The sequence below is a fragment of the uncultured Ligilactobacillus sp. genome (assembly GCF_948826705.1).
In the GTDB taxonomy this organism is placed as follows: domain Bacteria; phylum Bacillota; class Bacilli; order Lactobacillales; family Lactobacillaceae; genus Ligilactobacillus.
On the sequence record NZ_CAQLEL010000065.1, the window covers coordinates 1 to 57,671 of the forward strand.

At 41.6% G+C, this 57,671-nt stretch carries 53 protein-coding genes (1 of these 53 running past the window's edge); 36 read left to right on the plus strand and 17 right to left on the minus strand.

Annotation, left to right across the window (positions count from 1 at the left end; genetic code table 11):
- Both Q9Q35_RS03560 and Q9Q35_RS03565 read left to right on the plus strand, forming a co-directional pair.
- Positions 1–2,060 (plus strand): MucBP domain-containing protein (locus Q9Q35_RS03560; RefSeq protein WP_370648881.1); only part of this gene is annotated, 2,060 nt, incomplete at its 5' end.
- A 157-nt stretch (positions 2,061–2,217) separates the two neighbouring features.
- Positions 2,218–3,105 (plus strand): mucin-binding protein, encoded by an 888-nt coding sequence (locus tag Q9Q35_RS03565; protein WP_304652170.1) that lies wholly within the window; start codon positions 2,218–2,220, stop codon positions 3,103–3,105.
- 85 nt (positions 3,106–3,190) lie between these two features.
- Here Q9Q35_RS03565 and Q9Q35_RS03570 read toward each other — a convergent pair whose 3' ends face one another.
- The 3 genes from Q9Q35_RS03570 to Q9Q35_RS03580 all read right to left on the minus strand — a co-directional run bounded on the left by Q9Q35_RS03570 (position 3,191) and on the right by Q9Q35_RS03580 (position 4,710).
- On the minus strand, positions 3,191–3,541 hold the full coding sequence (locus tag Q9Q35_RS03570) for a helix-turn-helix domain-containing protein (protein ID WP_304652171.1): 351 nt from the start codon (positions 3,539–3,541) through the stop codon (positions 3,191–3,193).
- 189 nt (positions 3,542–3,730) lie between these two features.
- Positions 3,731–4,246: a GNAT family N-acetyltransferase gene (locus tag Q9Q35_RS03575; RefSeq protein WP_304652172.1), complete on the minus strand. Its 516-nt coding sequence runs from the start codon at positions 4,244–4,246 to the stop codon at positions 3,731–3,733.
- Between the two features lie 11 nt (positions 4,247–4,257).
- On the minus strand, positions 4,258–4,710 hold the full coding sequence (locus Q9Q35_RS03580; protein ID WP_304652173.1) for a MarR family winged helix-turn-helix transcriptional regulator: 453 nt from the start codon (positions 4,708–4,710) through the stop codon (positions 4,258–4,260).
- 157 nt (positions 4,711–4,867) lie between these two features.
- Between Q9Q35_RS03580 and Q9Q35_RS03585 the strand changes: the two genes are divergently transcribed.
- From Q9Q35_RS03585 to Q9Q35_RS03615, 7 genes are all read left to right on the plus strand, one after another.
- Complete coding sequence (locus tag Q9Q35_RS03585; protein ID WP_304652174.1) at positions 4,868–5,680, plus strand: Cof-type HAD-IIB family hydrolase; 813 nt, start codon at positions 4,868–4,870, stop codon at positions 5,678–5,680.
- A gap of 22 nt (positions 5,681–5,702) precedes the next feature.
- On the plus strand, positions 5,703–6,125 hold the full coding sequence (locus Q9Q35_RS03590) for a hypothetical protein (RefSeq protein ID WP_304652175.1): 423 nt from the start codon (positions 5,703–5,705) through the stop codon (positions 6,123–6,125).
- A 73-nt stretch (positions 6,126–6,198) separates the two neighbouring features.
- A complete protein-coding gene (locus Q9Q35_RS03595; protein WP_304652176.1) occupies positions 6,199–8,430 on the plus strand; it encodes a cation-translocating P-type ATPase in 2,232 nt (743 codons plus the stop codon).
- A 15-nt stretch (positions 8,431–8,445) separates the two neighbouring features.
- A complete protein-coding gene (locus Q9Q35_RS03600) occupies positions 8,446–8,640 on the plus strand; it encodes a heavy-metal-associated domain-containing protein (protein WP_004050031.1) in 195 nt (64 codons plus the stop codon).
- Positions 8,641–8,767: 127 nt separating this feature from the next.
- Positions 8,768–10,051: a hypothetical protein gene (locus Q9Q35_RS03605; RefSeq protein WP_304652177.1), complete on the plus strand. Its 1,284-nt coding sequence runs from the start codon at positions 8,768–8,770 to the stop codon at positions 10,049–10,051.
- Positions 10,052–10,424: 373 nt separating this feature from the next.
- A complete protein-coding gene (gene adhE / locus Q9Q35_RS03610) occupies positions 10,425–13,115 on the plus strand; it encodes a bifunctional acetaldehyde-CoA/alcohol dehydrogenase (protein WP_304652178.1) in 2,691 nt (896 codons plus the stop codon).
- Between the two features lie 185 nt (positions 13,116–13,300).
- Positions 13,301–14,464: an MFS transporter gene (locus tag Q9Q35_RS03615; protein ID WP_304652179.1), complete on the plus strand. Its 1,164-nt coding sequence runs from the start codon at positions 13,301–13,303 to the stop codon at positions 14,462–14,464.
- A gap of 75 nt (positions 14,465–14,539) precedes the next feature.
- Here the strand turns inward: Q9Q35_RS03615 and lacD are convergent, their stop codons facing one another.
- The 3 genes from lacD to Q9Q35_RS03630 form a co-directional block, all read right to left on the minus strand.
- Positions 14,540–15,523: a tagatose-bisphosphate aldolase gene (gene lacD / locus Q9Q35_RS03620; RefSeq protein WP_304652180.1), complete on the minus strand. Its 984-nt coding sequence runs from the start codon at positions 15,521–15,523 to the stop codon at positions 14,540–14,542.
- A gap of 107 nt (positions 15,524–15,630) precedes the next feature.
- Positions 15,631–16,338: a GntR family transcriptional regulator gene (locus tag Q9Q35_RS03625; protein WP_304652181.1), complete on the minus strand. Its 708-nt coding sequence runs from the start codon at positions 16,336–16,338 to the stop codon at positions 15,631–15,633.
- Positions 16,339–16,343: 5 nt separating this feature from the next.
- Entirely contained in the window at positions 16,344–17,063 is a 720-nt protein-coding gene (locus tag Q9Q35_RS03630; protein ID WP_304652182.1) for a GntR family transcriptional regulator, read from the minus strand.
- 302 nt (positions 17,064–17,365) lie between these two features.
- Between Q9Q35_RS03630 and Q9Q35_RS03635 the strand changes: the two genes are divergently transcribed.
- The 7 genes from Q9Q35_RS03635 to nagA all read left to right on the plus strand — a co-directional run bounded on the left by Q9Q35_RS03635 (position 17,366) and on the right by nagA (position 24,165).
- On the plus strand, positions 17,366–19,162 hold the full coding sequence (locus tag Q9Q35_RS03635) for a beta-galactosidase family protein (RefSeq protein ID WP_304652183.1): 1,797 nt from the start codon (positions 17,366–17,368) through the stop codon (positions 19,160–19,162).
- Entirely contained in the window at positions 19,159–19,641 is a 483-nt protein-coding gene (locus Q9Q35_RS03640) for a PTS sugar transporter subunit IIB (RefSeq protein WP_304652184.1), read from the plus strand. The genes Q9Q35_RS03635 and Q9Q35_RS03640 overlap by 4 nt, the downstream gene beginning before the upstream one ends.
- A gap of 6 nt (positions 19,642–19,647) precedes the next feature.
- Positions 19,648–20,541, plus strand: coding sequence for a PTS sugar transporter subunit IIC (locus Q9Q35_RS03645; RefSeq protein ID WP_304652185.1), 894 nt, complete (start codon positions 19,648–19,650; stop codon positions 20,539–20,541).
- The gene (locus tag Q9Q35_RS03650; protein ID WP_304652186.1) at positions 20,528–21,355 is read left to right on the plus strand and encodes a PTS system mannose/fructose/sorbose family transporter subunit IID; all 828 of its coding nucleotides are present in this window, start codon (positions 20,528–20,530) and stop codon (positions 21,353–21,355) included. The genes Q9Q35_RS03645 and Q9Q35_RS03650 overlap by 14 nt, the downstream gene beginning before the upstream one ends.
- Positions 21,356–21,423: 68 nt before the next feature.
- Positions 21,424–21,822: a PTS sugar transporter subunit IIA gene (locus Q9Q35_RS03655; RefSeq protein ID WP_304652187.1), complete on the plus strand. Its 399-nt coding sequence runs from the start codon at positions 21,424–21,426 to the stop codon at positions 21,820–21,822.
- A 12-nt stretch (positions 21,823–21,834) separates the two neighbouring features.
- A complete protein-coding gene (locus Q9Q35_RS03660) occupies positions 21,835–23,001 on the plus strand; it encodes an SIS domain-containing protein (protein ID WP_304652188.1) in 1,167 nt (388 codons plus the stop codon).
- 15 nt (positions 23,002–23,016) lie between these two features.
- Positions 23,017–24,165: an N-acetylglucosamine-6-phosphate deacetylase gene (gene nagA / locus Q9Q35_RS03665; RefSeq protein ID WP_304652189.1), complete on the plus strand. Its 1,149-nt coding sequence runs from the start codon at positions 23,017–23,019 to the stop codon at positions 24,163–24,165.
- 87 nt (positions 24,166–24,252) lie between these two features.
- Here nagA and Q9Q35_RS03670 read toward each other — a convergent pair whose 3' ends face one another.
- Positions 24,253–25,356 (minus strand): vitamin B12 independent methionine synthase, encoded by a 1,104-nt coding sequence (locus tag Q9Q35_RS03670; RefSeq protein WP_304652190.1) that lies wholly within the window; start codon positions 25,354–25,356, stop codon positions 24,253–24,255.
- Between the two features lie 209 nt (positions 25,357–25,565).
- Here Q9Q35_RS03670 and Q9Q35_RS03675 point away from each other — a divergent pair, with 209 nt between their 5' ends.
- Both Q9Q35_RS03675 and Q9Q35_RS03680 read left to right on the plus strand, forming a co-directional pair.
- Positions 25,566–26,828 carry a serine hydrolase gene (locus Q9Q35_RS03675; RefSeq protein WP_304652191.1) on the plus strand — a complete coding sequence of 421 codons (1,263 nt, stop codon included), beginning with the start codon at positions 25,566–25,568 and terminating at the stop codon, positions 26,826–26,828.
- 25 nt (positions 26,829–26,853) lie between these two features.
- On the plus strand, positions 26,854–27,381 hold the full coding sequence (locus Q9Q35_RS03680; protein ID WP_304652192.1) for a hypothetical protein: 528 nt from the start codon (positions 26,854–26,856) through the stop codon (positions 27,379–27,381).
- A 442-nt stretch (positions 27,382–27,823) separates the two neighbouring features.
- Here the strand turns inward: Q9Q35_RS03680 and Q9Q35_RS03685 are convergent, their stop codons facing one another.
- Positions 27,824–29,242 carry a family 1 glycosylhydrolase gene (locus tag Q9Q35_RS03685; RefSeq protein WP_304652193.1) on the minus strand — a complete coding sequence of 473 codons (1,419 nt, stop codon included), beginning with the start codon at positions 29,240–29,242 and terminating at the stop codon, positions 27,824–27,826.
- A 287-nt stretch (positions 29,243–29,529) separates the two neighbouring features.
- On the opposite strand from Q9Q35_RS03685, the gene Q9Q35_RS03690 reads away from it, so the two are divergent.
- A complete protein-coding gene (locus Q9Q35_RS03690) occupies positions 29,530–30,168 on the plus strand; it encodes a YfbR-like 5'-deoxynucleotidase (protein WP_304652194.1) in 639 nt (212 codons plus the stop codon).
- Between the two features lie 98 nt (positions 30,169–30,266).
- The gene (gene ndk, locus Q9Q35_RS03695) at positions 30,267–30,695 is read left to right on the plus strand and encodes a nucleoside-diphosphate kinase (protein WP_304652195.1); all 429 of its coding nucleotides are present in this window, start codon (positions 30,267–30,269) and stop codon (positions 30,693–30,695) included.
- Between the two features lie 122 nt (positions 30,696–30,817).
- Here ndk and Q9Q35_RS03700 read toward each other — a convergent pair whose 3' ends face one another.
- A complete protein-coding gene (locus tag Q9Q35_RS03700; protein WP_304652196.1) occupies positions 30,818–35,395 on the minus strand; it encodes a S8 family serine peptidase in 4,578 nt (1,525 codons plus the stop codon).
- Between the two features lie 213 nt (positions 35,396–35,608).
- Between Q9Q35_RS03700 and Q9Q35_RS03705 the strand changes: the two genes are divergently transcribed.
- Positions 35,609–36,349: a threonine/serine exporter family protein gene (locus Q9Q35_RS03705; RefSeq protein ID WP_304652197.1), complete on the plus strand. Its 741-nt coding sequence runs from the start codon at positions 35,609–35,611 to the stop codon at positions 36,347–36,349.
- Between the two features lie 14 nt (positions 36,350–36,363).
- Positions 36,364–36,816 (plus strand): threonine/serine exporter family protein, encoded by a 453-nt coding sequence (locus Q9Q35_RS03710; protein ID WP_304652198.1) that lies wholly within the window; start codon positions 36,364–36,366, stop codon positions 36,814–36,816.
- A gap of 18 nt (positions 36,817–36,834) precedes the next feature.
- Here Q9Q35_RS03710 and Q9Q35_RS03715 read toward each other — a convergent pair whose 3' ends face one another.
- A complete protein-coding gene (locus tag Q9Q35_RS03715; RefSeq protein WP_304652199.1) occupies positions 36,835–37,782 on the minus strand; it encodes a YafY family protein in 948 nt (315 codons plus the stop codon).
- Positions 37,783–37,898: 116 nt separating this feature from the next.
- On the opposite strand from Q9Q35_RS03715, the gene Q9Q35_RS03720 reads away from it, so the two are divergent.
- The 3 genes from Q9Q35_RS03720 to Q9Q35_RS03730 all read left to right on the plus strand — a co-directional run bounded on the left by Q9Q35_RS03720 (position 37,899) and on the right by Q9Q35_RS03730 (position 39,708).
- The gene (locus Q9Q35_RS03720) at positions 37,899–38,174 is read left to right on the plus strand and encodes a Mor transcription activator family protein (RefSeq protein WP_004050055.1); all 276 of its coding nucleotides are present in this window, start codon (positions 37,899–37,901) and stop codon (positions 38,172–38,174) included.
- A gap of 55 nt (positions 38,175–38,229) precedes the next feature.
- Positions 38,230–39,021: a tyrosine-protein phosphatase gene (locus Q9Q35_RS03725; RefSeq protein ID WP_304652200.1), complete on the plus strand. Its 792-nt coding sequence runs from the start codon at positions 38,230–38,232 to the stop codon at positions 39,019–39,021.
- Positions 39,022–39,177: 156 nt separating this feature from the next.
- On the plus strand, positions 39,178–39,708 hold the full coding sequence (locus tag Q9Q35_RS03730) for a dihydrofolate reductase family protein (protein ID WP_304652201.1): 531 nt from the start codon (positions 39,178–39,180) through the stop codon (positions 39,706–39,708).
- Between the two features lie 33 nt (positions 39,709–39,741).
- On the opposite strand, the gene Q9Q35_RS03735 is transcribed toward Q9Q35_RS03730, so the two are convergent.
- Positions 39,742–40,587, minus strand: coding sequence for a DUF72 domain-containing protein (locus tag Q9Q35_RS03735; protein ID WP_304652202.1), 846 nt, complete (start codon positions 40,585–40,587; stop codon positions 39,742–39,744).
- Between the two features lie 117 nt (positions 40,588–40,704).
- Here Q9Q35_RS03735 and Q9Q35_RS03740 point away from each other — a divergent pair, with 117 nt between their 5' ends.
- A complete protein-coding gene (locus Q9Q35_RS03740; RefSeq protein ID WP_304652203.1) occupies positions 40,705–41,577 on the plus strand; it encodes an aldo/keto reductase in 873 nt (290 codons plus the stop codon).
- Here Q9Q35_RS03740 and Q9Q35_RS03745 read toward each other — a convergent pair.
- The 6 genes from Q9Q35_RS03745 to Q9Q35_RS03770 all read right to left on the minus strand — a co-directional run bounded on the left by Q9Q35_RS03745 (position 41,574) and on the right by Q9Q35_RS03770 (position 46,081).
- Complete coding sequence (locus Q9Q35_RS03745; RefSeq protein WP_304652204.1) at positions 41,574–41,984, minus strand: peptide deformylase; 411 nt, start codon at positions 41,982–41,984, stop codon at positions 41,574–41,576. The two genes, Q9Q35_RS03740 and Q9Q35_RS03745, sit on opposite strands and share 4 nt — an antisense overlap.
- A gap of 52 nt (positions 41,985–42,036) precedes the next feature.
- Positions 42,037–43,200: an MFS transporter gene (locus Q9Q35_RS03750; RefSeq protein WP_304652205.1), complete on the minus strand. Its 1,164-nt coding sequence runs from the start codon at positions 43,198–43,200 to the stop codon at positions 42,037–42,039.
- A gap of 2 nt (positions 43,201–43,202) precedes the next feature.
- The gene (locus tag Q9Q35_RS03755) at positions 43,203–43,763 is read right to left on the minus strand and encodes a DUF536 domain-containing protein (RefSeq protein WP_304652206.1); all 561 of its coding nucleotides are present in this window, start codon (positions 43,761–43,763) and stop codon (positions 43,203–43,205) included.
- Between the two features lie 126 nt (positions 43,764–43,889).
- Entirely contained in the window at positions 43,890–44,525 is a 636-nt protein-coding gene (gene cbpA / locus Q9Q35_RS03760) for a cyclic di-AMP binding protein CbpA (RefSeq protein WP_004050070.1), read from the minus strand.
- A gap of 155 nt (positions 44,526–44,680) precedes the next feature.
- Entirely contained in the window at positions 44,681–44,896 is a 216-nt protein-coding gene (locus Q9Q35_RS03765; protein WP_004050072.1) for a hypothetical protein, read from the minus strand.
- A 222-nt stretch (positions 44,897–45,118) separates the two neighbouring features.
- Positions 45,119–46,081: an L-lactate dehydrogenase gene (locus tag Q9Q35_RS03770; RefSeq protein WP_304652207.1), complete on the minus strand. Its 963-nt coding sequence runs from the start codon at positions 46,079–46,081 to the stop codon at positions 45,119–45,121.
- Positions 46,082–46,359: 278 nt separating this feature from the next.
- Between Q9Q35_RS03770 and pth the strand changes: the two genes are divergently transcribed.
- From pth to hslO, 10 genes are all read left to right on the plus strand, one after another.
- Positions 46,360–46,926 (plus strand): aminoacyl-tRNA hydrolase, encoded by a 567-nt coding sequence (pth, locus tag Q9Q35_RS03775; protein WP_304652208.1) that lies wholly within the window; start codon positions 46,360–46,362, stop codon positions 46,924–46,926.
- A gap of 19 nt (positions 46,927–46,945) precedes the next feature.
- Positions 46,946–50,479, plus strand: coding sequence for a transcription-repair coupling factor (gene mfd, locus Q9Q35_RS03780; RefSeq protein WP_304652217.1), 3,534 nt, complete (start codon positions 46,946–46,948; stop codon positions 50,477–50,479).
- Positions 50,469–52,058 (plus strand): polysaccharide biosynthesis protein, encoded by a 1,590-nt coding sequence (locus Q9Q35_RS03785; RefSeq protein ID WP_304652209.1) that lies wholly within the window; start codon positions 50,469–50,471, stop codon positions 52,056–52,058. The genes mfd and Q9Q35_RS03785 overlap by 11 nt, the downstream gene beginning before the upstream one ends.
- Positions 52,055–52,324 carry an RNA-binding S4 domain-containing protein gene (locus Q9Q35_RS03790; protein WP_304652210.1) on the plus strand — a complete coding sequence of 90 codons (270 nt, stop codon included), beginning with the start codon at positions 52,055–52,057 and terminating at the stop codon, positions 52,322–52,324. The genes Q9Q35_RS03785 and Q9Q35_RS03790 overlap by 4 nt, the downstream gene beginning before the upstream one ends.
- A gap of 78 nt (positions 52,325–52,402) precedes the next feature.
- On the plus strand, positions 52,403–52,810 hold the full coding sequence (locus tag Q9Q35_RS03795) for a septum formation initiator family protein (RefSeq protein WP_304652211.1): 408 nt from the start codon (positions 52,403–52,405) through the stop codon (positions 52,808–52,810).
- 79 nt (positions 52,811–52,889) lie between these two features.
- On the plus strand, positions 52,890–53,390 hold the full coding sequence (locus Q9Q35_RS03800) for a S1 domain-containing RNA-binding protein (RefSeq protein ID WP_304652212.1): 501 nt from the start codon (positions 52,890–52,892) through the stop codon (positions 53,388–53,390).
- Between the two features lie 59 nt (positions 53,391–53,449).
- Positions 53,450–54,820: a tRNA lysidine(34) synthetase TilS gene (gene tilS / locus Q9Q35_RS03805; RefSeq protein WP_304652213.1), complete on the plus strand. Its 1,371-nt coding sequence runs from the start codon at positions 53,450–53,452 to the stop codon at positions 54,818–54,820.
- Positions 54,813–55,355, plus strand: a complete 543-nt coding sequence (gene hpt, locus Q9Q35_RS03810) for a hypoxanthine phosphoribosyltransferase (protein ID WP_289189617.1) — start codon at positions 54,813–54,815, stop codon at positions 55,353–55,355. Before tilS ends, hpt begins: the two co-directional genes overlap by 8 nt.
- Before the next feature lie 79 nt (positions 55,356–55,434).
- Positions 55,435–57,555, plus strand: coding sequence for an ATP-dependent zinc metalloprotease FtsH (gene ftsH, locus Q9Q35_RS03815; RefSeq protein ID WP_304652214.1), 2,121 nt, complete (start codon positions 55,435–55,437; stop codon positions 57,553–57,555).
- Between the two features lie 112 nt (positions 57,556–57,667).
- Positions 57,668–57,671, plus strand: the 5' end (the start) of a protein-coding gene (hslO, locus tag Q9Q35_RS03820; RefSeq protein WP_304652215.1) for an Hsp33 family molecular chaperone HslO. Its footprint extends 884 nt past the window's final position; the window shows 4 of its 888 coding nt (coding positions 1–4); it begins with the start codon at positions 57,668–57,670; the stop codon falls past the right edge of the window.

Below are 57,671 nucleotides of genomic sequence, written 5' to 3' on the forward strand. Positions count from 1 at the left end.
AAGAAGTGAAGAGTCAGCTTTTAGATGGTGTGACCGATCAAACGCTCCCTACAAAATATGAAGCCCCAGCTAACTATGAATTAGTAGCGAACCAAGATCTACCAGAAAAAGTTACCTTAAAGGCAAGCGACAACAACCCGATCATTGTGAAGGTACAACATAAGCATCAAGATGTGACAGATGAATATAGAAATGATGTACACAAGCAAGATAAAGTTGATCATGCAGTCACAAGAACCATCACGATCAAGCATCCACATGCTTCAGATAAGACGAATACCCAATCACTTCACTTCACGCGTAAGGTAACACGTGATATGGCAACAGGACAAGATACATTTGGTGAATGGATCCCAGAAAATGCTGACTTCTTTGAAGAGTTTGCAGTACCAACATTAGCGTCAGATAAGGGTTATACACCAGATAAAACAAAGGTCGAGCGTCTAGAACATATCACTGGTGATACAGCCGATAAAAATGATGTCGTTAAATTTACAGCCAATAGCCAAAAAGCACATGTGCACTACATTGACGATACGACAGGCAAGAAGTTAGAAGATGTTCATGTCACCGGTAAGACAGATGAACCGATCGACCATGATAGCAGATCTAAGGTACAAGATTACTTGGATAAAGGCTATAAATTAGTCTCAGATGACTTTGCGACAGCAGGTAAACCAAGTTACAATGCTGAAGATGAAGATCAACATTTCGAAGTTCATTTGCAACATGGTCAAAAAGATGTGACCGATGAATATAAGCAAGATGATAAACGTAAAGATAAAGTTGATCATACAGTTAAGCGTGAAGTTATTATCAACCATCCAAAAGAAGAGCCTGAATCACATGTTCAAACCGTACACTTCACGCGCAATGTAATGCGGGATATGGTGACAGGTGAAGAGAAGCCAGGTGAATGGATCCCAGAAAATGCTGACTTCTTTGAAGAAGTACCAGTTTCACTTAAAGATTCAGATAAGGGCTATACACCAGCAAAAACGAAAGTCGATCGTTTGGAAAATATTAGCGCCGATACACCAGATAAAAAAGAAGTTGTTGAATTTACACCAAATGAACAACATGCTTTAGTCAAATATGTAGATGACAACAACGGGACGCTTTTGGATGAAGAAGACATCCAAGGTGTGACGGATGCAGCGATCGAACATACAAATGATGAAAAGATCGCTGCATATCAGGCCCAAGGCTATGAACTAGTCTCAGATGAGTTGGCAGACGAAAGTGATCCTCATTTCAATGCGGAAGATGAAGCGCAAGTCTACACGGTTCATTTGAAACACGGTTCTAAAGTGGTCAAAGCCGATCCAAGTAATGCGGATAGCCAAAAAGAAGTAAAACGGACGATCATTGTGAATGCACCAGATGGAACTAAGACAACTAAGGTCCAAACGGTCGTCTTTACTCGTGATGGGTCAAAAGATCTTGTAACTGGTAAAATTTCTTACCCAGATTGGGATGAAATTGCAACAAAAGCCTTTTCAAAAGATGACGTGCCACAATATTTAGGTTATACTTCAATGGTAGCTGGAAGAAAACAAACGACAATTGCTGCCAGAGATGTTCATCCAACTGATGCCGACCAAGTGATCGAAGTCAGCTATGTTGCACGACCAAGTAAGCAAGTTATTACCTATCAAGACGAAAATGGTAACCAGATCAAGACACAAGTGATCACTGGTCAGACGGGTGAGACGGTAAAATTAGTACCACTTCTCCCTGATGGTTGGGAATTGCTCGATCCTGATAGCTTACCTGAAAATGTGACATTTGCACCAGAAGAAAACCCAGTATTAGTCATCACAGTTAAGCAGACTGTCACAAACGACAGTGCTAAAACTGAAAAGACCAGTGAAAATACTGAGCTAGCTAAGCAAGAAGTTGTAAATGACACAACTAATGAAAAGAATGAAGCAACACTTCCACAAATGGGTGAAAGTGATAGTGATAGTGAAGCCTTAGCTTTTAGTTTATTAGGTTTAGTAACAGCAGCCTTTTCCTTGTTTTATTTTGGCAAAGAGAGAAGAAAGACTGATAACTAAAAAGAAATGATCGATGGATAGAAGTATTTTTAGTTAGCCATCGGAGGGACCACCTTAGATGATCTAGTCATTTGTGGTGGTCTCTTTTAGTTTTAGGGGTTGAATTAGAATTTTTAGAAATTTTTCTGACGGTATTGCCGTCAAATACCAAAAAGTAGTGGCCACAGCGCAAACAACATTTGAATTCGTTGATCCACGTGATCTGGAAACACCAGTTGCAATGTATTCGTACAAGACAAAAAAATTGGTAACAAGTGGGGTATTGGTTGCTGACGAAGTTCAAGAATTTGAACAGGTCAAGATGTTAGTTGGGCATATGTATCATCGAACAAAGCGCCAATTTAAGGTGATCGATCCATATCGTAATGGGCCTTTAGAAAAAGAAAGTCTTGAATTGCGTGATGATCGGGGCAATATGTTGGGAGAAATGCCTTGTCAAAGGATCCCACACGGTCATGTGATCGTGATCCCAACGATCTTTTCCAAAAATGATGAGTATTATACTTTAAAAGAGATCACGACTTTATTAAGAGATGATCAAAAAGCAACGATCGCCAAATATGAACTAGCTAAAGTTACCGAATCGTTGGATAAGACAACCTTGACGACACGCTTTGTGACTAAAGCCGGCCAGCCACTTTGCCGAGCAGCTAAACAGACGATCACCTGGAAGACGCTTAAGTACCGAGATGCTAAAACCGGTCGTTGTTGGAGCGGTTCAAGTATTCCAGAAGAATCAAACTACGTAGCGGTCAAAAGTCCCTTGATCATGGGCTATGTGGCGCAAACAGCGGGCTTAGGACCAGCTAGCTTGAAAGCTAAAGAACAACAGATCATCTATCAAAAATTAGGTAAGATCATTGCGATCGATAATGGTGGCAATATTTTAGGTACGAAAAAATATTGCAATGATCGAACAGATCCTACGCGAGCAGCTGAGACCTTTTTACCATACATCAAGGGTTATCGTCGTGCGATCAAAGCTGAAACGATCTTACCTAGTGATCCAAGTTGTGATATTTTTATTAAATATCTAGCCAATTGATAAAGTAAACAAGCGTGTTTGTCAATGCGATCGGCACTGTATGAATAAAAGAACCTTGCCATGATTTTATCGTGGCAAGGTTCTTTTATCTGTAGATCATTTTGAAATCATCGAGCAATAGCAAAATATGTTGACTGATGCGTTCGCAAGCAGGGCGATCCATCGTCTTTAACTCATGAACGAGCTGCAATGAGCTAGGTGTTAAATGCGCCAATGAGATGTTGTTTTCTTCTTGGAGCAATTCTGAGATCGAGATCTCAAGTGCCTGACAGATCGCATTGAGTTTTAAAATGCTGATATTTTTCTTTTGACCACGTTCTAATTTAGAGATGAAATTGATCGAAAGGTCGCTATATTCGGCTAATTTTTCCTGTGTTAACTTAGCCTTGATTCGTTGTTTTCTGATTTTTTCACCAATCTGTAAGTCATTATCCATGAAATATTACCCCTTTACTGCAAGGAAATCATCTACATGGATAATAAAGATAGTATTAATATATTAACACGATTTATAGTAACTGAATTTCTGTATTTTAAATCAAATAATTGTACTATAATCTTATAAATTTATTTTTTGATATTAAAAAAAGCTGATATGTTCACTAAATACCAACTTTTTGTTATATTAAATATTTTTGACCATGATCAGGTCGGTCTGTTCGTCAGCTCCCATGAAAAATGAGTGTGAGCCGTGTTGAGTAAAGCCCATCTTTTCATAGAAAGCAAGGGCGGGATAATTTTTCTCCCACACACCAAGCCAGATCGTGCTGCAATTTTTTTCTTGAGCGAGCTTGAGCGCTTCTTGGAATAAAAAGCGTCCCAACCCATGGCGCTTGAAGGCTGATCTGATGTAGATGCGTTCGATCTCAAGGGCGTTAGGGGCAATATGTTCACTTTGGGCCTCGTTTAAGTTGATCTTTAAATAGCCAGCAAGTTGTTCATCCAAGTAAACAAAGTAAAATTGTGAGTTAGGCTCATTTAGCTCGGCAGTCAATTTATTGAGGTCATAGGCTGTCTTTAAGTAATCTGCGAGGTCTTTTGAGCTATTTTGGTCTTTAAAAGTATCGCTAAAAGTCTCAATGCTTATTTTTTGTAGTATTTCAACTTCAGCTGCAGTGATGCGTTTTAATGTTTTTGTCATGATCTTTACTCCTAATAATTTCGTTTTTGGCCTTTTTTGACGATCTCCCAATCTTTTTCGATGTTACTGCGCACTTGTTGCAATAGTTGTTGCAATTGTACTTGTTGTTTTGCAGTCAAATGTTTTAGCGCCGTTTGTTCTGAGTAGTTATGCTCAGAACGAAGCGTAGGATAGATCTGAGCTCCTTTTTTAGTTACAAAAAGGGGCTTATTTTTTTTGTTGTCAGGTTGAGTACGACGTTCGATCAAACCGTTGGCTACTAGTTTTTTGATCGCTCGTGAAGCCGTGGTCTTATCGACTTTAAGGCAATTAGCCAACTCTTCTAAGATGATCCCGGGCTGTTCGTAGATCCTGACCAAGTAGAGATATTGTCCCTTGGAGAGTCTTAGATCTTTGAATTCGACATTGCTGATCGAATCTAAAGCTCGGGCGATCGTGCCGATCTCACGTAAGATCTCTGTCATTTTGAACACTTCCTTTTGTTTTAGTATATTTGATTTTAGTTGTAAATGCAACTATTGTTGAGAACGGAAATGAAACCGTTAAAATGGTATAATAGCTCTTGAACAATTAGAAATGAAGGGCATGTGACGCACTAATGTCGCATGGTAGGTGAGCATTTTGGATATAAAGATGGTAGCGATCGATATCGACGGTACGTTGGTCAATGATCACAAGCAGATCGGTGAAAAAACTAAAGTAGCGATCAAACAAGCGCGCAAACAAGGTGTTTATGTGGTCTTATGTACTGGCCGACCATTGTCTGGAGTCAAGGATTATTTAGAAGAATTAGACTTGGCAGGAGAAGACGACTATGCGATCACCTTTAATGGGGCTAAAGCACAGGTCACAGGGACAGGGAAAGCGATCTTTGAAAATCTCTTATCTACTGAACAAGTAGCTCGCTTGGATCAAGTAAGTCATGAACTCCAGATCAGAGGTCAGATCGTCATGCCAAATTCTGAAGTTATTACGACCTTTAAAAATATCAGTCCATACACCGTACTTGATGCATTTTATACAAAAATGCCACTTTATTATTGTGAGCCAGAAAAAATAACCACACATCCGGCAGCTGCTAAATATATGTGGGTCGATGAACCAGAAGTGATCGCAGCTAAGATCAAGGACTTAGATCCAGAAGTGATCGCGGATAATTATACGGTTCGTAGTGCGCCGTGGTTCTTTGAGATCATGCATCCTAAAGCTCATAAAGGGGCGGCCGTGCTCGAATTAGGCAAGTATTTAGGCCTAACTAAAGAGCAGATCATGGTTTTAGGAGATGAAAACAATGATCTGACAATGTTTGAAATGGCTGGATTTGGAGTCGCGATGGGCAATGCTAATGACCAGATCAAAGACCTTGCTAGTGCAGTCACAGCTGATAATGATCATGATGGTGTCGGTGTGGCACTTGAAAAATATGTACTTTAAGAGCTAGAAAGGAAGTAGTGAGATGGGAATTGTTGGTGAATTTTTGATCCATAGATGGTATGTTTTTGTGATCGCCATCTTATATTGGATCGTGATGAAATATCTAGGAAAAGGGACACGCTTTGCCCGCGAAACAAGCCAAGTGTCGGCCACTTTGCAGATCTTGTTCTTACTTGTTTATACAGGGTCAGCATTATGGTTGTTAGCTTCAAAAACGGCTGCTAGTCAAGCCTTTACTTTATTTACGCTGGTGGTCAACATTGGCGGAGTCGTGTTAGTCTTACCGCTGTTTTTGTTGATCTTGTATCGTTTATGTACTGCTAAATTTTTAGCTGGATTTCCTGAATGGGGCAAGAATTTATTTCGCTTAGTTTGTTTTGCCTTATTAGGCTTTTTCTCTTACCCTATTTTGGCGATAGTCGTGACTTTATATTACGGCTGGTAAAATGAGCTTTTTAGTATCACCTTAGGCTTGTTTTGTGATAAACTACAACTGTAAACGATTAGAGGTGAGGTAGATGGGAAAAGATAATTTTGCGATCGAAGGGATGGTCTGTGCTAGTTGTGCGCAAACGGTCGAAAAAGCAGTAGCACAACTGCCGGATGTCACTGATGTTTTCGTCAATTTGGCAACGGAGAGCATGCAAGTTGAACATGGATCCCAGATCAGTGTGCAAAAGATCATGCAGGCGGTCAAAAATGCAGGTTATGTAGCGACCCTGTCCAATACTCTTGATCAAGCTGAATTTGAAGCAAAGCAAGCCCAGACTAAAGCTCGTTTAGTGCATAAAAAGCGACAAATGATCGGAGCTTTGATCTTTGCGAGCGTTTTGCTCTTAGTTGCGATGGGACCAATGATGGGACTAGGATTTCCGAAATTTTTAGATGTGATGCATAGTCCTAAAAGTGCTAGTTTGATCCAGCTTGCGTTAGTTTCACCAGTATTGTGGTTTGGCAAAGACTACTTGATCACAGGCGCTAAAGCATTATTTGCCTGGCATCCTAACATGGATTCGTTAGTCCTAGTTGGAAGTGGTGCGGCGCTTTTGTACAGTTTGGTAAATACTTATCTAGCTGTAGTAACAGGGCAACACTATGATCTCTACTACGAGGCAGCTGGAATGATCGTTGCTCTTGTCATGTTAGGCAAGTACTTTGAAGATCTCTCAAAGCAAAAGACTAATTTTGCTTTGACCTCGCTTTTGACATTGGTACCTAAAAAAGCCTTGCTAGTCGTAGCCAAGGGGCAGACCAAAGAAGTGCCTGTTTCAGAGCTTAAAGTCGGGGATACCTTTTTGGTTCAAGCAGGACAGAGCATTCCTGTCGATGGTATCGTCTTGGCAGGTGAGACGACTGTCGATGAATCGATGTTGACTGGTGAGAGCTTGCCGGTAGCCAAAAGCACTGGGGACCTCGTGAGTGCTGGGACGGTCAGCCAAGTTGGTCAATTGACCTGTCGTGCAACGCGGATCGGAAGTCAAACGGCACTTTCACAGATCGTAGCCTTGGTCGCTAAAGCACAGGGTTCAAAGGCTCCGATCGCACGGCTAGCCGATCAGATAGCTGGATATTTTGTGCCAGTGATCATGGTGATCGCAACTCTAGGCGCACTGGCGTGGCTTTTGACGGGGCATTCGTTAGGCTTTAGTTTAACGATCTTTGTTTCGGTTTTAGTGATCGCTTGTCCATGTGCTCTAGGGCTAGCGACCCCGACTGCGATCATGGTCGGGACTGGTAAAGCCGCCAAAGCGGGGATCTTGTTCAAAAATGGAACAGCTTTAGAACAGCTATCTCAAGTGACAACGGTAGTCTTGGATAAGACGGGAACGATCACTCAAGGAAAACCAGTGGTGACCGATATTTTGGCTAGACCAGGGATAGATCCAACCACGATCTTACAGTTAGCAGCTAGCCTAGAATTTTATACTAAGCATCCGTTAGCCCATGCGATCTTACAGGCGTCAACGGCTGAAACGCTACCTGTCAGTGACTTTGAGACCTTGCCTGGGCAGGGATTGACGGCTAAGATCGATGGAGTGATGTATTTTTTGGGCAACTATAAACTTTTAGTCAAACAAAAGCTCCCAACTGAAACACCACTATTAAAACAGGCCCAGGCTTTGACGCAAGCTGGTAAAACGGTGATGTTTTTGAGCACTGAAAAAGACTTATTAGGTGTGATCGCTGTCCAAGATCCACTAAAAAAAGATAGTCACCGTGCGATAGCACAACTGCATAAGTTAGGAGCAAGGATCGTGATGTTGACGGGCGATAATGAAAAGACTGCTAAAGCGATCGCCAAACAAGTTCAGATCAGTGAAGTTATCAGTGATGTCTTGCCGGCTGATAAAGCAGAGGTCGTCTTAGAATTACAAGCTAAGGGACAAAAGGTCGCGATGGTCGGAGATGGTATCAATGATGCGCCGGCTTTAGCTAATGCAGATGTCGGAGTTGCGATCGGCAATGGGACTGATGTGGCGATCGATTCTGCTGATGTCGTTTTGATGAATTCAGATCTCAGTTCACTAGCCCAAGCACTATTGTTGAGTCACAAGACTTTGGTCAACATCAAAGAAAATCTCTTCTGGGCCTTTTTCTACAACTGTCTCGGTATTCCAATCGCTTTAGGCGTATTGACGTTTTTTGGTGGACCGTTGCTTGACCCAATGATCGCTGCTTTGTGCATGAGTTTTAGTTCGGTATCAGTTGTTTTGAATGCTTTGCGGTTGAACCGCGTAAAATTAAACTAAGTGAGGATGACAGTAATGGAAAAACATACAGTAAAAGTTGAAGGTATGAAATGTGAAGGTTGCGCTAAGAAAGTGCGTGAAAGTTTAAGTCGCGTCGTGAAAAATGTTAAGGTCGATTTGGAAAAGAAAACCGCTGAATATATCGGCGATGAAACGATCGATGGCTTGAACCAAACCTTGGATGGAACGCCATATTCAGTCAGCAAATAGTTACTTGATAAGATGTTGGTATTTTTGCCAACGTCTTATTTTTTTTCTTGTATATCTTTTACGAGTAGTGGTTTAGAATAGAAGTGTGGGCGAAAATTTTAGTAAATTAAGAAAGGGGAATCTGCAGATGCATGATTATCGCAAAGAAGTACAACAATTGCTCGATGTGATGGGGAATAGTGAGCAGGAACTAACTCTTGGTGCTAAAGCGATCCAGTTGATCTTACAAATGGCAGCTAAGGGAAGTTCAGCTAAAGTGATCGAAGAAAAGCAAACATCAGTAACACCTGAAGTAAAAGAAGATGAAGAGGAAGGTCCGCAGGCTCAGCCTGAAGGAGAAATTGGATCAAGATCAAAACTAGTAGAAAAAGTTGAAAAGGAGTCTAAACCAGCGGCAAAAAAAGTTGAACCGCTGGTGGATGAACCTACCGAAGAGAGCAAAGAAAAGGCTAAAATAGATCGAACTTCGCAAACTTTGCAAACTTTGTTGAGTGAAAAAGGTGATAGTCAAGCGTTGGACAATTGGGTGCAAAAAGACCCAAAGATCTTTGAGCGACTATTTGATATGGTAATGGTCTATAAAGTCTCAACGCGTCGGATCGGTTTTAAAGCCTATAATAAAAACAATAAAGAATTGAGATTTAGAGAAACGATCCGGAATCAATTCAATCCTAAAAATGGCGATGCGATCTTAGTCAGCAACGCCCATACGGATTCACCTCGGATCACAAAATTGATCAGACGACCAGCTGAGTCGTATTATCCTAATACGGTGACCTTTGATCGTGGGGTAGTTGAGGTCAACACCGATAATGAACTGATCGTTAAACGCAATGTAAGTGGGAAAAAGCTTCGAGTCGATGGCGAATTATTTGAGTATAAGATCCCAGCTCAAGCATATAATATCCATGAAGGCAGTATCGTGCGGTTGCGTTGGTATGCCCAATTGCGTGGTGAACGTCAAAATGAAGATATCTCGCTAGCTTGGGTCTATCCTGAACGCCAAGAAAAAGTCGCCACGCCAGCTCCAAAAAAAGAGAAGGGTCCTAAACCACAATATCAACCGACGATCGAATTTGATCTAGAAGGTAAGACAGTCGGGATCGTTGTCGGGCGCGAATTATATCGTGATAAATACGAAGCGATCATTGAGGCGCACAATGGTAAGATGCTGATGGTCGATGCATTCTATCATCGCCGTGATCCAGAAAATTATTTCTCACGGCGCTTGAATGAAGCGGATTATGTGATCATGGTCCAAAACCAAAATAAACACAACACGAGTTATGCTTTAGCCAAGATCAAGGATCAATTCCAAGGTTTTGCGGTGGCTAAGAATTTGACGGGGATCCAAGTAGAACAAGCTATCTATCGGGCGGTCAAGGGTCTACCGGCATTTGTAGCTGGTTAAACGTCGTATAATAACACGGGACTTATCAAGATGTGTCTTTGCATCGTGGTGAGTCCCGTGTTTGCATTGTCGAACACGGTTGCTGTAAATAAGATAAAAAATGCACAAAGTATTAGGTGTTAGCTAAAAAAATTATGGTTTTTTGATGGAGTTGCCTAAAAAAATGTTTTTTGGAGTATATGAACAAAAAGTTAATTTTTACATAAAGTAAGCGCTGTTTCGGCTGGGCGTATTTCTTGTTTAAGAAAGAGTAAAATAAATTGAAATCGGTATCAATAAGGGTTAATATAGTTAGTGAAAGTATTCACGAAAAAGTTTATCGAGTGAATTACTAGTCACTTTTAGTTTAATTATTTTGGGAGGTTCCAGATAGATGAGCAAAGAAAAGCCAAAGAAAAAAGTATTAACTCCAGAAGAAAAGGAAGCAAAGATGCAAGCAGCTCGCGTTTATACCGATGGCTTGGTCGAAAAAGCGTTAAAGGCAGAACAAGAATATGCGACCTTTACGCAAGAACAAGTTGATAAGATCGTAGCTGCCGCAGCTTTAGCTGGCTCTGAAGCAGCTTTGACTTTAGCTCACGAAGCAGTCGATGAAACTGGACGTGGGGTAGTTGAAGATAAGGATACTAAGAACCGGTTTGCGACAGAAAATATTTATAATTTGATCAAAAATGAAAAGACAGTCGGTGTCATTTCGGAAGATAAGATCAAAGGCCAAGTTAAGATCGCAGCTCCATTAGGTGTCTTAGCAGGGATCGTACCAACGACCAATCCAACTTCGACCACAATGTTCAAGGCTTTAATGGCTTTAAAGACTCGCAATGCGATCGTCTTTGCTTTCCACCCACAAGCACAAAACTGTTCAGTACACGCAGCTAAGATCATCTATGAGGCAGCACTAGCAGCTGGAGCACCAAAAAATATCATTCAATGGGTCGAAAAACCATCGCTTGAAAACACAACTGGTTTGATCCAAAATCCAAAGATCGCATCTATCTTGGCAACTGGTGGTCCAGGAATGGTCAATGCAGCGTTACGCTCAGGTAACCCGTCAATGGGTGTCGGTGCAGGTAACGGGGCGGTTTTTGTTGATCACACAGCCAACTTAGACCGTGCTGTCGAAGATCTTTTGATGTCTAAGCGTTTTGATAATGGGATGATCTGTGCGACAGAAAACTCAGCTGTTGTTGAAGCTCCAGTCTATGACGCTTGGTTACAAAAGATGCAAGAAAAAGGTGCATATTTAGTACCAAAAGAAGACTATGCTAAGATCGAAGATTTTGTCTTTAATGATAATCACGGGGTAAATGGTCCAGTCGCAGGTAAGAGTGCACGTTGGATCGCAGAACAAGCTGGTGTCTTTTTACCAGAAGATAAAGACGTGATGTTATTTGAATTAGATGCTAAAAACATCGGTGAAAAGTTATCCTCTGAAAAATTATCACCACTCTTGTCTATTTATAAAGCTAAAGACCGCAATGACGGTGTTAAGATCGTTGGTGCTTTGCTAGATTACCAAGGTGCAGGTCACAATGCTGCGATCCAGATCGGTTCTCAAACAGATCCATTTATCAATGAATTTAGTGACAAGATCAAGTCAGCTCGCATCTTAGTCAACCAACCAGATTCGATCGGTGGGATCGGTGATATTTATACGGATGCATTGCGTCCAAGTTTGACACTCGGAACAGGATCATGGGGGAAAAATTCATTGTCACATAACTTATCAACAGGTGATCTTTTGAACATTAAGACAGTTGCTAAACGTCGTAACCGTCCACAATGGGTACGCTTGCCAGAAAAGATCTACTATGAAAACAATGCGATCTCATATTTACAAGATGAGACAGAAGATATCAAGCGTGCCTTTATCGTAGCCGATCCAGGAATGGTCCAATTTGGCTTCGTTGATAAAGTTTACGATCAATTAGCAGTGCGTGATACACCAGTGAAAACGGCGCTTTACGGAACAGTAAAACCAGATCCAACATTAGGTCAAACGATCGAGATCGCCCGTCAAATGGCGGAATTTAAGCCAGATACAGTGATCGCTCTTGGTGGTGGTTCATCCTTGGATGCAGCTAAGATCGCACGTTATATCTATGAATACTCCTTAGATCAACCAGCTGGTTTCATGGATGACTACGATAAAGTCAGCGAATTGTTCTTATTGTTGCAACAAAAATTCGTTGATATTCGTAAACGGATCGTTAAATTCCACCATGCAACAGCAACTAAATTATTTGCGATCCCAACGACATCAGGTACTGGCTCAGAAGTGACACCATTTGCGGTCATCACTGATGATAAGACACACGTGAAGTATCCTTTGGCTGATTACGAATTGACACCACAAGTGGCGATCGTGGATCCAGAATTTGTTATGACTGTGCCAAAACGCACTGTTGCTCTTTCTGGGATAGATACTTTATCACATGCGTTAGAAGCATATGTTTCAGTGATGTCATCTGAATTTACCCGTCCATGGGCGCTTGAAGCGATCAAGTTAGTCTTTGAAAACTTAGTTGATTCATACAACTTTGATCCAAAGAACCCAACGGCTGCTGGTGAACAAGCACGTGAAAACATGCATTACGCTGCTACATTAGGTGGGATGGCATTTGCTAATGCCTTCTTGGGTATCAACCACTCGATCGCCCATAAAACAGGTGGGGAATTTGGGTTGCCACACGGTTTATGTATCTCGATCGCTATGCAACCAGTTATTCGCTTTAACGGTGCGTCCGGTAAGGTAAAACGTTCACCATATCCACGCTATGAAGTGTATCGTGCCCAAAAAGACTACGCTGACATTGCCCGTGCTTTAGGGCTCAAGGGCAACAGTGATGCTGAATTAGTTGAAGCATTATGTGCTCGGATCGCACAGTTGTTCAAAGATCTCGATGTTGAACCTAAGTTATCCGCTAATGGAGTTACAAAGGAACAATTTGAAGGGGCCTTGGATGAGATGGTCGATTTGATCTACAATGATCAATGTACACCAGCTAACCCACGCCAACCATTCTTAGAAGAGATCCGTGAGTTATTGTGGGAACAATTTTAATTAAATAACGTCCAAGGGCGAGTTTCAGGCGACTGAAACTCGCTCTTTTTGTTGTAAATAAAAGCTTACCAATTTTTATATAAAATTATATAACGATTAATTTGCTTTGTTTTTAATTAAAAAAAGGTTTGAAAAATAAAATGTGGCGGTGTATAATTTGAAAAAACAAGAGGAGGGGCCGATGCATGAAAAAGAATGTTACTCTTTTTATTACTAGTGACTTTATTTCCCAATTCAGTGCAGGGATCGTTTTAGCCGCTTTGAATTGGTATATGATCGATGTGTATCAGTCTAACAGTTTAGTAGCAACGATCGCTAACATTAATGTTATTGCTGGGTTGATAATTTCTCTAGTAGCAGTTGGATTACTAAAAAGGATGAATTCAAAGCGTATTGCATTGATGTCATACTTCTTTAGAGTTATTTTCGTAGCACTACCGTTGATATTACTAAAGCTAGGTATCGATGATCGTCTAGCGATCTACCTGTTAGCTTTGAGTAATGGTATTGGCTGGAATCTATATTTTCCAGCATCCAAAGATATCTTGAATAGTTTTACCGCCGAAGAAAATACACTACAGATCAATTCTTTTGCTGAAATTTCGATGCAAGTGGGGCTATTTTCTGCAGCACTAGTTTCGGGGATCTTGTATCGATATATCGGTTTTGAAAATATTTTGCTTTTAGGGACGTCTCTCTTTTTTGTAGCACTTGTTATTTTTGCTTTGGTGAAATATCAAGAATCAGATAAGGTAGAAGCGATAGAACAGCAAGGTGTTTTTGCTTATCTGATCGGACACAAGTGGTTATTGATACTAGGGTTAGTTTTATACATACCATTTATTGGTGCTAACGTTATTAACACAACGCTTCCTGGCTATATTCAAGCGCATTTATCCGGGAATTCGATCAGTTATGGTTTTACAGATACGATGTATGGCGTAGGTGCTTGTTTAGCAGGGGTTTTACTCCCAGTCATTGCTAAATTTATCAATAAAGAACACCTTATTTTTCCGTTATTTTCAATTGCTGTGTTACTAGGTATCGTTCTCGTGTTAAATCATAGTTTAGCTTTAACTGCCGGATATATTTTTTTATTGGGATCAGTCGGTCCAGCGATCCGAACGATCATCTATACTAGAACGATGGAGATAGTTCCTAGCAAGCTATTGGGTTCACTTGTATCTGTTTGGAATTTTATCAATCTGATTTTTCAATTTGGCGCTAACTATAGCGTAGGTAGGGTGATGGATATAGTTGGTCCTCAATGGGGATTTATGATCTATGCTGGTACAATGCTTTTAGGGATATTATTGTTTATTGGGATCCAAAACAGATATAGGGCATAAAAAAGCTCTAAGGGCAAAATACACGGGTGTGCATTTTCTGGTATGGAATTATACCAGAAAGTGCACACCCGTTTTTTAGATCAAGTTTTTACTTGCAAGTGGGGTCGCAGTTTCTTTTAAGACTGTATTTAAAGCTTCGATATTTTCTTTTCCTTTTGTCTCACACCAAAGACTCGCTGCGCCAGCACCATCTTGAGCAAATGGAACGACGCTATCTTTCCAGGTCGCACGCCCACACAAGACACCGTTGAATTTTGAGCCAGCTTCATGGGCAAAATAAAGTGTATTTTGGAACATCTGCGCCGACACGCCAGCACTTAAGAAGATAAATGGAACGCCAGCTGCAGCTTTGGTCTGTTCAGCAAAGTAAGCTGCTGCTTGTTCTTTGGTGTAGACTGCTTCATTGTCTTTGGTAAACCCAGCAACATAAGCCATATTAACTGGAACTTCTACTTTCAAGACATCAACGTTATAACGCGGTTTAGCAAATTCACGCATCATTTCGATGACTTTATGCGGTTTGACGGCTGCGTATTCTTTGCTCTTGATGTCTTCGATATTAGCATCATAGGACATCAATTCGAGGAAAAACGGAATATCTTCAGCTACACACTCACTGCCGATCCGTTCGATGAAGGCTTGTTTTTTTTCGTTGATCGCCACTGGTTCATCGACATCATAATAGACCATGAACTTAACGGCATCAGCGCCAGCTTCTTTTAGGCGTTTAGCCGACCAATCGGATAAAAGATCTGGCATGCGCCCTGGTTCGCTGACATCATAGCCTGTTTTTTCATAAGCTAGCAAAAGCCCACAGTTGCTGTCACGGGCCAAAGCAGCAGGTAAACCATATTCTGGATCGAGTAAGATCGCTGATGAATGCGCTGTCATTTTTTGAGAGATAACTTTTTTGAACTCACTTAGATCAGAACTAGTCACGGGATGGTCAGCATTTTTAGCCAACATCTTTTTTAATGAACCGCGTTGATCGATCGCAAGTGCTGCAATAATACCATCAGAGTTAGAGAGGCGCTGTAAAGCTGTTGTTTTTCCTGTCATGATCTCGCATCCTTTGTTTTAAAATGTTTGTTTGTGTTTTTATAAGTTTAAATTACCACGAAAAAAATTATCAGTCAAATGATATTGTTTATAAATGTTTGGAAATGTCATTGAGTTGGGCTTTCAAGTTTGATCTTGTAATACTCCCAACGTTTGTACGAGCAGATGTATTCAATTATCTGTCCGCTGAGTGATAAAGTTGTTGTGCGTTCTTGTTTGACGGTCGGGGTCTCTTCACTGATCTCTAAAAGAGCAGCGATTTTTTTGGGAGTAGGTAAGATGATCTGATTGTATTCAACGAAAGGTTCGGTACTTAGATGGATCTTAAATTCATTTTTCATTTGGGTATAGATCGAATCGTAATAAGAAAGCTCTTGGGGATGGGTCACAAAGCGTTCGGGTAAATAAGTACACTGATAGATATATGGGATCTGTTTAGCCCAGCGCACACGTTCGATCGCATAATAAAAGTCAGTTGAGCTAAGGTCTAGATGTGTCAAGATCGTGGGATCATTATCTCGAGTGATGCTGATGACTTCAACGCGATCATCGGGGGGTGTAAAGATCTCTAGATCGCTGAATTTAACGGTCTTTGACTTGCGCGAGCGTGAGATAAAGGTTCCTCTACCTTGGTAACGCACTAAAAAGCCTTCAGCGACGAGCTCTTTTAAGGCGCGGATCACGGTGATCGAACTGACGTGAAAACGTTTGGTGAGTTCAGCTTCACTATAGAATTTGTCACCGTTTTCAAATTTACCGGATAAAATTTCATTTTTGAGATTATTTTTGACGAGTTGATGCTTGGGGATCTTCATGATAATTACACATCCTTTGTGAGGGGCACTTTGTAAGCAAAATAGCGTGAAGGAGCGGTCGTGATCGTAAATTCAAAGGGACGCTCGAAGATATCATAGGCGAGCCGTTGGATCTTAAGGCAGGGTGAACCCACGCGTAGATCTAGTAAGTCAGCTTCGCGTTCGTTGATGAGACTAGCAAAAAATTCCTCAGCACCATCTTTGATCTTCAGCTGGTATTTAGTGGAAAGTAGGTCATAGAGCGAGTTTTTGACCAGTTCATTACGTTTTAAAGCAGGAAAACGTTCAGCTGGTAAAAAAGTTTTTTCAAACAGAACTGGTCGATGTCCCAATAAGCGCAGGCGCTCAACACGATAGACTGGTTCATCTTGAGCTAAGTGGAGCATTTGGGCCACATAGTAGTTAGGGATCGTCTGGGTGAAAAGTAAGATCTCGGTCGTGGGTGCTTGCTCAGCGGGCATATCCAATTTGCTAAAACTGTAAAAATGTGCGTAATCATATTGAACCGGTTCATAGGTCACATAATAGCCGATGTTTTTAGCTTTGGCGATCAATTTTAGGTCTTCTAATTCACTTAGAGCAGCGCGGACGGTGGAGCGACTAACTGAATATTTGTGCGCTAATTCTTTTTCTGTGAAAAAGCGGGTATTCGTTGGCTGCTGGTTTTCTAAGATGTTTTTGATCAATTTGTCTGCTAAAACAGCATATTTAGGGCGTTTTGTCATCGCTTAACTCACCTACTTTGAAAAAATTGTACGTTGAAAAAAACGCAAGCTGATAACGTTTCATCCCAATTATACACTAAATGGTATGTAAATTAATACTGAAAAAGTATAGCAAAAAAGTTTAATTAATTGTGTAAATAAGCTAGAATTAAAGTGTAAATGATAGCGCATACAAGAGGTGTGCGACTAACTATTACAGGTATATACCATTTTCAGCTGAACCATTTTTTTGTAGCATTTATTTATTATTACCGTAACTTAGTATATTAATATAATGATTTTATTCAAGAGGACAGACGGATATGGATAATTTTATCGTACGAGAAGATGGACTTTATCTAAACGATGAACCGTTCAAGCTTCTCTCGGGGGCGATCCATTATTTTCGGATCCCACGTGAACAATGGTATCGGTCCTTATATAACTTAAAAGCATTAGGTTTCAATACGGTCGAGACATATACGGCCTGGAATCTCCATGAACCAAAAGAAGGTGTATTTGATTTCAGTGATCGCCTTGATCTCAAGGCATTCATTGAATTAGCACAGAGTCTAGGTTTGTATGTGATCGTGCGCCCGTCACCATACATCTGTGCGGAATGGGAATTTGGCGGTCTACCAGCTTGGCTCTTGACTAAAAAAAATGTCAGGTTACGCGCTAATGATCCTGTTTTCTTACAGGCTGTCGAGCGTTATTACCAAGAACTTTTTCAGATCTTGACGCCATTGCAGATCACACATGGTGGTCCGATCATCATGATGCAGATCGAAAATGAATACGGCTCATACAGTGAAGATAAGGATTATTTACGCCAGATCAAAGCTTTGATGGAAAAATACGGGGCTGATGTGACATTGTTTACCGCCGATGGTGCTTGGCAAGCAACATTACGTGCAGGGAGTTTGTTAGAAGACAAGATCTTAGCGACAGGTAATTTTGGTTCACATGCCAAAGAAAATTTCACAGCATTAAAAGAGTACCAAGAAAAGCTGGGAGTCAAGCAACCCTTGATCTGCATGGAATTTTGGGATGGCTGGTTCAATCGTTGGGGGGAACCCGTAGTCAAACGTGATCAAGCTGAACTTTTAGAAGCATTGCGTGAAGTTTTAATGCTAGGCGCAGGTGTCAATCTTTACATGTTCCACGGTGGCACTAACTTTGGTTTTATGAATGGCTGTTCAGCGCGAAGAGAACACGATTTACCGCAGATCACGTCATATGACTACGGTGCACCGTTAAATGAAGCTGGTGAACCGACTCCCACTTACTATGCGATCAAAGAGCTGATCGGCGAAATGTATCCTGAGCTTGAACAAAAAGAGCCAATAGTCGAAAAGACGATCAAAGTTTCAGATATCAAATTGACGGGGCAAATCGATCTATTCACCTGTTTAGACCAAGTCAGTGAAAAGTATGACAGTCAATATCCTCAGTCGATGGAAGAGTTGGGAAGTGGCTATGGCTATGTGTTGTATCGCACGCAGATCTTACGCGATAAGCTAGACAAAGAGCGTTTTCGCGTGATCGATGCTAGAGACCGTCTAAACTTTTATCTAGATGGCAAATATGTAGCGACCCAATACCAAGAAGAGATCGGAGAAGACATTGAGGTCAAGTTACCTAATGAAACTGGTCGACTCGATATCTTAGTCGAAAATATGGGGCGGGTCAATTACGGAAGCAAGCTATTGGCAAATACGCAACGCAAAGGACTCGGACGTGGTGTTATGGCTGATCTACACTTTATCTTAGGTTGGCAACAGTATGTTTTGAACTTTGATAAGCTCTCGGAAATTGATTTTACAGGTGAATGTGTCAAAGGGCGACCGAGTTTTTACCGCTATGAATTCGAGTTAGCAAAGACCGGTAACTGTTATCTAGATCTAAGTGGCTTTGGTAAAGGGATCGCGCTGGTAAACGGACATAATTTAGGCCGCTTTTGGCAAAGAGGACCGCAGTTAGCGCTCTTTATTCCCGCTGAATTTTTAAATCAAGGCCAAAATGAAATCGTTATCTTTGAAACAGAAGGCATTTATCAAACTAAGCTGAATTTGGTAGAAAGACCGATCTATAAACATATTGAGGAGGATGCGCAATGATTATTGCAGTACGGATCGATGGACGTTTGATCCATGGACAGGTAGCTAATTTATGGACGACTAAGTTAAATATCACACGGATCATGGTCGTAGATGATGAAGTTTCACAAAGTGCGATCGAAAAAAGTGGACTTAAACTTGCAACGCCAGCAGGAGTTAAGCTAAGTGTTCTCCCGTACGCGCGGGCAGCCGAAAATATCTTAGCAGGTCGTTATGACTCACAACGCTTGTTGATCGTGGCTAAAAAACCGCATTATTTATTGAAATTAGTTGAAGCCGGAGTCCCACTTGAAGAGATCAATGTGGGTAACATGTCACAGTCGGATACGACGATCTCGATCACACGCTCAGTGAATGTTGATGAGCAAGATGTTGCCGAATTCAAAGAATTGAACAAACATGGGGTCCATTTGATCCATCAAATGGTACCCGCTGATTCGGCGGAAGATTTTATGGAGCTATTAAATAAGAAAGGGTGAGCCTAAATGACAATTGCATGGTGGCAGATTTTACTACTTACGTTGTATGCCGGATACCAGATCTTAGATGAATTGCAGATCAATTCCTCGGCTGGTTCAGCTGTTTTTGCAGGCTTGATCTCTGGTCTTGTAATGGGAGATCTAAAGACTGGTTTGTATATTGGTGGGATGATGCAGCTGACGATCCTAGGGGTCGGAACTTTTGGCGGCGCTTCCAGAATTGATGCTAACTCGGGTACGATCTTGGCGACCGCATTTGCTGTCTCGGTCGGGATGGATCCTAAACAAGCGATGGCAGCGATCGCAGTGCCGGTGGCAGCTTTGATGATCCAAACTGATATCTTGGGGCGCTTTGCCAATACGTATTTTGCACACAAGATCGATAAAGATGTAGAAAACTTCGAATATAAGAAGATCGAACGTCACTTCTTGATGGGTGCGCTCTCATGGTCACTTTCACGGATGTTACCAGTGTTCTTAGCTTTAGCTTTTGGTGGTGGCTTAGTTTCCAAAGTTGTTGGCTACTTGAATGGCGATCTCAAATGGTTAGGTGACGGACTCTCAGTTGCTGGGGCAGTCTTACCGGCTGTCGGTTTTGCGATCTTACTTCGCTACTTACCAGTTAAGAAACACTTTGCTTATTTGATCTTGGGCTTTGTGATCACCGCACTTATGACAACGCTTTTTGGCAATATCCAATTGCTCGGAACAAGTGTTGCTGGTTTAGATAAGACTCTAGTAGCTAACTTCAACAGTATGCCAATGTTAGCGATCGCTTTGATCGGTCTAGCTTTAGCCTATATCTCTTACAAACACAGTAATGCGGATGCACCAAAAACACCGCAACAACCACAGGTAAATAATAACAGTGAGGGGGAAATTGAAGATGACGAACTCTAATAAACCAAAAACAACAGGTTACAAATTGACCGATGCCGACTTCAAGCAGATCAACAGGCGCAGTCTCTTTGGTTTCCAGTTAGGCTGGAATTACGAACGAATGCAAGCGTCTGGTTATCTGTATACGATCTTGCCACAATTGCGCAAGATGTATGGTGACGGGACACCTGAGTTAAAGAAGATGATGAAATTACACACCCAATTCTTCAACACATCAAACTTTTTCAATACGATCGTTACAGGGATCGACTTAGCGTTGGAAGAAGAAGAAGGGGCAAAATCAGCTGAAACAGTCAACGGTTTGAAAGCTGGTCTGATGGGACCGTTTGCTGCGATCGGGGATGCGATCTTTGGCGCTTTGATCCCTGCGATCTTTGGTGCGATCGCCGCTGATATGGCGGTCAAAGGCAATCCGCTTGGGGTTTTGATCTGGGTCTTGGCCTGCGTAGCGATCATGATCTTTCGTTGGAGCCAATTGAAATTTGCCTACAAAGAAGGAACCACTTTGGTAACAACGATGCAACACCGTTTGACCGCTTTGACCGATGCTGCGACCCAGCTCGGGGTCTTCATGGTCGGAGCGTTGGTAGCTACAATGATCAACGTTAAACTTGCTTGGACACCGATGATCGGGGATGTTAAGATCGATTTCCAAAATAACTTGGATATGTTATTACCTAGATTATTACCAGCAGTTATCGTTTTAGCTGTTTACTGGTTACTTGGTAAGAAAAATATGACTTCGACCAAAGCGATCTTCATCGTACTCTTTGTTTCGATCGCATTATCAGCTTTAGGTGTTATTTCAAAATAGACTCTTAACGGACCATGGTGAAATAGCTTCATTGTGGTTCGTTTACCATAGGAAAGGAAATGAAACTCATGAAATCATTAGTATTGATCAGTCACGGAGATATGTGTGTTGAATTGAAGAAAAGTGTTGAAATGATCATGGGACCACAAGATGATATTTACACAGTATCGCTATTGCCTAATGAAGGCCAATCAGAATTTTTAGCCAAATTTGAAAAAGTTGTTGCTAAGCTAGATGATTTTGTCGTGTTAGCCGATCTATATGGCGGAACGCCGTGCAATGTGATCGCCAAACAGATCATGGCTGGAGCTAATTATCGTCTTTATGCTGGGATGAACATGGCGATGGTGATCGGGTATTTGAACGCGGAAATGTTAGGTTCAAAGGCTGATCTTGTTGCTGAAGCGCGCAATGGTGTAACTGATGTCAATGAAGCGCTCCACGGCTTGATCGATGCAAATAGTTAAGAGGTGATCAGATTGTTTGAACAAAGTAACGCGAACTTGGAAAAATTAGGAGCCGTTATTACGACCCGTGAGATCCAGCAAGAACCAAAACTTTGGTTAGAGACACTAGCGATCTGTCAACAACATCAAGCTAAATTAGCTGACTTGTTAGCTAGCTTTGAGCTAAAAGAAAACCAAAAGATCCGCGTGATCTTTACTGGAGCTGGGACTTCACAATATGTGGGAGACACCTTAGTTCCTTACCTACGCCGAACAGGTGACACGAAACGCTTTGAGTTTGTGAGTTTGGGGACGACAGATATCGTGGCAGCACCAAAAGATTATCTTTTAGCTGATGAACCGACCTTGCTCGTTTCCTTTGCTCGTAGTGGTAATAGCCCTGAAAGTAAGGCAACTGTGAAACTGGCAAATAAAGTTGTCAAACAGGGCAAGCACTTGGTGATCACCTGTGCCGTTGAAGGAGCTTTGGCAGTTACAGGAAAGGCTGATGCTAACAGTTTAGTTGTTTTGATGCCAAAGCTTTCTAACGATAAAGGTTTTGCGATGACTGGCTCATTTACGTGTATGCTATTAGCAGGGCTCTTGTTCTTTGATCAGACTGACCAAGCTAAAAAGATCGATTATGTTAAAACTGCGACTAAATTAGGCGAGTATGTGATCCAACAAGAAGACCGGTTAGCTGCTTTAGTTGAACTTGATTTTGATCGGATCGTTTATCTGGGATCAGGCTCGTTGAGTGGACTAGCTCGTGAAGCTCAATTAAAGATCTTGGAATTGACTCATGGCCAGATCGCAACAGTCTTTGATTCTTCGATGGGCTTTAGACATGGGCCAAAATCCTTTATCAATGCGAATACTTTAGTGTTGGATTTTGTAGCTAATGATCCGTATACCCGCAAATATGATCTTGATGTATTAGAAGAAGTTTACGCAGATCAGATCGCTTTGCAGACGGTAAGTATCGGACAAGTGAGTGGCCATGAATTTACTGGTCAACGTTTCGATTATCCACCAAGTGAGATCTTACCAGAAGGCTATTTAGCCTTGCCCGATATTATGGTGGCTCAAGTGATCGCTTTATTGACTTCGCTTAAGATCGGTAACACACCTGATACTCCATCACCAAGCGGGACCGTTAATCGTGTCGTTAAAGGTGTTTTGATCCACGAATTTGAATAAAGAAGGCGAAATGACATGCATTATTATGTGAAAGCACAGACATTTTTAACTAAAAGTGGGGTAAAAACCGGGGGCTACCTAGAGATCAAGGATGGTAAATTTGGACGCTATATACCGTCAGAGACTGATCTTTCTTTTGCAACGATCATCGATAAAAAAGATGCGATCATTGCCCCTGGTTTAGTTGATACGCACATTCACGGTTATGCTGGACATGATGTGATGGATGCTGAGCTTGCTGGCTTAGCTGAGATCTCACAGGGATTGCTTTCGTGTGGGGTAACTTCCTATCTACCGACGACTTTGACCGCCCCACCGCAAAAGTTAGCCCAGGTTTGTCAGTTGTTAGGTGAAAAAGCCCATGAAATAGCAGGGGCTAAGATCCAAGGGATATATCTTGAGGGGCCTTATTTTACTCCAGAGCATAAAGGAGCACAAAATCCAGCTTATATGCGTGATGCAGATCTTGCTGAACTCAAACACCTGCAAGCTTACGCAAAAGGGATGATCAAAAAGATCGCCCTTGCCCCCGAACGTCCTGGTGCGATCGAATTTACCAAACAAGCTGTTAAAAGTGGTGTCAAGGTTTGTCTAGGCCATAGTAACGCTACCTATAAAGAAGCGATGGCAGCTGTTGATGCTGGTGCTGACATCTTTGTTCACACATATAATGGGATGAGTGGTCTAAATCATCGGGCACCTGGAATGGTCGGAGCTGCTTTTGCTAGCGATGCTTACACCGAGTTGATCTGTGATGGGCATCATGTTCATCTAGGGGCGATCTCAGCGTTGCTCAAGGCTAAACAAGAAAAGACCGTTTTGGTGACTGATTGTATGCAAGCTGGCGGGATGCCTGAAAATGAGTATACGTTAGGTGAATTTTTGGTCGAGGTCAAAGATGGGGCCGTACGTCTAAAAGATGGTGGCAGTTTAGCTGGCAGTATCTTAGAACTGTTTACTGCGGTCAAAAACCTTGTCGATTGGGGCTTATGTAGTATTTCAGAAGCATTTGAAATGGCAAGTGAGATCCCAGCTAAGAGTGCCGGGATCGCTGATGTCTGTGGTAGTATTCAAAACGGACGTGATGCTGATTTCTTGGTAGTCAGTCCAACTTTAGAACTCAAAGAAACTTATGTTGATGGTCAAAGTGTTTATCAAAAATAATGCTCTTTTTGATAAGAAAACAAGAACCCGCTCATGATGCAAGAACGCATCTTGAGCGGGTTCTTTTAATAGTAGCTGTTTTATACTCTACCAGATCTCTTTACCTGTTTCGACTACTAATTTGACCTTGGCCCATTGTTCATCTTCGGTCAATTCATTACCCTCTTCTGTTGAGGCAAAACCACATTGAGTTGAGATCCCAAGATTTTCTAAGGGTACTAGCTTGGCTGCTTGGGCTACTCTAGCCTTTAATTTAGCTGGATCTTCTAAGTCTGGGAATTTTGATGTCACTAAGCCTAAAATGATCTTGACGTCTTTTCGATCGTTCCAGATCCGCTTTAAGGCATCAAAATTGCCAGAACGTTCATTATCGTACTCTAAGAACAATTCATCATAGTTCAAAAGACTTAAGTATGGTGCGATCACGTCATAGCTGCCACTGAATAGGTAAGTCGATTTGAAATTGCCACGACAAATATGGGACGCGATCGTCATATCGGCTGGGACTTTTTCGAGCATCTTATTGATGACAAAGACACTATCTTTGGCTAAAGCTAAATATTTGTTGCGTTCTTCCCCCGTTGTTTCATTTAATTTGCTGATCAAAAAGGCCCAAGTCGTATCATCTAATTGTAGGTAACGACAACCTAGGTCATAGAAATGCTTGATCGTTTCACTATAAGCGCAAGCTAAGCCCTTGAGAAATTCTTCCCAATTAGCATAGAAGAGTTTGTAATTTTTACTGCGATCATCTCTAAAGAAAAGTGTCGGTGAAGGGATCGTTTGTTTAGCAACAACACCTTCAGGAACGATGCTTTTTAGATACTTGAATTGCTCAAAGAAGGGATGGTCGGGATCATATTCGATACGGCCCTCTAATTCAACATTGTCAGTTCGGGTCTTTTCACCGTGGAACTTATAACTTTGGCGATAATCATAGCGTTTGACACCCTTGAAACCCCAAAGAAAATCTAAATGCCACCAACTACGACCAAATTCACCATCGGTTGCATCCTTTAAGCCAAGTTTAGCTTGTTTTTCAACAACACGTTTGATCTCTTTTTTCAAGATCTCATCGTAATTGGCTTGATCGATCTTACCGTTTGCTAAATCTTCTTTAGCATGTTTTAATTTACTTGGTCGTAAAAAACTACCAACAATATCATAATGTGAACTAAATTTTTCACTCATAATTAATGCCCCCTTGGAATCGTGAAGTCAGCAACCTCACGTTACTTCAAGGATAACGCTAATTTTCCACTTATACAAAGAAAAGCAATTTTGTAGCTAAAATAAGTGAAAAAACTAAGGAAAATTTCAAGGATAAGATACCTATTAAAAATAACCAATTTTAGTTAGAATATTACCAAGAACTAGAGATAATGAAGGGATGTTAAGACGTGAAGTGTCCAAAATGTAATTCGACTAATCCAGCTGGCTCAAAATTTTGCCAAAGTTGTGGTGAAACTTTGCCAGATCCAACTGCTCAAGTACCAGGTCCTAAGCCAGAAAAGCTCTGTCAAACTTGTGGGACTCCAAATGATATCAAAAATGATTTTTGTGATCAATGTGGTGCTCCATTTGCGGGCACTGCCTCAAAACAACCAGTGCCAGAACCGACTTATTCGCGGACTCAAGGGCCATATGCGGGTGTTCCCCAACGCAAAAGTAATCTAGCCGGGATCATCATTGGTGTAGTCGCAGGGCTACTTGTTTTAGGTGTTGGCGGATATTTTGCTTATAATACACTCAATAAACCAGCTAATGAACCGACTTCTGTAGCTAAAAGTAGTAGTAAGGCTAAAAGTTCGCCTGTAAAAGAGAGCAGTAGTGTGGCTTCTAGCAGTAGTGAAACTCAAAGTTCAAAGTCCAACTTTGATGAAGCTAAAGTCAAAGAACTTGTAGCTAGTGATATCGGCGGGATCGCTGGTGATAAAACAGTATATGTGGCACCGATGAACGAAGATACGAGTTATTTATTGAACAATCAGACCCAAAGTGCAGCTTCGGTGATCAAGCTCTTTATTTTAGCAGCTGCCTATGCTCAACAAAAGATCGGTACGATCAATTTAGATGATACGTATACACTTTCTAATGCTGATAAAGTTGGTGGGACTGGTGTGATCCAAAACATGCCGGCGGGTAAGACCTTTACTTACCGTGAATTATTAGCTTATATGATCGATGAAAGTGACAATACAGCGGCTAATATCATGATCGATGCGTTAGGTGGGATCGATAAAGTCAATGCACAGATCGAAAAGATGGGTGCACAAGATACTAAGCTGCAACGTAAGATGATGGATACTAAGTCACTTGAAGCAGGCCGAGACAATATCACATCAGCTGCCGATGTGGGTGAATTGTTGAAGAAAGTTTATAACCACAAATTGATCAGTAAGAGTGACAGTGCTGAATTCTTGGATATTTTAAATAAGAATCGCGATCATGATAAATTAGTTCGGGACCTACCAACTGGTGCTAAAGTCTACAACAAGACCGGGATCATGCAAAATTACGGGATCTTAAATGATGCAGCGATCATTGAAAATGAAAAAGGTGCCTTTGTTGTCGTTGTCTTGACCCAAAATGGCGATAACAATGAAGAACAATCTGCTATGAATAAGTTAGGTCTGGATCTATACAATACCCTGTTACAATAATTTTGGAGAGCCATGAGGTGATAACATGAAAAAACATTTACGTGTTTTGGGCGTGTTTGTTTGTCTGTTACCCCTAATGACCGGGTGTTTGCCCCAAACTAAGGTCAAACAAGAAGCTAGTAGTAGCCATAAAACTAGTCAAACAACTAACAAGCAGACTAGTAGCTCTAGCGTTAGTTCTAGCAAAAGAAAAGTCAGTGAAACACCAAGCAGTCGAGCAGCGGCTTCACATGCCCCAGTGACAAAGGGTGTAACAAAAGAGCAACCAGCGACTACATCAAGTCAAGTCTCGACAGCGAATGATGATGTTGTTGGACAGACTATAATCGATGGGATGGATTTTTATTACCATTTAGCAGTACAAGCAGGAATATGTGATCAAAATGTTTCACCTGAAGATTTTTATCGTGAAGCAACTTGGGGTGACCAACAAGTTACTTATCGGGGACGTACGGTGACCGTTAGACTTATCCACAAGGGTGAGGGAGCATACGAACAAAACGGAAAAACAGTGATCGATAATTCCATTTACGAGATCGTTTCGGTAAATTGAGATAAAAAAGTACACAAAAGAAATCGGGTGTGTCGTAGCTATATGCTAAGGCACTACCCGATTTTTTGCACTGTTATTGTAGTCGTGCTCTGAATTGCAATGTCTAGCAGATAACAATGCCTTGCACATGATGCAAAACCCGCATCAACGCCTATTCTAGGCTATCCGTACGGCTCACCCGATTTCTTACGCACTGTGTTGTAGTCGTGCTCCAGAAATCTGAGCCTAGCGTATAGCTACGAATAGACAATGATGCAAAACCCGCATCAACGCCTATTCTAGGCTATCCGTACGGCTCACCCGATTTCTTACGCACTGTTATTGTAGTCGTGCTCCAGAATGCAACTCCTAGAAAATAACAACGACCAAACTCCGAAGACAAAACCGCCTCAAAGTTTGGCCACCGTTATTTTTACGGAGTTAGGCGCATTCTTGCGCACTGTTATAGTTTTTCGCCATTTGATGCGATCACTTGTTGATACCAATAGAAGGAATCTTTGCGGATCCGTTTTAGGGTACCATTTCCCTCATCATCTTGATCGACATAGATGAAACCATAACGCTTAGACATTTCTGAAGTTGAAGCACTGATCAGATCGATCGGGCCCCAAGTCGTATATCCCATTAATTTGACCCCGTCACCGATCGCCAACTTCATCTGCTCGATATGTTTGCGTAGATAATCGATCCGATAGTCGTCATGGATCTTACCATCGGAAGTGAGCTCATCGAGAGCACCCAGCCTATTTTCCACGATGAAAAGTGGTACTTGATAACGATCCCACATTTCGTTCAAGGCGATCCGAAGCCCGATCGGATCGATCTGCCAACCCCAATCACTTGTCTCAAGATAAGGATTAGGTCGTCCGAGGGAGAAATTCCCTAAAGCTTGATCAGTCGTATCTTTGGCAGAGCTGATCGTTGACATATAGTAGCTAAAGCTTAGATAATCGACTTTCCCTTCAGCTAAGATAGCAGTGTCTTCTGGCGCAAAGTTCAAAGTGATCTCATGTTCTTTAAAGAAGCGATTCATGAAGTTTGGATATTGACCCCGTACTTGGACATCGGTAAAGAATAGATTGAATTGATCATTTGCCTGAGCTACACGGACATCGGCAGGATCAGGGGTAGCTGGATAGGTTTGCATCCGTGCTAGCATACAACCGATCTTGGCGTTAGAGTCGAGCTTATGGAGTTGCTTGACTGCTAGTGCACTAGCGATGAATTGGTGATGCAAGGCTTGATAGCGTAAATTGAGCGTTTCTTTTTCACTTAACTCAGCATCGATCGCACCTGTGCCAACAAATCCCATCGAAGCAGCATTGATCTCATTGAACGTCATCCAATATTTGACGATCCCACGGTAGCGTTCAAATAAAACTTTTGTGTAGCGGGTAAAATGCTCGATCACTTCACGACTAGCCCAACCATTGTATTTGAGGGTAAGTTTAAGTGGCATCTCATAGTGTGAGATCGTTACGATTGGTTCGATATTGTATTTTTTACAGGTCGCAAATACCTTATCGTAAAATGCAAGGCCTTTTTCATTAGGGGGTTCTTCTAAACCAGTCGGAAAGATCCTAGCCCAAGCAACTGAGAGTCGAAATGCCTTAAAACCCATTTCGCTGAAGAGTTTGATGACTTTGGTCGTAAGTTCTAAAGTCTTAGCGCTGATATCTTTTAGTTGCATGATCGATTCTTGATCTTCTGCTGTGATAAAGCGCCGTTCGATCTTTTCTTGGTCGATCTGATCGCCTTTTTTGAGCCCAAAGCCGATCCCCTTGCCAATGACGATCTCTTCTTTTCCCTGCTCGTTTTCCACCAAAGCAACGCTATTGTTGTAGCTTTTTAGAAAACGCACTACTTCACCTCCTTGTAAAACAAAAAGCTGTTGTAATAGGACAAAAGAGCCACTAGCCCTCATCTGACCTATAACAACAGCTAATGCCTGATAAAATCAGTAACACGCTTAATTACATAAATAATGATAACGCTTTCTATAAAGGCTGTCAACGCTTTATTCGGTGAAACGAGTTGAAGAGTGACTTTTCTTATACAGTCAATCATTATAAGCTAAAAGAATAAGATGTTTGCAAAAAAGTTGTATGCGGTGTATCCTAGTATGAAATATATACGGAGGTGTTTTTCATGGGCATGCATGAATATTTAAAGAGTTTGAGTGATCTTGAGATGATCAATCGGGCCCCAGGTTATTTCAAATTTGAAGAACACAATGTGGCGGCCCACTCATTTAAGGTGACGCAAGCTGCGCAAATGTTAGGTGATATCGAAGAACAAGCGGGTAATGAGGTCGATTGGCGCTCGCTGTATGAGAAGGCTCTTAATCACGATTACACGGAACGTTTTATCGGTGATATCAAAACACCCGTCAAGTATGCGACCAATGAGTTACGGACGATGTTAGCCAAAGTTGATGAGTCATTGACAGAAAACTTTATCCAAACTGAGATCCCAGTCGAATTTCGCGCAGCCTATGAGCGTAGATTTGCAGAAGGTAAGGACAATACTTTAGAAGGAAAGATCTTGTCGGTCGCAGATAAGATCGACTTGATGTATGAATCCTTTGGTGAGATCCAAAAGGGAAATCCAGAACCGGTTTACATGGATATTTATCGCTCAAGTTTAAAGGCGATCATGAAGTTCAATGATATGGCAAGTGTGCAATATTTCTTGAAGATGATCTTGCCGGAATTATTGAAGGACAATGCGAACACAAATGCCCAAAATCAATTAGCGATCATGACGACTCAGATAATTCAACAATGACCGTAAAGACGCTGTTTAGGCGTCTTTTTTTGTTAAAAACATTAAAGTATTAATCAAGGACGATAAGTGTTATTCTATTTGTGGACAGGAGTGATAAAATGACAGAACAACGAACTTTAGTGTTAGTTAAACCAGATGGCGTTAAAGGCCAACACATTGGCGATATCATCACACGTATCGAACATAAAGGCTACCATATCACAGCTTTGAAAGTGATCCAAGCGACCAAGGAGCAACTTGAAGCACACTATGAAGATAAGGTCAATGCACCATTTTTCCCAGAATTAGTTTCGTATATGCAAGAAGGCCCGATCGTTGGGATCATCGTGACTGGGACAAATGTTGTTCCTATTATTCATCGTATGGCAGGAGCAACTAATCCTGGGCAAGCTGATTGGGGAACAGTACGTGGAGACTTTGGGCGTGAGTGGCCCGATGGTAATTTACGTAATGTGATCCATACTTCGGATAGTCCAAGTGAAGCTGAAAGAGAGATCGGTATTTGGTTTCCAGAAGAAAGCAGATAAAGATGACAGCAAAGCAAGTAAGGGATTGTTTAAACATTGATCCGATCTATATTTAGACGTCACACAAAAATGCCACTCAAGGATAGTAGCTATCCTGAGTGGCATTTTTGTGTTATTAGTGGTTATTTAGTTTCTTTTTTACGATCAAAACCAACTAGAGTAAAGAGACTAGCTAAACCTAGTGCTAAGAGACCTAAAATCGAAGCTTGATGTTTTGCTTCACCTGTTTGTGGTAGGTCAGTAGTTGCTGGTGTAAAGGGAGTCTCGGTATTATCTTGGAGTACAGGAGTAACTGGTTTTTGGTCTGTGCCAGGACTGGTAATGTGATCCTCACCAAGCCCACCAGTATCTTGTGTTTCTTTTTCTTGATCTTCTTTAGTATCTTGATCATTTTGATCGTGTTGATGATGTTTTTTATCTTCTACTATTTCTTCTTTATTTTCTTCTAATTCTTTTTCAGATTCAGGTGTATAGACGTTCATCAAAGCTACCACATTGCCGTATTTATTAACTAAGCTATAGGATCCATCCGGATGGGATCTTTTTGGATCGATCTCTTTGAAGCTTTGCGTTTCTGGATCAAAGAACAAAAGAGTCGTCTCTGGATACTGTGCGACGAATGCATCAAGATAGTTTCGGTCAACATCTAAGGACACTGTAACGTTTGTCTTAGGCTGGTAGTAGACATAGAACTTCCGGGTCGTGTGATTACCAGTCACATCGAGTATATCTAAAGTATAGACGTGTTTTGTCTCACCATTTTCATCATTTAAGGTAAAGCTTCTTTCAAAGCCGTAAGGAGCGTATGGATTGCCCCCGTGGTTGATACCTGAATGGTGGAATTCACGGAACTCGTTATCTCCGTTAAAGAAGAAACGGTAACCGTCAAGATTATCGTGAGCTGTTCCCTTGATAGTGAAGGTCGGTTCGTTAGTGTAAACGTAATAATTTTCACCATCAAAGTCGTAGCAAGAGACATTTTCGAATTCCAGTGTTGGCAAGACTGTATCCAAGATGACTTGAACTGTTCCACGCGTCTTTTGACCATCTTTTGTGGTGTAAATATAGGCAAGTGGACGTTGTTGTGTCGGTTTGATATAGAATTCAAAAGCAAAGGTCCCATCTTCGTTGAATGAAACGTGATTTTGTGGATCTTGCTCATTAGCGCTATTGCCTAACATGATCAATTGCACTACATCTGGGCTAACTTGTCCAGTTACATGGAAAGTTTGGCTCTTAGGATCATAAACCCCATCAGTGATCGCTTGTGCTCCGATCCAATTGTAGTTATTATCTTCAAGGTAGTCAAAACTGATCTCTGGGTTAGGTTCGCTTCGTGTCGTTAGATCGCTCAAAGCATGTCCTGGTAAAGCACTTGGAGCACCTAAAGTAGTTGGATCAGCATTTTCTTGGACTAGATCAGTTTGTAATTCAGCTACATTGGCGAAGTTATAACGCTGTGGTTGGTTACTTGGACGTGCATCGATTCCAAGATAAGCTTTATTAGAAGCTGTGGTTTGGACCACATTAAAGGTCGGTCCAGTTACTTCGGTCCAACCTAATAAGACAGTCCGCTGACTTGCATTTTTGACTTTGACTTCAAAAGTTGCTAAGCCATCTTTGACACTTGCCTCATAGACATCTCCGGTGAAGTAGTCGCGTGCAAAGGCTTTGACCCCATTACCGGCTGTTACAGCAGCATAGACAAAGACGTGTTCTGGATCATTAGTTGTGACGGTGTCTAAGTCGATCCCAAAATTTTGTTTATTCGTGTGTGCTTTTTGCCAAGCAAAGGCGGCTTTTGGCGTTGCCGTGTTTAGTGTCAGTAGGACATCTTTGCCAGCTTGATCAGAAGTGAAGACGACTTTTGCAACGTCGGCGTTGACATTTAAGCTGTAAGTTGAATCAGCTTTTGGTTCAACTAACTGACCATTGTAATAGAATGGTTGGGTCGTCCCACCAACTAGAGTATAGGTATTAGTTTTAGCATCATAGAATTTGCTATCTTTATCAAAACTTAGTCCATCAACGGCATTCCAAACATTGATCGTTTGGGAAGTGGTCGCCACACCTGCAACTTCGCTAGTAAGGATGCCTACGTTATCGGCAGTATCAGTGACCATTACTGTGACTTGGTTTTGAGCTGCGGTAAAGGCGGCTAGTTCTTCTGGGCTCAATTCGAAGTTGGCAGTTCCACTTAACTTCGCATCATCGGTGAATTTTGAAGCACCTTCATTTAGTTTGTGTCCAAAGAGCTGACCATTGATCTGAACTACAGCATAGGAATAGTCAGTAAATCCCGCCCCAGTATCGGAAAAATCAAAGCTCAGCTGACCACTTGGTTTATCTAAAGTAGTGTTGAGCGTTAACTTATAGTTGCTGATCGTTGGAGCTGTTGTATCGATGATGACTGGATAATCAGCCGTTTGGACTTTCTTTTGTCCATCGTTATAGAGTGTGGCAACAAAGCGGTAAGTATATTGCCCGTCAGAAGCGACTTCAAATTCGCCAGTCTTGTCATTATAGACCATTCCGTCCCAATCAAAGGTATTTGGATCATTTCGCATGGAAACTGATAAACTCACATCTTGGTTACGATCGGATTGGTAAAATGACTTATCCAAGCCTTTTTCATCGGCAACGACTCGGACAACTTTACCATTTTGGTCAAAAACGACAACTTTTAGATCTTGTAAGTTTTGTTTGACAAAGGCAACTGGTTTTAAAAGATCACTCTTATTGTCATTGTTTGGTGAGAAGGCAACTTTTCCATCTTGATAGAGTTTAGCCACTTGTTGCCAGTTGTAATCACCGTCTAAGTTGACTAATTTCTTCAACGATTCTTCATCGGCGATCCCACGTGGGTAATTGTGTTCGTTGACAAAGTAGTTACCACCATAAACGTTTGTGGCATCATTAGCTTTTTTGTCTAAAACATCTTCATTAGTCATATCCCCAAAGTATCCAAGGAAAGGTACGACTAAGGTGCTTTGCCCGTTATCACCAGTGAAGCGGAGCCAGCCTTCAACTAATTGATCAGGTGTAAGTCCAGTTAGGTCTAAGGTGTACGGAACTGTCAATTTTTGTCCAGCTTTGACTACGACTTTGTTAGCACCATTTACGCGTGCGCCAGTCAATTGTTCTTCATAATAATAACCAGTAAAGTCATCGCGTTTTTCGGTGAAACCACCCCCAAGGTCATCGAAAGTATAGGTCTGATCGGTGTTGCTCAAGTTGGTAAAAGTCAAGTTGAATTTCGTGCTTGTCTTGATCTGGCGCAAGGAAAGTGAACTTGTCCCATCATCAGCTGTGATATAAACGGGGGATGAAACAGCAGCACCAACATTGATCTGTCCGGCACCTTGGCGTCGTGGTGAGACCACCACACCTGATATTGCATCTAATAATGGCTGTGAGGTGTTCATCAATAAAGCTTTAGTAGCTTGGACAAGTTCAGCATTTTTGAGTGATGTTTCCTTTTGTAATTTTTGCATAACTAATGCAGCTGAGCCTGCAGCAAATGGACCGGCCATCGAAGTCCCACTCATGGTTTTATAACCATTGTCATTTCCTGTCGAGACGATCTGGACTCCAGGCGCGGAGATGTCTGGTTTTAAAGTGAAATCTTGCATTGGCCCCCAAGAAGAAAAGTTAGCCATATTAGCACTAGTACCTTGTCCAGAGTTTGCGGCGGCAACCGTCAAAGCATTGCGCGAAGCTCCAGGATTAGCGACCGTACTACTTGAAAATGGTTCAAAAGATCCGTTTGCTCCACCTGGTGAGTAATGAGCATCTGGAGTTTCGATACTGCCAGCATGTCCGTTATTTGAAGCCGAGATCGAAACAAAAACACCGTGGTCGATAGCATATTGGACCGCTTTTTGTTCGACATCATTTAGATCTGAGGCAGCGACACCTTGGCCTAGCGACATTTGGATGACATTAGCACCTAAATTGACAGCATCGTAAATAGCTTGAGCGATATCATCAGTATTTTCGTCGGCAAATTGATCGTTAAAGACCCGTAAAGCTAAAATTTGACTTTCAGGTGCGACTCCAACGGCATATTTTTCATCCCCGTTTGGACGACCATTAGCTCCGATGATCCCAGCCACGTGTTGTCCGTGTTGAGAAGCGCCTGGGCCATCATCTTTGATCCAGTCATTGCTTTTTGAAGCGTAGTTATAGACGAACGGGAATTTTTCAGACGCATAACTACCATAGCCGAGCTCATTGATCTTGGTTTTTGCATCGGCTTGTGAAAGTTTAGGGTCTGTCGGTGCTTGTTGAAAATCTTTATGAGTCGTATCAGCACCAGAGTCAATAACAGCTACGACCATTCCTTGACCGCGATAACCTTGCTCCCAAGCACCAGCCACATTTCCCTTCTCGTGATCGGCTTGAGTCGTTGGAGCTGGTGTTTCATTGGCCGGTGCCTGTGTGGCATCAGTTGTTGTCACAGCATCTGTTGTCTGTGTGTTTTGCTCAGCTTCAGGCTGCTGTGTTTGGGTCGTTACTTGGAGTTGTTGCCCACTTTTAGCTACGGTAGTTACTTCAGTTGTAACTGCTTCGTCGGCTAAGGCGTGCGGTGCCCCTAAGAATAAGAGCGCTCCAGAAGCGGTAATGATCGCAGCACTTACCCATCTTTTCTTAGCTTTATATAATTTATAACGGCGCGTTTCTTCGTAATTGTGTCCCATGCAAGTCACTTCCCTTTTTTAGATTAAGCTAAATATAGCATAAATTCTTAGTGAAATATAGATATTTTTAATAAAAAATTACATTTTGTGTAATGCGATGTTAATTTTTTTAGGAGTTTATAACGAATTGAGGTAGTAAATGATCGTAATTTTTAGAACTAAAATGTTAAAATGATAGCTATATAATGCAATTAAGTAAACTAGGGGGAAATCATGGAAGATAAGGATCTAATTATCGAAACGACGCTGTTAGCGGGGAAGATCATGATCGAAAATGGAGCTGATATGGCACGGATCGATGATACTTTAAAGCGGATCGCTAAGAATTCAGGTGTAATTGAACCCGATATCTTTGAAACGACGACGGGGATCATGATGTCGATCAAGGGTGCTAATGCACAGGTCATTGCGATCGAAAAACGTCGGATCGATCTCGAGCGGATCGCCCGTGTCAATGATATCTCACGGGCTTATCAAGCTAAGAGAAAAACTTTAAAAGAAGTCTATGATTATCTGATGACACTTGATCAGACGACTCCTGATTTTAAGTTGCGGTGGTTGGTGTTAGCCGCTGGCATTGTTGGTGCGACCTTGGAGATCATGTACAACGGTTCGTGGCAAGATTTTTTGCCAACATTTGCGATCAGTGCTTTAGGTTATTATTTGTTCTATGTAGTCAACACGCGTTTTAAAGTTAAATTTGCTAGTGAATTTGTGGCTGCTTTAGCGATCGGAGCCTTGGCTGTTTTGAGTGTCAAATATGGCTTGGCTAAAAATTATAGTATCGTGATCATCGGAAGTGTCATGCCTCTAGTTCCAGGAGTTCCGTTGACTAACGCGGTACGTGATCTATTAGCAGGGCATATCCTAAGTGGGATCGCCCGAGCGACTGAGGCCTTGTTGACCGCTGTTGCGATCGGGATGGGCATCGCTTGTGTTTTACGCTTCTTTTAGAAAGGAAAATTAAGATGGATCTAACAACGATCGGGATTCACGTCATTTTCAGTTATCTAGCTACGGTCGGCTTTGCGGTCACCTTGAATATTCCGCGTTCAGCTTTGAACGTTTGCGGCTTGATCGGAGTTTTGGGCTGGATGACATATAAATTCTTATACCTTGGTCATACTGGGATGGTCTTAGCTAATCTAGTTGCGGCGGTCGTGATCGGGATCTGTTCGGTGATCGCAGCACGTATCGAGCAAAAGCCGATGATCTTGTTCAATGTCCCGAGCTTAGTGCCACTAGTTCCCGGGGGTCAAGCTTATCGTGCGGTCTACTATTTTGCCTTTAAAAATGATGAATTGGCATTACGCTTTTTAGTAGAAGCAGGGATGATCGCTGGAGCTTTAGCGATGGGCTTTTTCTTAGCCGAATTGTTGGCGCAAGTCTATTTCAAATTCAGTGAGCAAAAAAGAGCCTAGATATCCAGGCTCTTTTTGTTAAGTAGTATAATTTTGTAGCATCTCTTTGATCTCTTGTTCCATTTTAGCTTTAAAATTTTCAGGGCTTAGGACCTTGACTCGCTTTCCTTGACTTAAAAGCCACATCATTGCACCTTGATCGATCGTTTTTGCTTCGATCACAACAGCATCTGCTGATTTTTTAATGACTTTGGAGTTAGGAAAACGATCTAAGGCTGCTTCGATTGTTCCAGAGAATTCAAAGGTGATCGTGATCAGATCGCCTGGGGTCATGAATTGGATGTTTTGACGCAATTTTCCATCTTCATAGCGTAAATTTTGTGAGTGTCCCACTTTTTTCTCGAGCGGTGTGTAGTCAATGATCCGATCTAGACGGAAAAAGAGATCTTTCTCGGCATCTTGGCTGTATGAAACAACGTAAAAGTAATAATCTGAAAAAATTATCGCTTTTGGCAAAATAGTATGTGTTACTTGTTTTTTGTCTTGTCTAGTATATACAATATTTAAGAGCCGATGTTTAACGATATAGTTGGAAAATTCCCACAATATCTGAAGTAGTGCTTTGGTATGTTGGAGTTCGACGTAATTGCTCTGTTCATTTTTGATGATCCAGTTCAATTCTTTTTGTTCAGCTAGTGTTAAGTTATCGTTTAGAGCTCCTAAAAGGTGATCAGTTTCTTTTTTCGTAAAAGCACGACTGGCAAGGAGGATCTTACATAATGCCAAGGTCTCAGCTTTGCCCAATGTATTATTTTGCCCCGCTAGATGATGGCTTTTAGTATTGTGATTGTATTTTAGTTTAGCATCAGGGCGGTATTCTTCTAAGAAGAGTCGGATGTCCGCTAAGTCACGTTGGATCGTGCGGGGATCGACTTCATATTTTTTGGCAAATTCTTCTTTGGTGATCGAGGCACCATTGAGCAATTTGTGATAGATATCTAGTAAACGAGTTGCGCTAGATGACATAAAAACACCTTCTTTTTTTAAATGACAATATATGTCTATATAACTCTAGATAATAGAGGATGTCAAATGAAAACTACCTTGTGATCTGCAAGGAAAAATAAAGTGAGGATAACAAAATGACAGATGAAGTAGATAAAGAATTATTAAATGAATTTTATCAGGAGTTAGCTGACCTGATCGGGTTGGAGAATGCTTATAAGCTTCATGAAACTTACCGGGGGCTATCATATACGTTTCCGATGCGACTCTATGATCCTAAAAAAGTGGCGCAAAAGATCGTAGCTGAGTACAACGGTGAAAATGCAAGTGAGTTAGCGCGGCGTTATGGTTACTCAATGCGGTGGGTGTTAGAAGTTTTGCGCAAGGAACGAGAAAAAAGACACAAAGATTGAAATAAAGCAAAAACAAAAGTATAGTGGCAGTAAAGACAATTAGGAAGGTGAAAGCATGCCAGTTTTATTACCACTAGAGCAGGGAGTCAATTTTAGAGATCTTGGTGGCTATCAGACTAAGGATGGACATCAGATAAAGACAAATAAGGTGATCCGTGCCGCATCTTTAGGTAATTTATCGCCTAAAGACATGAAGTTTTTAGCGGATTATGGTTTGCGTCATGATGTAGACTTCCGTTCATCGGAAGAACAAGAAAATGCACCAGATAAGGTTCCAACGGGTGCGACTTACCATTTTGCCCCGGTATTTCCAGAAGATGAGACCAAGAGTACAGCTAAAGATCAGCGAGCAAAGCAATTTTTTACCGATCCCCAAGCTGGTTTCAACAATATGTTACGAGCTTACCATGATATCGTATTGACTGACAGTGCGAAGAAAGCGTATCGGCATTTCTTTGATGTCTTGTTAGAAAATAGTGATGAAGGTCGTTCTGTACTTTTCCACTGTTCAGCGGGTAAGGACCGTACAGGGATGGGTGCGATCTATCTTTTGACGGCATTAGGGGTCGATGAAGCGACGATCAAACGTGATTATTTAGCTTCAAACAAGTATTTAGCCCCTTGGCAAGAAAAGCAATTAGCCAAGCGCCAATTACCAAAGACGGGCCAAGAAATCTATTTGACTAATCTGCGTGCACTAGGTTCGGTCGATGAGACATATTTAGATACTGCGATGAAAGTGATGCAACGTGAATATGGCTCGTTAGAAAATTATTTACACAATGAATTAGCCTTGACCAAATCACAAGTAGCAGATCTAAAGAAGATATATCTAGACAGAGTGTGAGCAAAAGCGGGTAGTGCCGTATGGATAATGCACCCCAGCGGAGATGTGTATTTTGCATCATAGCTGGGGAGAATTATCCATACGGCGTTGCTTTTGGAAACACGTTTAGACAGAGTGTGAGCAGTAGTGCTATATCAAAAACGGAGGAAAGTTGAATTGCGTAAAGTTAGTTTATTTATCGCGCAAAGTTTAGATGGATATATCGCAGATAAGGAAGGTAGTGTCGACTGGTTGGGTGGTCAAGTAGCTGATCAGCCGATGCCTGATGTGTATAGTGAGTTTATCCAAGATGTTGATACGGTGATAATGGGATATAAGACCTATGAACAGGTAAGTACGCAACTTTCACCGGATAATTGGCCATATTCTGGGATGCAAACTTATGTCCTGACACATCGAGAGATCAAAACTCGACCAGAGATAAGTTTTTTAAAAGAAGCGTTACCAGAGTTGATCGAACGCTTGCAACAACAAGCGGGTAAAAAGATCTGGTTATGTGGTGGAACTAATTTAGTCAAGCAAGCACTGCAAAGTGATCTGATAGATGAGTATTATCTGTCTATCATGCCGATCATTTTAGGTGATGGGATCAGGCTTTTTGAGCAAGTAGCTCCATCTCAAAATTTAAAGTTACTTCAAACAAAGACTTATAACGGGATCGTAGACTTACATTACGTTAAATGCTAAAAAAGATAGCCACAATAAGGCTATCTTTTTTAGTTAGATCAGATCCAATTGGATCGGCGGTGGTGGTCCTAATCCGTCAAAATCGATCCCTAACAGCTCCTTTAAGGCGAGAGCATTTGGGACCGCATCGCCTGCGGAATTATTGTTAAAGATGATGCAGATCTCTTTGACCTCATTTTGCAGGCCGACTAGAGTTTGCTTGAACTGCTCAAGTTCAGAATGGTCGTAGCGATAAAGAGTTCGTTCCTTACGCCAATTGGGACCTTTTTTGAGCCAGCCTTGTTGATTACGTCCGTGTAAACGCCAAAACATCAAGTCAAGCGTCGTTACCACTGGATAAAATGGCACAGAACCCTCAGTTTGATGAGGTTCATCTGCCGCTGTTAAAGTAAATTGCTCTTGGCGACAAAAAGCAACTAATGACTGGAGCGCATTAGGCTGATACCAAGCTTGATTGCGAAATTCTAAGCATAGCGGTAGCTCAGGTAACCAGGCTCTGATCTGGCGTAGATAGTTGATGCTTTTTTTCGTGGGGATAAAGTATGGTGGAAATTGAAATAAGACGGTCTTCAATTGACCAGTCTCCACCAGTGGTCCTACCGCAAGCTTGAAGTTGGTAAAAGTCTCTTTCAATTCGGTCAAATTAGCTTTTTTATCGATATGGCCCGTCATCGAACGGTGAGCTTTAACAACGAAATGAAATGTTGGTGGGACTTGAGCTTGCCAATTTTTGACGGTACTTATCCGGGGGATCCCATAGAAGAAAGTATCGACTTCAACAACAGGAAAATTTGCCGCATACTCTGCCAGTGTGACAGGGCGGTCTTCTGTGATCAAAGCCTTGTGTTCGCTCCAAGTAGTAGCACCGATCGTGATCATATGTGGATTTCCTTTCTAGTATACAAAAATGAAATAAGGTAGCATACAGACTAAGTATTTAACATTTTCAGCCCTAAAGCCTAAACTAAAGATAGCTATAAAAATGGAGGCAGGAAAATGATTTTAGACGAAACGTATACATTGAGTAATGGAGTCAAGATCCCTAAGTTGGGTTTAGGGACATGGTTTATCGATGACCAAGATGTTGCTTTAGCAGTCAACGAAGCGGTAAATATCGGTTATCGACATTTTGATACAGCCCAAGCCTATGGAAATGAACGTGGCGTAGGCAAAGGGATCGCTACTTGTGGGGTCGCACGTGAAGATCTTTTCGTAACATCTAAGTTAGCCGCTGAGATCAAAGATTATACGATAGCCACACGTGCGATCGATGAAACGTTGAGTAAAATGGGCTTGGACTATCTTGATCTGATGTTGATCCACAGTCCTCAACCGTGGCAAGATTTCCGCGGACAAGATCCATTTTATGAAGGTAACCTAGAAGCTTGGTGTGCGCTGGAAGATGCTTATCGCGCTGGTAAAGTGCGTGCGATCGGAGTATCTAATTTCTTACAAAGCGATTTAGAAAATCTGATCGAAAATGGTGAGATCATGCCAATGGTCGATCAAGTATTAGTACATGCAGGCAATACACCTTTTGAGTTATTAGATCATTGTCAAAAACAGGATATCTTAGTTGAAGCTTATTCACCGATCGCACATGGTAAGGCTTTTGAAGACAAGACGATCGAACAGTTGGCCGCTAAATATAACGTAAGTATCCCGCAACTTTGTATTCGATATGCTTTACAACTAGGCACAGTACCCTTGCCTAAAACGGCTGATCCTAAACACATGGCAGATAATGCCAAAGTTGATTTTGTGATCTCTAAAGCTGATATGGATACTTTGAAACACGTAAAGTCTTTAGATTATGGTGATTCAAGTAAATTTCCAGTCTTTTCAGCTAAGAATCAAGCTAAAAACTAGATCAAGATCCCATTTAGGTGGTCGATCTCATGTTGGATGATCTGTGCGATGAAACCTTGGAATTCTTGTTTTTGTTTAGCGAAGGTCCGATCAAAGTATTGGACTGTGATCAGGTCATAGCGCGTCGTCTCTGTTGTCGTTGTAAGTGAGAGACAGCCTTCTGTTGTTTTATAGGGCCGAGCTTTTTTGATGATCTTAGGATTTAACATCGGAAAAGCTAGTGGCCCCATCTGACAGACGATGATCTGTTTATTTTCGCCGATCATGTTGGCTGCCATGCCAACGCAACGTGCTTGATTAGCTTGCAAAGTATCGAGTAGATCAGCGACGATCTGATCGTCTTTTGGAGTAGCAAGAACAGCTTTTTGACTTAAGAATTTAGGGTCGTGATTGATTTCACGGATCATAATAACACCTCTTGATAATAAGATAGCAGTGTGCCCAGACATGGACATACTGCTATTTTTGATATATTTTAACACCGATAGCTGCAATTAGAAAAGCAAGACTACCTAGAATGAATGGGCCTAAAACAGTGACATCATATAAAAGCCCAGCAACAAAGGCTCCGATGATCCGACCAAATGATTGTGAAGCTTGGTAAAAGCCAAGAACGGTCCCTTGTGTTGTTGGCGTAGCTTGTTTTGTGATCAGATCTTGGACCATCGGCACACTGATAGCATAAAAACCGTAAAAGATCAGATTTAAGGCAAAAAAACTGGTCAAACCGGGGGCTAGGCAGACCGATCCCATAAAGAAAGCACAGATGAACAAAATAATAGTCGTACTTTTGTTGAGATCAGTTTGTTTGACTAAATACATTCCTAACGTCATCGTAGCTATAAGTGATATCAGTCCGACCGCCCCTTTAAAGCTACCATTATAGCTCGTTGCGAGATCAAAAACATCTTTTAAGTAATAGTTGAAGCTTTGATCAAAGGAAGTATAACCTAAAAATGTTAGAGCTGAAACGCCTAATAAGATCCAAAGTGCCTGTGAGAGCTGAGTATCTTTAGTTGAAAAGTTGCTAAAAAAATTCAAACTGCGGACAGCTTCTTTGAGGTCTGGGGCTTTTTTTGCGGTAAGATCTGGACCTAAGAGTAGATAAAAGGCGACACCTGTGAAAAAGAGTTGCCCGATCTGTAGCGCAAAGGCCCAATAAAGATCGTATGTCCCAAGCATCCCGCCGACAAAATAGCCCAGAGCGCCAAAAACTGTTTGAACGGCAGCATTTAAGGTCAAGTTTGCTCCCCGTTCTTTAGTAGTGGAAGTATTGGCGATATAATTCAAAGCCCCAACAAAAAAGGCTCCACAGGCAAATCCTGCCAATAAGCGCCCCCATAAGATGAGTGCAGGGGTGTGTCCGATCGCAAAGAGGACTTGGGCTAATGAGTAACCTAAGCATCCCCAAGCCATCAAGACTTTAGATTGAAAACTCTCAGCTAACTTTCCAAAGAAAGGTGAGCCAAGAAACATCCCTAAAGACATCACGGAAAAAGCATAGCCAAACATGGCACTATCGAGTCCAAGTAGCTTGAAGTAAGCTGGGGTGATCGGATGAGCGTAGTTAGCCGCAAGATTAAATGAAGCGATGAGTGCTAAAAAGGTTTTCTTTTGTTTCATGCCTAACTGCGCTTATTTCGTCGAAACCAGCTAAAGAAGCCACGTTTTTTAGGCTTTTTTTCTTCAGTGCTGATCGCATTAGTCGTTTTATAGCTGACACCTTGGGTCGGATATAGGATCTGTTGGGCTTGGCTATTTTCGGGTAATTGGCGTTGAACTTCAGCCGCCGCGATCTTGATGGCCTCAGGATCGGTCTCTTGTAGGGCTAACAGATCATTTAACTGTTTAGTGGCGGAGAGGGTCAATTTTTGTTGATGGTCGATCAGTTGGTGTAATTCTGCGATCTGGCGGTCTTTTTCTTGTAACTGTTCGTTGATCAATTCGAGTTGATGCTGTAATTGGTCAAGGTGTTTAGCTTCAGTCGCAAGGGTAGTTTTTTTGCTAGTACTTGGTAAAAGCAATTCGCGTCTTGCTTGTTTTAAGGTGTCTTTGCTGTAAAGTTTAGAGCGTCCATTTATTTCAACTGGTTGGATCTGATTGACTTTTAAAAAGCGATAGATCGTTGACCGACTGACACCGATACTATCGGCAAGCTCTTGAGTCGTATAAAGTCTTTCGGCCAATATGGCTCATTCCTTTCGTTAAGAGGTATAGTTATAAACATTTTAACATACTCACTGTAAGTTGTTACATAACTTTAGTGATAAGAAATATCCCCCCACTTGATGATAAGTAGGGGGATAAAGGTGTTAGGCTTGTAAGTCTTCGATCTCAGGGACCTTGAAATTCTTACGCTCTAAGCTCGCCACGATCCGTTCCAATTTCTCATGTGAAACGTCGGATGGGAGGGTAAATAATGTACGGCGGACTAATTCTCCTTGTTGCACATCAAGTGTGATACAACTTGCGATCGAAGTGTATTTAGTGATGATCTTAGCCATATCGACTAGATCACCGCGTTCACCTGAGGAGACAACAGTCAAAACATAGCTACCAACATTAAAATTCCAAGATTGGGTCAACATATCTAACAAACGCGTATGTGTCAAGATACCATAGAAGAAATTATTTTCATCTAAAACTGTGATATATGGAAGGTCTTTGATCGAGAAAAATACATTAAAGAAGGCTGAATCGATCGGGATAAACTTGTTAGCATTCTTTAACAAATGGGTCACGGGTAAGCTCATATCACCTCCACGAGATTTGTGGCGGTAAATATGCATCTTATAGATATTTCCTCGGAAGATCTTACCAGTTTCATCCAAGATCGGTACACAACGGTAACCGGAATCTTCGAGCACTGTTAGGGCTTCTTCCAATGTGATATCTTCTTTAACTGTAACGAGATCTTTTTTAGGCTTGATCAATGTTTTCAGTAGCATAAATATCTCCTCGGCTTTCATTTTGTTTTCATAATATCCTAATACATAATAACATAAAAAACAAGTAATGGAAGCTAAAAATTGAATAAATGTCCAAAATTTTGCAAAATGTTCAATTTCAAGCAAAAAGGCCGGTCAAGACCAGCCTCAAAAAATCAAACTTGTTTTACTTTCACGACGAGATCGACAAAGTCTTTTTTAGGATGGAATTTATCATGCACGATAAAGGTGCTGCTGACAACTTCCCATTGAGTTTGTTCATCGCCGACCATGATAAAATCACCTTTATGGGGAACAAATGGTAACTCGGTAACGATCTGTCCTGAACCTTCGTTGATCGGCACATCTGCATTGATCTGTGTTTTAAACATTTTATTCACACCTTTCCTCTAGACTAGTGTACCATAGGAAAGGAACTTACGGGCATAGCTATTTGTGTATGAAACCATTTTAGAGCTAGGAGTGACCACTGGGCTACTGAAATGTATCATAAAAAATCACTAAGTCATGTTTTAGGGACTAGTGTTTAATTAGAGTATAAAAAAAGCAGTCAAGGAAAGGACCTCGACTGCTTTGAGAAAAATGCTAAGAGATTAGTCTTCTAAGCTCTTTAAGCCATTTGCAAGAACTTCTTTCAAAGTCTTAGCAGATTCTTGCATTTGTTTCAATTCTTTTTCGTTCAAAGGAACTTCAACAACTTGCTTGATACCTTCAGCATTAACAACGGCTGGTGTACCGATGTAGATATCATTCAAGCCGTATTGACCATCTAGATAAGCTGAAACAGGTAAGACTGTATCTTCGTCACGTAAGATAGCTTTTGAGATACGAGCAAGCGCAGCTGCAACACCGTAGAATGTAGCACCTTTGCGGTTGATGATCTCGTAAGCTTTGTTGCGGACATCGTCTTCCATCTTGTCAAGTGTTTCTTGTGAAACATCGTTAGCTTTAGCCCATTCTAAGAATGGCACACCACCGATAGTTGCTGATGAGTAAGCAGCAAATTCAGAGTCACCGTGTTCACCCATGATGTATGCGTGCATAGAACGTGGGTCTTTGATGCCTGTAAGGTCGGCCATAGCAACACGAAGACGTGCTGTATCCAAGGATGTACCTGAACCTAAAACGCGTTCTGTTGGGAAGCCAGAGAACTTCCATGTAGCGTATGTCAAGATATCAACTGGGTTAGCAGCAACTAAGAAGACACCTTGGAAGCCAGAATCAACGATAGGCTTAACGATAGAAGACAAGATGCGTAAGTTCTTGTTAACAAGGTCAAGGCGAGTTTCACCAGGCTTTTGAGGAGCACCTGCAGTGATAACTACTAAGTCTGCGTCTTTGCAGTCAGAGTATTCTGCAGAGTAGATCTTCTTAGGATATGTGTAACCTGTAGCATCGATCAAGTCAAGAGCGTCACCTTCTGTACGTTCTTTGACAACGTCCACGATACCAAATTCTTCAGCGATACCTTGTAAAGCCATAGCGTAAGCATAGCTAGAACCAACAGCACCGTCACCGACTAAAATAACTTTTTGATGATTTTGTGTTTTTGACACAGTAATTCATCCTTTCTTAAGTAACTTAATTGATACAACATAAGTATAACATGTTTTTCAGTAAATGGCGCAAAGTTTTCAAGAGTTTATAAGTTTTTTTCAGTAGAAATCGCAAAGTGTGGTATACTTAGTGAAATTAAATCAATTGTTAGAAGCGTCTTTTTAGGCGCTTCAATGTTAGATGTACGCTTAACTGTGCCCAAGTACGGTTTGAACAGTGTGCATTTTTTTTGGTAAGGTAAATTTTCTTTTATATGTGAAAGGTTTTGAATTTAAAGATGAAATTGATCGTAGGATTAGGTAATATTGGCCGTCAATATGAAAATACCCGTCATAATACGGGCTTTATGATCGTTGATCGCTTTGCAGATGTGAATGGTCTTTCCTTTAATAAGGAAAAATTTGACGCTCAACTAGCTGATGGAATGGTCGGGGGGAAAAAAGTTTTGTTGGCTAAACCGACTACTTATATGAATGAATCGGGACGCGCAGTTCGCCAGATCATGGATTACTATGATTTAGATCTTGATGATGTGATCATAGTCTATGATGATATGGACCTTGATTGTGGTCGTTTACGGTTGCGTCAAAAGGGCTCAGCTGGTGGGCATAACGGGATCAAGAGTCTGATCGCTCATTTAGGCACCCAACGATTCGATCGGTTACGTGTGGGGATCGATCATCCTAAGCAAACTAAAGTCGTTGATTGGGTCTTAGGACGCTTCACTCCAGAACAACGAAAAAACTTTGATCTAGGAGTAGCTGATGCGGTAGCGGCGTTAGAAGAGTGGGTCAAGACCGATGATTTTGCGCAAGTGATGAATAAATTCAACCGTAACAAGTAAGAAAGGATACGCCATGAAGATGAAACTAAAGGAAGCCTTCCATAGTCTTCCAGAAGTCAAAGAGTGGTCACAAAAAGAACCAGGACGTCATTTGATCACGGGACTGACCGGATCAGCTAAGACGCTTTTTTTGGCTGAGCTGTTCTTAGAAAATGCAGGCTCAAAGTTGATCGTATGTGATGACTTGTATCGGGCACAACAGTTAGCTGATGATCTTGAAAATCTCTTAGATCCAGCTGATGTTTTGTTGTTTCCTGTCGAAGAGATGCTAGCATCAGAAATGGCAACGAGTTCACCCGAGTTTAAAGCACAACGTGTCTTAGCGCTGGACGCTTTAGCCAAGCAGGAAAAAAAGCTGATCGTGACTTCAATGTCTGGTCTACGGCGCTTTTTACCTCCAGTCAAACTTTGGCAAAAGAGCCAGTTAGAGTTGGTCGTTGGCCAAGACTATGAATTAGCGAAACTGGTGCAGTTATTAGGCCAAATGGGCTATACACGTCAAAAGCAAGTTGAACGGCCAGGCGACTTTGCACTGCGGGGTTCGATCTTAGATATTTTTCCTTTAGATATGTCAGATCCGCTCCGAGCAGATTTTTTTGATACCCAGTTAGATTCGTTGCGAACTTTTGATGCAGCCGATCAGCGCAGCTTGAAAAATATTGAACAGGTGCAGATCTTACCAGCGACCGACCTTATTTTTGATAAGGAACGTTTAAAAAAAGCTGCGTTAGCTCTAGATGAAGCTGTTAAAAAAGCTTCTACTGATCTATCTAAAGAAACAAAAGAACAACTGGATAAGAATTTTTCAGCTAAGGTCGATGCCTTTTTAAAGGGAGAATTGAGTGCTAAAGATCTGAGTTTAGTTGAATACATCTATCCTGAAAAGCTGAGTCTATTCGATTATTTAGCCGCAAATGGTGAGGTGTTTTTTGATGATTATCCTCGTTTACGCGAAAAAGAAAAACAATTAGTTCAAGAAGAACAAAACTGGATCGTTGAGCAGTTGGAAAAACAACAATTACTTGCTAATACTGTTTTAGGACACGAATTGAGTTCTTTAGAAAAAAAGCTCAAACAGCCCAAAAACTTTTTAGCTGCCTTTCCTAAGGGGATGGGACGGATGCGTTTTGTGCAGCATTTAGATATCAAAGCTCGCATGGTCCAACAGTTCTTTGGCCAAATGCCACTGCTAAAAGCTGAAGCATTGCGCTGGAAAGAAAGTGGTCAAACTGTTATCTTGCTTGTCGGGACTAAAGAACGCCAAGAAAAACTTCATCAAACGTTAGCTGATTTTGGGATCACTTCTTTACTAGGATCAGTCGATGACATTCGGGTCGGTCAAGTGCAGATCGCTTTAGGTCAGTTGAATAGTGGGTTTGAATTGCCAGAATTAAAATTAGTCGTTTTGACCGAACAAGAACTCTTTGCTAAACGTTCACGCAAACGACCTAAACGCCAAACGATGAGCAACGCAGAACGTTTGAAGAGCTATACTGACTTAAAGAAAGGCGATTATATCGTTCATGTCAATCATGGGATCGGGCGTTTCATGGGAATGCAAACTTTAGAAGTCGGTGGAAAACACCAAGACTATATGACGATCGTCTATCAAGAAGATGCACAGCTTTTTATCCCGGTTTCCCAGCTCGATCGGATCCAAAAATATGTGTCAGCTGAAGGTAAGACCCCGAAGATCAACAAGTTAGGTAGTAACAAATGGGCCAAGACCAAGAGCAAAGTTGCTGCTAAGATCGAAGATATCGCCGATGAACTGGTCGAATTGTATGCGCAACGTGAATCTAATAAGGGGCATGCCTTTCCACCAGATGATAGTTACCAACGCGAATTTGAAGCCGCTTTTCCTTTTTCAGAAACACCTGATCAGTTGCGGAGTGCAAAAGAGATCAAAGCCGATATGCAAAGAGAACGCCCGATGGATCGCTTGTTGATCGGGGATGTGGGTTATGGTAAGACTGAAGTTGCTTTACGGGCAGCCTTTAAGGCGATCGAAGACGGAAAGCAAGTCGCTTTTTTAGCTCCGACAACAGTTTTAGCGCAACAACATTTTGAAACGATGCAGGCACGTTTTGAAGGCTTTCCCGTCAATATCGGTGTTTTATCGCGGTTTAGTACTAAAAAACAAGTTGATGAAACTTTGGCTAAGCTAAAAAGTGGTGAGTGTGATGCCGTTGTTGGGACACACCGTTTGTTGTCTAAAGATGTCAAATTTGCTGATCTAGGCTTATTGATCATCGATGAAGAACAACGTTTCGGGGTCAAACATAAAGAGCGGTTAAAAGAACTCAAGTCGACTGTCGATGTTTTGACACTAACAGCTACTCCGATCCCACGGACGTTAAATATGTCGATGTTAGGTGTGCGAGATCTATCAGTGATCGAGACTGCGCCGATGAATCGTTATCCGATCCAGACCTATGTGATGGAACAAAATTACGGGGTGATCGTGGATGGGATCAAACGCGAGATAGCACGTGGGGGGCAAGTATTTTTCTTGCATAATCGAGTCGATGATATTGAAAAAAAGGTCGACGAGTTGCAGAGCTTAGTGCCCGAAGCTAAGATCGCTTATATCCACGGTCAAATGACAGAGACTCAGTTAGAAGGGATCTTGATGGACTTTATCGCGGGCCAATACGATGTATTAGTGACAACGACGATCATTGAAACTGGAGTCGACATCCCAAACGCCAATACGCTATTTGTGGAAAATGCTGATCGAATGGGCTTAGCGCAGCTCTATCAATTACGCGGACGGGTCGGACGGTCGAATCGTGTGGCTTACGCTTATTTTATGTATGAACCTGATAAAGTTTTAACGGAAGTGAGCGAAAAGCGCCTTGAAGCGATCAAGGATTTTACTGAATTAGGTTCAGGCTTTAAGATCGCGATGCGTGACCTCTCGATCCGCGGTGCGGGGAATCTGTTAGGTAAGCAGCAACATGGCTTTATCGATTCGGTCGGCTATGAGTTGTACACGCAGATGTTAAATGAAGCGGTCGCAAAGAAACGTGGCTTAAAGCCTAAGTTGCACACGGATTGCCAGATCGATCTGGCATTGGAAGCTTACCTACCACAAAGTTATATCGAAGATCCACGCCAAAAGATCGAGCTTTACAAGCGGATCCACCAATTGGAAAATAAAGAACAATATGAAGAGATCAAAGAAGACCTCATCGATCGTTTCGGTGAATATCCAGTTGAGGTAGCTAATTTACTAGAAGTTGGGTTGTTGAAATTATATGCTGATCATGCATTGTTAGCCAATATCACCCAAAGTAGTGCACATAAGATCACGTTGGATCTTGCGCCAGTAGGGGTGAAAAAATTCAATGCGCCGATGATGCTAAAAGCATTGGATGCAGCTGGATTAGATGCGACCTTTGAAACGACCGACAAAAAGACAGCTATCAAGCTGACCTTGCAACCAGCACAGCGATCAGAACTCTTGGCTAAGCTACAAAAATTATGTTTTAATTTAATGGCTGAGATCGATAACATACCACAGATCGAGGAAAACGCAGATGAAAAATGAGCAAGTCAAAAAGACGATGAAAGGGGCTTTGATCCTTTCGATCGCGTCTTTGATCGCTAAGATCTTAAGTGCGGTCTATCGGATCCCCTTTGAAAATATTGTTGGAAATACTGGTTTTTATGTCTATCAGCAGGTCTATCCGATCTATGGGATCGGTGTTGCTTTTGCCTTGACTGGTTTTCCAGTCTACATTTCTAAATTAGTTGCCGAACAACGCGATGAGGCGACCAAATTGCGCTTAGTTCAACAGGTATTTTTGATCTTGTGCGTTTTTTCGGGTGCGATCTTTGTCGGATTGCGGGTATTTGCTCCATTTATTGCACTTTTGATGGGGGATCCACAGCTGACAGTTTTGATCAAAAGTGTAGCTTGGATGTTTTTGTTCATGCCATTTTTGGCAGTCGGACGAGGATATTACCAAGGGACGTTTGATATGCTCCCGACTGCTATTTCACAGGTGACTGAGCAATTCATGCGAGTCGGGATGATCATCTTAGCAGCATGGGCCTTTACGCTTTTTGACTGGTCCTTATATCAGATGGGGGCCGTTGCGATGTTGGCTTCTAGTGCAGGGGCAGTAGTTGCCTGTTTTAGTTTTATAAAATTTTATGCTAAAAAATTTTTCAAAAAAACGACCGCACCTAAATTTAGTTACCTTTATCTGATCGAAAAACTCTTTAGCGATGGCTTGATCATCTGTTTGTTTGCTTCAACGATGGTCTTGTTGCAGTTGATCGATTCTTTTACGCTCGTACGCGGATTATTGCACAACGGGATCTCAGTAGCTGTGGCTAAGGATCTAAAAGGTATCTATGATCGTGCACAACCATTGCTACAGTTAGGAATGGTCCTTGCGATCGGTTTTTCTTCAACGCTCCTACCGACATTGAGTCAAGCGTTGCAAAAGCGTAAATACGCCGAATTTCGTCGGATCGCGCAAGTTATGTTGCGTGTCAGTGCGGCGATCTCGGTAGCAGCTTGCTTTGGGATGGTCGTTTTGATGCCACAGATCAACACTTTGCTGTTTGGGGATGCTGATTTGAGTGCCGAATTGGCTGTTTATGTAGTCAGCGTGATCTTTATCACTTTGATCGGGACTTATAATTCGATCTTGCAGAGTTTGAATCAGTTTTTGATCACGGTGGTCGGTTTGCTGGGAGCTTTAGTTCTAAAATTTGTGCTAAATATCTGGTTGGTCGGGCGCATGAATATCATGGGAGCTAGTGTTGCGACCGTACTTAGCTTGATCTTTGCGCTAGTCTTCATCCTGCTATTTAGTCCTGAGATCGTCAAGGGGCTGTTCAACGAAGGTCATTTTTGGCTCAAATTAGGCTTAGCGATCACAGTGATGCTGATCAGTGTGCGGATATTTACCATGAGCTATATGCATTTTATCGGTAATGAGCGTAGCGATACGCTCGTCATGTCACTTGGAGGGGCCTTTTTAGGAGCATTGGTCTTTTTGAGCTGTGCCTTAGCGTTCAAATTATTTAGTGTTCGTGAATGGCTCATGTTACCAGGGGGCAAAAAGATCTTGAAAGTTTGGCAAAAAATTATCAGAAAAGAGGGAATCTTATGAGATTAGATAAATATTTAAAAGTTTCACGTGTGATCAAACGGCGCAGTGTGGCAAAACAGATCGCCGACCAAGGCCGGATCACGATCAATGACAAAGTTGCTAAGTCCGCTAGTGATGTTGTAACGGGTGACACTTTAGTGATCAATTTTGGAAATAAAACTTTGACTTTGAAAGTTTTGGAATTAAAAGATACGACCAAAAAAGATGAGGCTAAAGGTATGTATGAGATCATCAGTGAAGAATATAAAGAAGATCTTAGGCTCTAAATTGAATCTTTAACACCAAGTTTGTTATAATCTTCGTAAATATGTAACGGTTTTGGATGATTTGGTGAGGTCTAACTGATGAAAGAAGATAAGCAAAAGATCAAGGTCATAAATAATGATTTTTATCGGGAAAAAACAGCTGCTAAAAAGCGTATGGTCGCCAAGAATCGGCGTTACTTGCAACACAAAGTTATAATGCGTTTGTTTGCAGTGATCGCGGTAGTCGTGACCGCTGTTTGTTTAGTCCAAGTCGGACGTAACTTGTGGCAAGCGCATACGGTCAAGCAACAGACGACAACTGCTCAAAAAAAACTTGATAAGATAAAAAAAGACAATTCTAGCTTGAAATTACGGGTAAAGCAGCTAAATGACGATGAGTATTTAGAGAAGCTGATCCGTGAGAAATATTACTATTCTCGCGACAATGAAACGATTTATAATTTGCCTGATGATAAGGCTAAAAGTGTCTTGGATTCAGAAAAATAAATTTTTTTGGTTAAACTACTAGTATCGTGATATACTTAGGTGTGTTTTATTAGAACTTTCTAGGAGGAAAAATTTTTTTATGTCAATTGAAGTCGGAGAAAAAGTCAACGGCAAAGTATCAGGGATCACTAATTTTGGTGCTTTTGTGGATTTAGGGGATAAAAAAACTGGCTTGGTGCATATCAGTGAAGTTTCAAATAATTTTGTCAAAGATATCCATGATGTGTTGACAGTAGGGGATAAAGTAACGGTCAAAGTGCTTTCGGTCGGTGAAGATGGAAAGATCAGTTTGTCGATCAGAAAAGCAAGTGACAATGTTCAAAAAGATTTTGGGAAAAATACCAAAGAAGAGCGCAACCAACGTGAAGGCGACTTCCGGAACAATGGTAAGGGAAATAATCACAGAAATAGCAGTAATGCGGGTAAGGGGCGTTTATTTGCTCCTCGCAAAACTGAAAACAAAAAGAAAGACTTCGACTCTTTATTGGCAGGTTTCTTAAAAGAAAGCGATGAACGCTTGACCTCTTTGAAACGGAATACGGAAGGTAAGCGCGGTGGCCGTGGTGGTCGTCGTAGCTAATATATAAAAGGACTGTGGCATTTTGTCACGGTCCTTTAGTGCTTTAAAGGAGGCATTTTATGCAAGCAATAAAACAGCAGTTTGACTTACAGTGGCAAAATTTACAGATCTCAGCTAAAGAAAAGATCTTAGTGGCAGTCTCGACTGGGGCGGACTCGATGGCATTATTGTGGCTGTTAGCGCATTTGCCAGTAGCAATACGCCCGCAGATCAATGTAGCGTATGTCGATCATCAATTACGAGACCAAAGTAAGGCTGAGACAGAGTTTATTCAGCGGTATTGCCAAGAAAATGGATATCCTCTTTTTACAAAGACTTGGGCTGTAGAAAAGCATCCACAAACAGGGTTGGAAGAAAAAGCCCGTAAAATGCGGTATGGATTTTTTGAAACGATACTAGAAAAACAACAGATCAAGTACTTATTGACGGCACATCACGGTGATGATCAAGCCGAGACTTTTTTGATGAAATTATTGCGTGGAGGCGACTTAGCACAATTGACGGGGATCAAAGCAAGGCGTAAGTTTGGGGCTCATGCCGAGTTGATCCGGCCTTTGTTAGGCTTTACCAAAGCACAATTGTTACATCTGGTCCAGGAACAAAACATCACTTACTTTGAGGATGAGACTAATGAACAAGATGATTACTTGAGAAATCGCTTGCGACATCACGTTATTCCCCAATTAAAGCAAGAAAATCCGCAATTTTTAGCGCATGTGGAAAATTATGCTACGCAGTTAAGTGAAGTCCTTACCTTAGCCAATGAAACGAGTAAAGAAAAATTGGCTAAATTACAGCAATATGATGGTAGTTATGCCTTAGAACAATGGCAAGCGTTGACTTCACCATGGCAAAATCAGCTTTTACGCCAACTTTTCCGGCAGCATAAGTTAGAGTTATCGGAAAAAAAAGTAGCTCAAGCCAACCGCTTGCTAAATAACACCACTAAGCCACAAGGACAACTCAATCTGGGACAAGGGTATTTTTTGGTCAAAGAATACCGTCATTTCTGGATCGCTGATCATCCTTTGCGGATCGAGAACTTAAATTTTCAGCAATATCTGTTATTAGGGGAGTGGCAATGGATATCCAATACAGAAAAGGTCGGGCTCTTTTTTCAAAATGCCTACCACCCGAGACCAGGCGATGAGGTCTTGGGCGTTTCTGAAGATGAGGCGCCCTTTCTTTTGCGTCATCGTCGGCCAGGCGATCGCATGAAAACTAAGATCGGGACTCAAAAAGTAAAACAGATCTTGATCGACCGAAAAATAGAGAAAACTAAACGTGAGCGTCTTTGGTTAGTTGCAGCAAAGGATGGAAACATTTTATGGGTCGTTAAAGTGAAAAAAACTGATTTGTCACCACGGCTCGTAAATGCTAAAATGCATTACATAATAGTTTTGCGAAGAGAGGTAAAAGATGATGAATAACGACATCAAAGAAATTTTATACAGCAAAGAAGATATTCAAGCAGTTGCCCAAAAATTAGGGGCACAGATCACCGCCGACATGAAGGATAAAAATCCACTTGTGATCTGCGTTTTAAAGGGTGCGGTCTTATTTATGGCTGATATCGTACGTGAGATCGATACATACTGCGAACTTGATTTTATGGATGTATCTAGCTATGGTGATGCAACTGAATCATCCGGTGAAGTTAAGATCATCAAGGACTTAGACGTTTCTGTCAAAGATCGTCATATTTTGATCGTCGAAGATATCATTGATACCGGTCGCACTTTGGAACGGTTAGTGGAGTTGCTCAAGCACAGAAATGCAGCTTCAGTTAAGATCTGTACTTTATTAGATAAGCCTGAGCGTCGGGTGAAATCTGTCGTGCCAGATTATGTTGGCTTTGAAGTACCAAATGAATTCGTGGTCGGCTATGGTCTAGACTACATCGGACATTACCGTAACTTGCCTTACGTAGGTATTTTAAAACCAGAAGTTTACGAGAACAATTAATAGTCAATATTAGTCAAATATGATATTATTGGTTCGATAGCTTTAAATTTTATGAAAATTACCTAAAAGGAGGAACTCCATGAATAATAACAAAAATGGACTAATGAAGAATAGTCTATTTTACATTGTGATCTTCCTTGGCATTATGGGTGCGCTCTATTACTTTGTTGGTAATCGTGGCGGTGCTCAATCACAACAGATTCAATCAAGCCAATTCATTACCGAATTGAAGAAAAACAATGTCAAAGATTTCACAATGCAACCAGCAGGTAGTACTTACCGCATCACAGGTACCTACAAAAAGCCAGCTAATGTGGAAAAGACTGGTGGTCTAACAGGTATTGCGGGTACCTCTACTAAAGTGTCGACCTTTACGACCAATGTGTTGACAAATGATACCTTAGTTAAGCAGATCGAAAGCTATGCTACTAAGAATAAAGTCAAATATGGCGCTAAAGAAGAGGAATCCAGCAGTATCTGGGTCCAACTCTTGATCTATGTCTTGCCACTTGTCTTCTTTATCTTCTTCTTCTACATGATGATGGGACAAGCTGGCCAAGGCGGTGGCAATGGTCGTGGGGTGATGAATTTTGGTAAGTCCAAAGCTAAGCCAGTTGAAAAGAAGAACAACAAGGTGCGCTTCTCTGATGTAGCTGGGGCTGAAGAAGAAAAACAAGAATTAGTCGAAGTAGTCGAATTCTTGCGTGATCCACGTAAATTCCTTTCTTTGGGTGCACGGATCCCATCAGGGGTGTTACTCGAAGGACCTCCCGGAACTGGTAAGACCTTGTTAGCCAAAGCAGTCGCTGGTGAAGCGGGAGTGCCGTTCTTCTCGATCTCTGGTTCTGACTTCGTGGAAATGTTTGTCGGTGTCGGGGCTAGTCGTGTGCGTGATCTGTTTGAAAATGCCAAGAAGAGTGCGCCAGCCATCATCTTTATCGATGAGATCGATGCTGTCGGTCGTCGTCGTGGCAATGGTATGGGAGGCGGTCACGATGAACGTGAACAGACCTTGAACCAATTGTTAGTTGAAATGGATGGTTTCGAAGGTGATGAAGGTGTCATCGTGATGGCCGCTACGAACCGTTCTGATGTTTTAGACCCAGCCTTGCTTCGTCCGGGACGTTTTGACCGTAAGATCTTAGTTGGTCGGCCTGACGTTAAGGGGCGTGAAGCGATCTTGAAAGTGCATGCTAAGAACAAGCCACTTGCAAAAGATGTTGATCTTAAGATGATCGCTAAGCAAACACCGGGCTTTGTAGGGGCTGACCTTGAAAACTTACTCAACGAAGCTGCTTTATTAGCTGCTCGGCGTAACAAAAAAGCGATTGATGCTTCAGATATCGATGAAGCTGAAGATCGCGTGATCGCAGGTCCAGCCAAACGTGATCGCGTCATCAGTAAGAAAGAACGCGAGACCGTGGCTTATCATGAAGCTGGTCATACGATCGTTGGACTGGTCTTAAACGATGCGCGGGTCGTTCACAAAGTTACGATCGTCCCACGTGGTCGTGCTGGTGGTTATGCGATCATGTTACCAAAAGAAGATCAAATGTTGCTTTCCAAAAAAGACATGCAAGAACAAATTGCTGGCTTGATGGGGGGACGTGCTGCTGAAGAGCTTATCTTTGGGCAACAATCCTCCGGAGCTTCCAATGATTTCCAACAAGCAACTCAATTGGCACGTGCAATGGTGACCGAATATGGGATGAGCGATCAATTAGGGCCTGTCCAATATGAAGGTCAAAGTGGTATGTTTGCTGGAGATGCTGTTCCTGGGCAAGCAGCCTTCTCGATCAATACAGCTAATGCGATCGATGAAGAAGTCAAACGCTTATCTGAAGAAGGTATGGCTTTAGCTAAGAAGATCATCGAAGAGCATAAAGAGCAGCATGAAGTTATTGCAAAAGCCTTGCTTGAATACGAGACACTCGATGAAAAGCAAATTTTGAGCTTGTATAAGACAGGCAAGATGCCTGCGCAAAATGAAGATGAGTTCCCAAGTGAAAAAGCAACAGCCACGACTTTTGAAGAATCAAAAGAAGCTTTGGAACGTAAAGAAGCTGCTAAACGTGAAAACAAAGCAGCCGATAAAACAACATCTTTCCCAAGTGAAAAAGATGCAACTGCTGATAAAAATAAAACCACAGTCTTCTATCCAAAAAAGGATAAAAAAGACACAGACTCGGATAAAGATTAGTCTTTGAGCGAGTGGTGGAATAAATTTTAATAGGAGGAAGTAAGTTGGCCTATGTGCCGCCCGCTTGCTTCCTCCTTGTTTGTTGAAAAATATAAAGGAATAGGTGAATTAAATGT

What these genes read in the sequence shown, in the direction of transcription:
- Q9Q35_RS03765 (WP_004050072.1), bottom strand. Translation starts at nt 44,896, where the DNA reads ATGTTTAAAACACAGATCAATGCAGATGTGCCGATCAACGAAGGTTCA.
- ftsH (WP_304652214.1), top strand. Translation starts at nt 55,435, where the DNA reads ATGAATAATAACAAAAATGGACTAATGAAGAATAGTCTATTTTACATT.
- Q9Q35_RS03575 (WP_304652172.1), bottom strand. Translation starts at nt 4,246, where the DNA reads ATGACAAAAACATTAAAACGCATCACTGCAGCTGAAGTTGAAATACTA.
- Q9Q35_RS03580 (WP_304652173.1), bottom strand. Translation starts at nt 4,710, where the DNA reads ATGACAGAGATCTTACGTGAGATCGGCACGATCGCCCGAGCTTTAGAT.
- Q9Q35_RS03655 (WP_304652187.1), top strand. Translation starts at nt 21,424, where the DNA reads ATGAAATCATTAGTATTGATCAGTCACGGAGATATGTGTGTTGAATTG.
- Q9Q35_RS03615 (WP_304652179.1), top strand. Translation starts at nt 13,301, where the DNA reads ATGAAAAAGAATGTTACTCTTTTTATTACTAGTGACTTTATTTCCCAA.
- Q9Q35_RS03750 (WP_304652205.1), bottom strand. Translation starts at nt 43,200, where the DNA reads ATGAAACAAAAGAAAACCTTTTTAGCACTCATCGCTTCATTTAATCTT.
- Q9Q35_RS03680 (WP_304652192.1), top strand. Translation starts at nt 26,854, where the DNA reads ATGAAAAAACATTTACGTGTTTTGGGCGTGTTTGTTTGTCTGTTACCC.
- Q9Q35_RS03640 (WP_304652184.1), top strand. Translation starts at nt 19,159, where the DNA reads ATGATTATTGCAGTACGGATCGATGGACGTTTGATCCATGGACAGGTA.
- Q9Q35_RS03705 (WP_304652197.1), top strand. Translation starts at nt 35,609, where the DNA reads ATGGAAGATAAGGATCTAATTATCGAAACGACGCTGTTAGCGGGGAAG.
- Q9Q35_RS03700 (WP_304652196.1), bottom strand. Translation starts at nt 35,395, where the DNA reads ATGGGACACAATTACGAAGAAACGCGCCGTTATAAATTATATAAAGCT.
- Q9Q35_RS03785 (WP_304652209.1), top strand. Translation starts at nt 50,469, where the DNA reads ATGAAAAATGAGCAAGTCAAAAAGACGATGAAAGGGGCTTTGATCCTT.
- tilS (WP_304652213.1), top strand. Translation starts at nt 53,450, where the DNA reads ATGCAAGCAATAAAACAGCAGTTTGACTTACAGTGGCAAAATTTACAG.
- Q9Q35_RS03710 (WP_304652198.1), top strand. Translation starts at nt 36,364, where the DNA reads ATGGATCTAACAACGATCGGGATTCACGTCATTTTCAGTTATCTAGCT.
- Q9Q35_RS03715 (WP_304652199.1), bottom strand. Translation starts at nt 37,782, where the DNA reads ATGTCATCTAGCGCAACTCGTTTACTAGATATCTATCACAAATTGCTC.
- Q9Q35_RS03595 (WP_304652176.1), top strand. Translation starts at nt 6,199, where the DNA reads ATGGGAAAAGATAATTTTGCGATCGAAGGGATGGTCTGTGCTAGTTGT.
- Q9Q35_RS03645 (WP_304652185.1), top strand. Translation starts at nt 19,648, where the DNA reads ATGACAATTGCATGGTGGCAGATTTTACTACTTACGTTGTATGCCGGA.
- Q9Q35_RS03650 (WP_304652186.1), top strand. Translation starts at nt 20,528, where the DNA reads ATGACGAACTCTAATAAACCAAAAACAACAGGTTACAAATTGACCGAT.
- hpt (WP_289189617.1), top strand. Translation starts at nt 54,813, where the DNA reads ATGAATAACGACATCAAAGAAATTTTATACAGCAAAGAAGATATTCAA.
- Q9Q35_RS03605 (WP_304652177.1), top strand. Translation starts at nt 8,768, where the DNA reads ATGCATGATTATCGCAAAGAAGTACAACAATTGCTCGATGTGATGGGG.
- nagA (WP_304652189.1), top strand. Translation starts at nt 23,017, where the DNA reads ATGCATTATTATGTGAAAGCACAGACATTTTTAACTAAAAGTGGGGTA.
- Q9Q35_RS03670 (WP_304652190.1), bottom strand. Translation starts at nt 25,356, where the DNA reads ATGAGTGAAAAATTTAGTTCACATTATGATATTGTTGGTAGTTTTTTA.
- adhE (WP_304652178.1), top strand. Translation starts at nt 10,425, where the DNA reads ATGAGCAAAGAAAAGCCAAAGAAAAAAGTATTAACTCCAGAAGAAAAG.
- Q9Q35_RS03725 (WP_304652200.1), top strand. Translation starts at nt 38,230, where the DNA reads ATGCCAGTTTTATTACCACTAGAGCAGGGAGTCAATTTTAGAGATCTT.
- Q9Q35_RS03635 (WP_304652183.1), top strand. Translation starts at nt 17,366, where the DNA reads ATGGATAATTTTATCGTACGAGAAGATGGACTTTATCTAAACGATGAA.
- Q9Q35_RS03795 (WP_304652211.1), top strand. Translation starts at nt 52,403, where the DNA reads ATGAAAGAAGATAAGCAAAAGATCAAGGTCATAAATAATGATTTTTAT.
- Q9Q35_RS03800 (WP_304652212.1), top strand. Translation starts at nt 52,890, where the DNA reads ATGTCAATTGAAGTCGGAGAAAAAGTCAACGGCAAAGTATCAGGGATC.
- Q9Q35_RS03720 (WP_004050055.1), top strand. Translation starts at nt 37,899, where the DNA reads ATGACAGATGAAGTAGATAAAGAATTATTAAATGAATTTTATCAGGAG.
- Q9Q35_RS03570 (WP_304652171.1), bottom strand. Translation starts at nt 3,541, where the DNA reads ATGGATAATGACTTACAGATTGGTGAAAAAATCAGAAAACAACGAATC.
- Q9Q35_RS03590 (WP_304652175.1), top strand. Translation starts at nt 5,703, where the DNA reads ATGGGAATTGTTGGTGAATTTTTGATCCATAGATGGTATGTTTTTGTG.
- Q9Q35_RS03790 (WP_304652210.1), top strand. Translation starts at nt 52,055, where the DNA reads ATGAGATTAGATAAATATTTAAAAGTTTCACGTGTGATCAAACGGCGC.
- ndk (WP_304652195.1), top strand. Translation starts at nt 30,267, where the DNA reads ATGACAGAACAACGAACTTTAGTGTTAGTTAAACCAGATGGCGTTAAA.
- Q9Q35_RS03690 (WP_304652194.1), top strand. Translation starts at nt 29,530, where the DNA reads ATGGGCATGCATGAATATTTAAAGAGTTTGAGTGATCTTGAGATGATC.
- lacD (WP_304652180.1), bottom strand. Translation starts at nt 15,523, where the DNA reads ATGACAGGAAAAACAACAGCTTTACAGCGCCTCTCTAACTCTGATGGT.
- Q9Q35_RS03600 (WP_004050031.1), top strand. Translation starts at nt 8,446, where the DNA reads ATGGAAAAACATACAGTAAAAGTTGAAGGTATGAAATGTGAAGGTTGC.
- Q9Q35_RS03745 (WP_304652204.1), bottom strand. Translation starts at nt 41,984, where the DNA reads ATGATCCGTGAAATCAATCACGACCCTAAATTCTTAAGTCAAAAAGCT.
- Q9Q35_RS03625 (WP_304652181.1), bottom strand. Translation starts at nt 16,338, where the DNA reads ATGAAGATCCCCAAGCATCAACTCGTCAAAAATAATCTCAAAAATGAA.
- mfd (WP_304652217.1), top strand. Translation starts at nt 46,946, where the DNA reads ATGAAACTAAAGGAAGCCTTCCATAGTCTTCCAGAAGTCAAAGAGTGG.
- Q9Q35_RS03740 (WP_304652203.1), top strand. Translation starts at nt 40,705, where the DNA reads ATGATTTTAGACGAAACGTATACATTGAGTAATGGAGTCAAGATCCCT.
- pth (WP_304652208.1), top strand. Translation starts at nt 46,360, where the DNA reads ATGAAATTGATCGTAGGATTAGGTAATATTGGCCGTCAATATGAAAAT.
- Q9Q35_RS03735 (WP_304652202.1), bottom strand. Translation starts at nt 40,587, where the DNA reads ATGATCACGATCGGTGCTACTACTTGGAGCGAACACAAGGCTTTGATC.
- Q9Q35_RS03630 (WP_304652182.1), bottom strand. Translation starts at nt 17,063, where the DNA reads ATGACAAAACGCCCTAAATATGCTGTTTTAGCAGACAAATTGATCAAA.
- cbpA (WP_004050070.1), bottom strand. Translation starts at nt 44,525, where the DNA reads ATGCTACTGAAAACATTGATCAAGCCTAAAAAAGATCTCGTTACAGTT.